Origin of the sequence: Pseudoalteromonas sp. S3431, assembly GCF_000690035.1 — a bacterium.
In the GTDB taxonomy this organism is placed as follows: domain Bacteria; phylum Pseudomonadota; class Gammaproteobacteria; order Enterobacterales; family Alteromonadaceae; genus Pseudoalteromonas; species Pseudoalteromonas fuliginea.
Genome location: NZ_JJNY01000028.1, coordinates 1 through 51,984, shown reverse-complemented (window position 1 = coordinate 51,984; position 51,984 = coordinate 1). Strand labels below are relative to the sequence as shown.

At 38.9% G+C, this 51,984-nt stretch carries 49 protein-coding genes; 22 read left to right on the top strand and 27 right to left on the bottom strand.

Features of this window, described 5'->3' with window-relative positions; genetic code table 11:
- Positions 1 to 90: 90 nt before the first annotated feature.
- The 5 genes from DO88_RS11920 to rplU form a co-directional block, all read right to left on the bottom strand.
- Positions 91 to 465 (bottom strand): DUF3718 domain-containing protein, encoded by a 375-nt coding sequence (locus tag DO88_RS11920; protein ID WP_007378736.1) that lies wholly within the window; start codon positions 463 to 465, stop codon positions 91 to 93.
- A 78-nt stretch (positions 466 to 543) separates the two neighbouring features.
- Positions 544 to 1,035 carry a type 3 dihydrofolate reductase gene (folA, locus tag DO88_RS11925; RefSeq protein ID WP_033038670.1) on the bottom strand — a complete coding sequence of 164 codons (492 nt, stop codon included), beginning with the start codon at positions 1,033 to 1,035 and terminating at the stop codon, positions 544 to 546.
- A 72-nt stretch (positions 1,036 to 1,107) separates the two neighbouring features.
- On the bottom strand, positions 1,108 to 2,265 hold the full coding sequence (gene cgtA / locus DO88_RS11930; protein WP_007378734.1) for an Obg family GTPase CgtA: 1,158 nt from the start codon (positions 2,263 to 2,265) through the stop codon (positions 1,108 to 1,110).
- A gap of 141 nt (positions 2,266 to 2,406) precedes the next feature.
- Positions 2,407 to 2,664 (bottom strand): 50S ribosomal protein L27, encoded by a 258-nt coding sequence (rpmA, locus tag DO88_RS11935; protein WP_002957747.1) that lies wholly within the window; start codon positions 2,662 to 2,664, stop codon positions 2,407 to 2,409.
- A 16-nt stretch (positions 2,665 to 2,680) separates the two neighbouring features.
- The gene (gene rplU / locus DO88_RS11940; RefSeq protein ID WP_002957748.1) at positions 2,681 to 2,992 is read right to left on the bottom strand and encodes a 50S ribosomal protein L21; all 312 of its coding nucleotides are present in this window, start codon (positions 2,990 to 2,992) and stop codon (positions 2,681 to 2,683) included.
- Between the two features lie 422 nt (positions 2,993 to 3,414).
- Here rplU and ispB point away from each other — a divergent pair, with 422 nt between their 5' ends.
- Positions 3,415 to 4,386, top strand: coding sequence for an octaprenyl diphosphate synthase (gene ispB / locus DO88_RS11945; protein ID WP_033038669.1), 972 nt, complete (start codon positions 3,415 to 3,417; stop codon positions 4,384 to 4,386).
- 85 nt (positions 4,387 to 4,471) lie between these two features.
- Here ispB and mdh read toward each other — a convergent pair whose 3' ends face one another.
- Complete coding sequence (gene mdh / locus DO88_RS11950; protein WP_002957751.1) at positions 4,472 to 5,404, bottom strand: malate dehydrogenase; 933 nt, start codon at positions 5,402 to 5,404, stop codon at positions 4,472 to 4,474.
- Between the two features lie 225 nt (positions 5,405 to 5,629).
- Here mdh and argR point away from each other — a divergent pair, with 225 nt between their 5' ends.
- On the top strand, positions 5,630 to 6,097 hold the full coding sequence (argR, locus tag DO88_RS11955) for a transcriptional regulator ArgR (protein WP_006794541.1): 468 nt from the start codon (positions 5,630 to 5,632) through the stop codon (positions 6,095 to 6,097).
- A 13-nt stretch (positions 6,098 to 6,110) separates the two neighbouring features.
- Here argR and DO88_RS11960 read toward each other — a convergent pair whose 3' ends face one another.
- Genes DO88_RS11960 through DO88_RS11975 form a run of 4 tightly spaced genes read right to left on the bottom strand, consistent with a single transcriptional unit; the run spans position 6,111 to position 10,744 of the window.
- Positions 6,111 to 7,010, bottom strand: coding sequence for a Dyp-type peroxidase (locus DO88_RS11960; RefSeq protein WP_007378732.1), 900 nt, complete (start codon positions 7,008 to 7,010; stop codon positions 6,111 to 6,113).
- Positions 7,011 to 7,058: 48 nt separating this feature from the next.
- Entirely contained in the window at positions 7,059 to 8,108 is a 1,050-nt protein-coding gene (locus DO88_RS11965) for an ABC transporter ATP-binding protein (protein WP_033038668.1), read from the bottom strand.
- Positions 8,109 to 9,740, bottom strand: a complete 1,632-nt coding sequence (locus DO88_RS11970) for an ABC transporter permease (RefSeq protein ID WP_033038667.1) — start codon at positions 9,738 to 9,740, stop codon at positions 8,109 to 8,111.
- On the bottom strand, positions 9,740 to 10,744 hold the full coding sequence (locus DO88_RS11975) for a Fe(3+) ABC transporter substrate-binding protein (protein ID WP_033038666.1): 1,005 nt from the start codon (positions 10,742 to 10,744) through the stop codon (positions 9,740 to 9,742). The genes DO88_RS11970 and DO88_RS11975 overlap by 1 nt, the downstream gene beginning before the upstream one ends.
- Positions 10,745 to 11,598: 854 nt before the next feature.
- Here DO88_RS11975 and DO88_RS11980 point away from each other — a divergent pair.
- Positions 11,599 to 12,114 (top strand): hypothetical protein, encoded by a 516-nt coding sequence (locus DO88_RS11980; protein WP_033038664.1) that lies wholly within the window; start codon positions 11,599 to 11,601, stop codon positions 12,112 to 12,114.
- Between the two features lies 1 nt (position 12,115).
- Here the strand turns inward: DO88_RS11980 and DO88_RS11985 are convergent, their stop codons facing one another.
- From DO88_RS11985 to ampD, 7 genes are all read right to left on the bottom strand, one after another.
- Positions 12,116 to 12,802, bottom strand: coding sequence for a tRNA-uridine aminocarboxypropyltransferase (locus DO88_RS11985; protein WP_033038661.1), 687 nt, complete (start codon positions 12,800 to 12,802; stop codon positions 12,116 to 12,118).
- Between the two features lie 136 nt (positions 12,803 to 12,938).
- Entirely contained in the window at positions 12,939 to 14,363 is a 1,425-nt protein-coding gene (lpdA, locus tag DO88_RS11990; RefSeq protein WP_002957761.1) for a dihydrolipoyl dehydrogenase, read from the bottom strand.
- Positions 14,364 to 14,568: 205 nt separating this feature from the next.
- Positions 14,569 to 16,488 (bottom strand): pyruvate dehydrogenase complex dihydrolipoyllysine-residue acetyltransferase, encoded by a 1,920-nt coding sequence (gene aceF, locus DO88_RS11995; protein WP_033038659.1) that lies wholly within the window; start codon positions 16,486 to 16,488, stop codon positions 14,569 to 14,571.
- A 10-nt stretch (positions 16,489 to 16,498) separates the two neighbouring features.
- Entirely contained in the window at positions 16,499 to 19,165 is a 2,667-nt protein-coding gene (gene aceE / locus DO88_RS12000; protein WP_033038657.1) for a pyruvate dehydrogenase (acetyl-transferring), homodimeric type, read from the bottom strand.
- Positions 19,166 to 19,253: 88 nt separating this feature from the next.
- Positions 19,254 to 20,003: a pyruvate dehydrogenase complex transcriptional repressor PdhR gene (gene pdhR / locus DO88_RS12005; protein ID WP_002957764.1), complete on the bottom strand. Its 750-nt coding sequence runs from the start codon at positions 20,001 to 20,003 to the stop codon at positions 19,254 to 19,256.
- A gap of 352 nt (positions 20,004 to 20,355) precedes the next feature.
- Positions 20,356 to 21,207, bottom strand: coding sequence for a beta-lactamase regulator AmpE (ampE, locus tag DO88_RS12010; RefSeq protein WP_007378722.1), 852 nt, complete (start codon positions 21,205 to 21,207; stop codon positions 20,356 to 20,358).
- 13 nt (positions 21,208 to 21,220) lie between these two features.
- Positions 21,221 to 21,775, bottom strand: coding sequence for a 1,6-anhydro-N-acetylmuramyl-L-alanine amidase AmpD (gene ampD / locus DO88_RS12015; RefSeq protein WP_033038655.1), 555 nt, complete (start codon positions 21,773 to 21,775; stop codon positions 21,221 to 21,223).
- Between the two features lie 775 nt (positions 21,776 to 22,550).
- Here ampD and nadC point away from each other — a divergent pair.
- The 8 genes from nadC (at position 22,551) to yacG (ending at position 30,854) form a co-directional block, all read left to right on the top strand.
- Positions 22,551 to 23,396, top strand: a complete 846-nt coding sequence (gene nadC / locus DO88_RS12020) for a carboxylating nicotinate-nucleotide diphosphorylase (RefSeq protein WP_033038653.1) — start codon at positions 22,551 to 22,553, stop codon at positions 23,394 to 23,396.
- Positions 23,397 to 23,856: 460 nt separating this feature from the next.
- Positions 23,857 to 24,276 carry a pilin gene (locus tag DO88_RS12025; protein WP_007376055.1) on the top strand — a complete coding sequence of 140 codons (420 nt, stop codon included), beginning with the start codon at positions 23,857 to 23,859 and terminating at the stop codon, positions 24,274 to 24,276.
- 62 nt (positions 24,277 to 24,338) lie between these two features.
- Positions 24,339 to 25,682 carry an O-antigen ligase family protein gene (locus tag DO88_RS12030; protein WP_033038651.1) on the top strand — a complete coding sequence of 448 codons (1,344 nt, stop codon included), beginning with the start codon at positions 24,339 to 24,341 and terminating at the stop codon, positions 25,680 to 25,682.
- A 93-nt stretch (positions 25,683 to 25,775) separates the two neighbouring features.
- Positions 25,776 to 27,005, top strand: a complete 1,230-nt coding sequence (locus tag DO88_RS12035) for a type II secretion system F family protein (protein WP_007376053.1) — start codon at positions 25,776 to 25,778, stop codon at positions 27,003 to 27,005.
- 15 nt (positions 27,006 to 27,020) lie between these two features.
- Entirely contained in the window at positions 27,021 to 27,905 is an 885-nt protein-coding gene (locus tag DO88_RS12040) for a prepilin peptidase (protein WP_033038650.1), read from the top strand.
- Between the two features lies 1 nt (position 27,906).
- Positions 27,907 to 28,554, top strand: a complete 648-nt coding sequence (gene coaE, locus DO88_RS12045; protein ID WP_033038648.1) for a dephospho-CoA kinase — start codon at positions 27,907 to 27,909, stop codon at positions 28,552 to 28,554.
- A gap of 278 nt (positions 28,555 to 28,832) precedes the next feature.
- On the top strand, positions 28,833 to 30,509 hold the full coding sequence (gene pilB, locus DO88_RS12050; protein ID WP_033038646.1) for a type IV-A pilus assembly ATPase PilB: 1,677 nt from the start codon (positions 28,833 to 28,835) through the stop codon (positions 30,507 to 30,509).
- 114 nt (positions 30,510 to 30,623) lie between these two features.
- Positions 30,624 to 30,854: a DNA gyrase inhibitor YacG gene (yacG, locus tag DO88_RS12055; RefSeq protein ID WP_007376049.1), complete on the top strand. Its 231-nt coding sequence runs from the start codon at positions 30,624 to 30,626 to the stop codon at positions 30,852 to 30,854.
- A gap of 235 nt (positions 30,855 to 31,089) precedes the next feature.
- On the opposite strand, the gene DO88_RS12060 is transcribed toward yacG, so the two are convergent.
- Positions 31,090 to 31,578, bottom strand: a complete 489-nt coding sequence (locus tag DO88_RS12060) for a periplasmic heavy metal sensor (protein WP_008136801.1) — start codon at positions 31,576 to 31,578, stop codon at positions 31,090 to 31,092.
- Between the two features lie 189 nt (positions 31,579 to 31,767).
- Here DO88_RS12060 and DO88_RS12065 point away from each other — a divergent pair, with 189 nt between their 5' ends.
- The 3 genes from DO88_RS12065 to DO88_RS12075 are packed head-to-tail and all read left to right on the top strand — an operon-like array spanning position 31,768 to position 34,801.
- Entirely contained in the window at positions 31,768 to 32,457 is a 690-nt protein-coding gene (locus DO88_RS12065) for a response regulator (protein ID WP_007376047.1), read from the top strand.
- Complete coding sequence (locus DO88_RS12070) at positions 32,435 to 33,850, top strand: ATP-binding protein (RefSeq protein WP_033038645.1); 1,416 nt, start codon at positions 32,435 to 32,437, stop codon at positions 33,848 to 33,850. The genes DO88_RS12065 and DO88_RS12070 overlap by 23 nt, the downstream gene beginning before the upstream one ends.
- Positions 33,851 to 33,853: 3 nt before the next feature.
- Positions 33,854 to 34,801, top strand: coding sequence for an alpha/beta fold hydrolase (locus tag DO88_RS12075; protein ID WP_007376045.1), 948 nt, complete (start codon positions 33,854 to 33,856; stop codon positions 34,799 to 34,801).
- A 103-nt stretch (positions 34,802 to 34,904) separates the two neighbouring features.
- On the opposite strand, the gene DO88_RS12080 is transcribed toward DO88_RS12075, so the two are convergent.
- Positions 34,905 to 35,747 carry a cation diffusion facilitator family transporter gene (locus tag DO88_RS12080; protein WP_081824583.1) on the bottom strand — a complete coding sequence of 281 codons (843 nt, stop codon included), beginning with the start codon at positions 35,745 to 35,747 and terminating at the stop codon, positions 34,905 to 34,907.
- 159 nt (positions 35,748 to 35,906) lie between these two features.
- On the opposite strand from DO88_RS12080, the gene trmL reads away from it, so the two are divergent.
- From trmL to DO88_RS12100, 4 genes are all read left to right on the top strand, one after another.
- Positions 35,907 to 36,371, top strand: coding sequence for a tRNA (uridine(34)/cytosine(34)/5-carboxymethylaminomethyluridine(34)-2'-O)-methyltransferase TrmL (gene trmL, locus DO88_RS12085; protein WP_033031055.1), 465 nt, complete (start codon positions 35,907 to 35,909; stop codon positions 36,369 to 36,371).
- A gap of 477 nt (positions 36,372 to 36,848) precedes the next feature.
- Positions 36,849 to 37,523, top strand: a complete 675-nt coding sequence (locus DO88_RS12090) for a TorF family putative porin (protein WP_033031053.1) — start codon at positions 36,849 to 36,851, stop codon at positions 37,521 to 37,523.
- Positions 37,524 to 37,533: 10 nt separating this feature from the next.
- Positions 37,534 to 38,259, top strand: coding sequence for a substrate-binding periplasmic protein (locus tag DO88_RS12095; RefSeq protein WP_007376041.1), 726 nt, complete (start codon positions 37,534 to 37,536; stop codon positions 38,257 to 38,259).
- 198 nt (positions 38,260 to 38,457) lie between these two features.
- Entirely contained in the window at positions 38,458 to 39,945 is a 1,488-nt protein-coding gene (locus tag DO88_RS12100; RefSeq protein ID WP_007376040.1) for a methyl-accepting chemotaxis protein, read from the top strand.
- A 41-nt stretch (positions 39,946 to 39,986) separates the two neighbouring features.
- Here DO88_RS12100 and gpsA read toward each other — a convergent pair whose 3' ends face one another.
- The 4 genes from gpsA to DO88_RS12120 are packed head-to-tail and all read right to left on the bottom strand — an operon-like array spanning position 39,987 to position 42,238.
- Positions 39,987 to 40,994 carry an NAD(P)H-dependent glycerol-3-phosphate dehydrogenase gene (gene gpsA, locus DO88_RS12105; protein WP_033038644.1) on the bottom strand — a complete coding sequence of 336 codons (1,008 nt, stop codon included), beginning with the start codon at positions 40,992 to 40,994 and terminating at the stop codon, positions 39,987 to 39,989.
- A 3-nt stretch (positions 40,995 to 40,997) separates the two neighbouring features.
- Positions 40,998 to 41,483, bottom strand: a complete 486-nt coding sequence (gene secB / locus DO88_RS12110; RefSeq protein ID WP_007376038.1) for a protein-export chaperone SecB — start codon at positions 41,481 to 41,483, stop codon at positions 40,998 to 41,000.
- Between the two features lie 34 nt (positions 41,484 to 41,517).
- On the bottom strand, positions 41,518 to 41,775 hold the full coding sequence (grxC, locus tag DO88_RS12115) for a glutaredoxin 3 (RefSeq protein ID WP_002957783.1): 258 nt from the start codon (positions 41,773 to 41,775) through the stop codon (positions 41,518 to 41,520).
- Between the two features lie 31 nt (positions 41,776 to 41,806).
- Positions 41,807 to 42,238: a rhodanese-like domain-containing protein gene (locus DO88_RS12120; RefSeq protein WP_007376037.1), complete on the bottom strand. Its 432-nt coding sequence runs from the start codon at positions 42,236 to 42,238 to the stop codon at positions 41,807 to 41,809.
- 264 nt (positions 42,239 to 42,502) lie between these two features.
- Between DO88_RS12120 and gpmM the strand changes: the two genes are divergently transcribed.
- The 4 genes from gpmM (at position 42,503) to DO88_RS12140 (ending at position 47,313) form a co-directional block, all read left to right on the top strand.
- The gene (gene gpmM / locus DO88_RS12125; RefSeq protein WP_033038643.1) at positions 42,503 to 44,047 is read left to right on the top strand and encodes a 2,3-bisphosphoglycerate-independent phosphoglycerate mutase; all 1,545 of its coding nucleotides are present in this window, start codon (positions 42,503 to 42,505) and stop codon (positions 44,045 to 44,047) included.
- A 1-nt stretch (position 44,048) separates the two neighbouring features.
- Positions 44,049 to 45,188 carry a murein hydrolase activator EnvC family protein gene (locus DO88_RS12130; protein WP_008136785.1) on the top strand — a complete coding sequence of 380 codons (1,140 nt, stop codon included), beginning with the start codon at positions 44,049 to 44,051 and terminating at the stop codon, positions 45,186 to 45,188.
- A 34-nt stretch (positions 45,189 to 45,222) separates the two neighbouring features.
- Entirely contained in the window at positions 45,223 to 46,479 is a 1,257-nt protein-coding gene (locus DO88_RS12135) for a S41 family peptidase (protein ID WP_007376034.1), read from the top strand.
- 66 nt (positions 46,480 to 46,545) lie between these two features.
- Positions 46,546 to 47,313 carry a divergent polysaccharide deacetylase family protein gene (locus tag DO88_RS12140; protein WP_442960139.1) on the top strand — a complete coding sequence of 256 codons (768 nt, stop codon included), beginning with the start codon at positions 46,546 to 46,548 and terminating at the stop codon, positions 47,311 to 47,313.
- A 480-nt stretch (positions 47,314 to 47,793) separates the two neighbouring features.
- On the opposite strand, the gene rpoH is transcribed toward DO88_RS12140, so the two are convergent.
- The 4 genes from rpoH to ftsY all read right to left on the bottom strand — a co-directional run.
- Positions 47,794 to 48,657: an RNA polymerase sigma factor RpoH gene (gene rpoH, locus DO88_RS12150; RefSeq protein WP_007376032.1), complete on the bottom strand. Its 864-nt coding sequence runs from the start codon at positions 48,655 to 48,657 to the stop codon at positions 47,794 to 47,796.
- A 334-nt stretch (positions 48,658 to 48,991) separates the two neighbouring features.
- On the bottom strand, positions 48,992 to 49,978 hold the full coding sequence (gene ftsX, locus DO88_RS12155) for a permease-like cell division protein FtsX (protein WP_007376031.1): 987 nt from the start codon (positions 49,976 to 49,978) through the stop codon (positions 48,992 to 48,994).
- A complete protein-coding gene (ftsE, locus tag DO88_RS12160) occupies positions 49,975 to 50,652 on the bottom strand; it encodes a cell division ATP-binding protein FtsE (RefSeq protein WP_007376030.1) in 678 nt (225 codons plus the stop codon). Before ftsE ends, ftsX begins: the two co-directional genes overlap by 4 nt.
- Before the next feature lie 85 nt (positions 50,653 to 50,737).
- Positions 50,738 to 51,984: signal recognition particle-docking protein FtsY (ftsY, locus tag DO88_RS12165; protein WP_033038640.1), on the bottom strand; the 1,247-nt coding region annotated here is incomplete at its 5' end.

Genomic DNA, 51,984 nt, shown 5'->3' with positions numbered 1-51,984 from the left:
AATATCGGCTTTTTATTGAAAAATCACAGCTACATGATTTTTAGTTACAAAAAAACCGCGTATAAAACGCGGCTTTTAAATGCTTTTTAATTACAGACCAGCACGGTCTTTAATTACAGCAATAAGTGGTGAACCAGCATGGTTACCTTCAGCCCAAGCGATATCTGCGCCATCAGCTAATGAACTTTTTGAAAGGTTTTTAACAATGTATTCACCAGTACCTACTGCGTTGCTTGCAACTGCATGGCGTAATAAGTTATTACCATTACATTGTATTGCATCGTAGATATTACGAATTTTTACACGAGAACTTTTAAGTTTACTACGTAAACGGTTTTTATCGTCCGCTGCTATATACTCGCAAATAGATACAGCTAATTGATCTTCAGCGTTTGCAGGCGCTACATACGAAAATGAACCTACTGCAATAGCAGTAACAATAACTAGCTTTGGTAATTTAAACATGAAAAACCCTTTATGGTACTTTTTACCTATGTTGATTGGTTAATATTGTACCAACACACGTAGATTTTCGCAATAATGTTATTGAATTTTATATAAAGTTACGAATTTATAACTAGATTTGTTTTTATTATCAGGCTGCATACTTAACTCTTCTTTAAGCTCCCATTTAGCTATTTTTTGATAATCTGGGAATTGTGTATCGCCTTCTACATCTAAACCTATAAACGTTAAATATAAGCGCTCTGCACGCTCTAAAAACTGCTGATAAATATTTCCACCACCAATGATCATTACTTCTTCAGCGTCAGAAACTAAATTCAATGCAGCCTCTGGTGTTGCTACCGTTTCAATTCCATCAGCTTGATACCCAAGATTACGAGTAATAATAATATTACGTCGCCCAGGCAAAGGACGTCCGATAGATTCAAAAGTTTTACGACCCATAATTACAGGCTTACCTGTAGTCACTTTTTTAAAATGCTGAAGATCTGCAGGTAAATGCCATGGCATTTTATTATCTAGGCCAATTACACGGTTATTTGCCATTGCTGCAATCATTGAAATTATCATATTAAATACCTAGTACTTTATTTTTAAACAAAGAAAAAGGAGCATAAGCTCCTTTTTATAAATTCTATTTAATTAGCGCTCGTAGACAACTTCTACGTCGTAATCATCTTCATCCCAGTCGTCCCAATCATCATCATTGCCCTTACCTTTAGTGGCTTTTTCATGATAGGTATCCCACTTGAATTCAATCTCTTCATCTTCAACCTGTACAAACTTCTCTTTAGGCATGCTATCGAGTAGTGTCATTATGTTGTGAATTAAAGGTTGAGTATTGAGTTTATTAATCGCTGAAATGTGATAAATATTTTCAGTTTCGCCCAGTTCTTCTGCAATAGCTTCACATAACGCTTTTGCTTCGTCCTCTGGTAATAAGTCTATTTTATTAAAAACTAACCAACGTGGCTTTTCAGCTAATTTAGGGCTGTATTGATGTAACTCGTTAATAATTGAGAATGCATTATCAACAGGGTTTGAACCATCTACCGGCATTACATCGATAATGTGTAATAACACACGACAACGCTCTAAATGCTTCAAGAAGCGGATGCCTAAGCCTGCACCATCAGATGCACCTTCAATTAAGCCTGGTATGTCAGCTATTACAAATGATTTATTCGCTTCTGGACGCACTACGCCCAAATTAGGAATAAGCGTTGTAAACGGGTAATCAGCTACTTTAGGCCTTGCTGCTGATACACTACGGATAAACGTAGATTTACCTGCGTTAGGAAGCCCTAGTAAGCCTACATCCGCTAATAGTAGCAACTCTAATTTTAAATTACGTACTTCGCCTTCAGTACCCAAGGTTTTTTGACGAGGTGCTCGGTTAGTACTTGATTTAAAACGTGCATTCCCCAAGCCGTGGAAACCACCTTTTGCAACCAAAATACGTTGACCATGTTGCGTTAAATCACCAAGTCCCTCTTGGGTATCAACATCCATGATACGTGTGCCTACAGGCACCATAACAAATAAGTCATCGGCTTTTCGGCCTGTACAGTTACGGCTACGACCGTTAGTACCACGTTCAGCTCTATGGAAACGCTCAAACTGATAATCAATGAGGGTATTTAAGTTTTCATCAGCTTGTAGATAAACACTACCACCGTCTCCACCGTCACCGCCGTCTGGTCCACCATCTGGAACATATTTTTCACGACGGAAAGACACGATGCCGCTGCCACCGTCTCCAGCTTCTGCGCGAATTTCTACTTCATCTACAAACTTCATGATTACTCACTTTAGGGATTGGCTTGTTAATTTAACTATTATATACCGAAGCCAAGCTGATTGCAGGCTTGGCTTGGGTATATATTTTTTTCTTAAAACAAAAAACCCCGCAAAGGCGGGGTTTTTTAACTACCTTACTGATTACTCAGTTACGATAGTTACGTATTTACGGTTTAAAGGACCTTTCTGTTCAAACTGAACTTTACCATCTGCTTTTGCGAAGATAGTGTGGTCTTTACCGATACCTACGTTTGTACCAGGGTGGAAACGAGTTCCACGCTGACGAACAATGATGCTACCCGCTAGAACTGATTCGCCACCAAAACGCTTAACACCTAGGCGTTTGCTTTCTGAATCGCGACCGTTACGAGTACTACCAGCTGCTTTTTTATGTGCCATTTCTAAGTACCTCTAATTAAGCGCTAATGCTAGTGATTTTAACTTCAGTGAACCATTGACGATGGCCCATTTGCTTACGAGAATGCTTACGGCGTCTAAATTTAACAACCTTAATCTTCTCACCGCGACCATGTGAAACAACCTCAGCTGTTATCTTGCCACCGTTTACGAACGGTACACCGATCTCGATTTTCTCACCATCAGCAACTAAAAGTACTGAATCAAATTCTACTGCCGCACCAGTTTCAACGTCTAATTTTTCAAGACGAATCGTTTGACCTTCAGTCACACGATGCTGTTTACCACCACTTTGGAAAACCGCGTACATAATTAACTCCGTCTGTGCACCCTCAAATCGGTGCAACTAAAATATTCTTCGATAGGGCGCGAAGTTTACGCTAACGCGAAATAACTAGCAAGCCTATTTTGTAATTAAAATGAATAAAAAGTAGCTGCATTGAGAGTAATTCAATATTTCCCCCAGTTTATATTAATTGACCCTTTTGCCAAGTGCTTTTTAGCTGTTAAGCGAAATAAGTTAATGCGCTTAAATAGAGCTCTCGCTGTATAATATCTAAGCGCGACTCAGACTGCATATTGGTTATCTATTAATCAGTTATCTCAACCAATTAAGCTCTTATTCAGTACTTTAATAGTGTTTTTTCAATCAATCGTCACAAAATATCGAGCTAGTGCATTTTTTGTTGTACAATCTGCGCCGTTCACACATAAAAATTGGCTCGGAGATCAATGGATATAAAAGCTATCCAGGCGTTAATCGAAAGCGATATGAATGACGTCAATCAACTTATACATGCGCAAATGCGCTCAGATGTGGCGTTAGTTAATCAGCTTGGTTTATATATAGTTAGCAGTGGCGGCAAACGTGTTCGTCCAATGCTCGCAATTTTAGCAGCCAAGGCGCTCGGTTATCAGGGTAAAGATCACATAACACTTGCAACAATTGTTGAGTTTATCCATACAGCAACGCTATTGCATGATGATGTTGTAGATGAATCAAACTTACGACGTGGCACGCCTACAGCAAATGCTGAATTTGGTAATGCTGCTAGCGTATTAGTTGGTGACTTTATTTACACTCGCTCATTTCAGCTTATGGTTGGCCTTGGAAAAATGCAGATTATGCAAGTACTTGCCGATGCAACAAACATTATTGCTGAAGGTGAAGTATTACAGTTAATGAACTGCAATGACCCAGATACGACTGAAGCCAGCTATATGCAGGTTATTTACTCTAAAACGGCTAAATTATTTGAAGCAGCTACAGGCCTTGCTGCCATTATCACAGAGCAAGACCAAACGACACTTGATGCACTAAACCTATACGGTATGCATTTAGGTACTGCGTTTCAACTAGTAGATGACGTACTCGATTACAATGCAGACGCTGAGCAGCTAGGTAAAAACATTGGCGATGATTTAGCTGAAGGCAAACCAACCCTTCCGCTTATTTATGCTATGCAACACGGTAGCGAGCAGCAAACGCAACTTATTCGTGATGCAATAGAGCACAGTAATGGTATGGAGCATTTAGAAGAAATTTTAACTGCACTAAAACAAACTAATGCGCTTGAGTTTACAATGCAAAAAGCAGAGCTTGAGGCCGAAAAAGCCATTGCCTGTTTAGACTTTTTAGCTGAGTCTGACTATAAGCAAGCACTTATAAGCCTTGCCCGTATTGCGGTTGACCGCGACCACTAGTTTTAACTAGTTACACAGTGTGACATTAATTCTGAGCAATAAAAAAGCCTGCAAATGCAGGCTTTTTTGTTGCTTAAACCGGCTATTACGCCATGAAATCAACACCTTCTTTGATGTCTTTTTTCAATGTTTCAAGCATGTCATTTTTTGCTTTTGTTTCAAATGCGCTTAGTTCGCCGTAAGAAAGAATTTCTTCTACGCCGTTTTTACCTAAACGTACTGGATGTGCAAAGTACTCTGCATCGCCATTTTCAACAGCAACGTAAGCGTAATCTACAACTTCTTCACCTTGTAGGCCTTTAACTAAAGACATACAAAAACGAGCTGCAGCAGCACCCATAGATAGCGTAGCTGAACCACCGCCTGCTTTAGCATTTACAACTTCAGTACCCGCATTTTGGATACGTGGAGTAAGTGCAGCAACTTCTTCATCTGTGAAAGAAACACCTTCAACTTGAGAAAGTAGAGGCAGAATCGTTGTGCCTGAGTGACCACCAATTACTGGTACTTTTACAGTTGCTACGTCTACGCCTTTAAGTTCAGCAACAAATGCTTCTGAACGAATAACGTCAAGCGTAGTAATACCGAATACGCGTTTAGCGTCGTAAGTACCTGCTTTTTTGAATACTTCAGCAACAATTGGAACTGTGCCGTTTACTGGGTTAGTAATAATACCTACTAACGCTTTAGGACAGCTGGCAACAATGCCTTCTGCTAACGTTTTGATGATGCCAGCATTTACATTGAATAAATCAGCACGATCCATACCTGGTTTACGTGGCATACCCGCTGGGATAAGAACGATGTCAGAACCTTCAAGCGCTTTATTTAAATCGTCTGCGCCAAAGCCTGCAACTTTAACATCTGTTGGGATGTGAGAAAGGTCAACCGCAACACCTGGTACTACTGGTGCAACATCATAAAGTGATAATTCAGAGCCAGCTGGTAAGCCTGTTTTTAATAATAAAGACAACGCTTGGCCGATACCGCCTGCAGCACCTAATACAGCAACTTTCATTGGAATTCTCCGTCATTTGAGGTAGGAAATATTTGTGGCTCTTAAGATAATGAAATTAGCGACTAAAAACAAATTTATCCTGTCTATTTCAAGTATATTTTCGACCATAGTCGTAAACTTTTGTGATTTAACGCATCAAACTGGCAAGTTAACTAAACAACTGCTGCATAATTATTCATTATTGTGTAGAATTTGCAGCATAAATAACAAAAATGAATAAAGACTATGCAACCACAAGATAAACAAGAAGCACTGGTAAAAGCATTTAAATCGCTTTTAAAAGAAGAAAACTTTGGCTCTCAAGGCGAAATAGTTGATGCGTTAAAAGAGCAAGGCTTTGACAATATAAGCCAAAGTAAAGTATCACGCATGTTAAGTAAGTTTGGCGCTGTACGCACACGTAATGCCAAGCAAGAAATGGTTTACTGCTTACCTGCTGAAATGGGTGTACCTACGGCTAAAAGCCCATTACGCCAATTAGTAATCGACATTATGCACAACGAAATGATGATCATCATTCGTACCAGCCCAGGTGCGGCTCAGCTTATTGCACGTTTATTAGATTCATTAGGTAAAGCAGATGGCGTACTAGGAACTATTGCCGGCGATGACACTATTTTTATCGCCCCGGCTAAAATATCTGAAATAGACGTGACACTTGAACGCGTTCGCATTTTATTTGATACGGTTTGATTATTAATCGTAATTAAATCTGTTTTAAAAATCCGACCGAAGGTGCAAAAAAAGCAGAACCCATATCGGCTTGAGTAAAATCAAGCCAGTGGTCGTAACAATCACCTTCGCCTAAACGGCTTTTAAGTATTTTTTCGAACGCGGTTCCTGTACATGCACATGTAATTGATAACATTCCCTGCTCATACACATCGCCATAAGGCATGCTTTGATTTAATAGTAGCGGTTGCCCATCTTCGTCTTTTAGTTCACTACGCGAAGCATGGCTGGTTTCGATCGCGGGGGTAATTAGTGTGTTATCAAGGCGCGTACGACCCATTATTTGCTCTTGCTCACTTAATGATAAATGCTGCCACACAGTTAAGTCATGCTTATAACGTTGTACATGAATATAACTTCCTTGATCTTCAAAGCTACCCGGTTTATTTATTAGTGCCGTCGCACGCTTTTTTCTACCATGAGCAGAATCGCCACCATAAATAAAGCCATTAAAGTCTCGTCCATCTAAAAAGCGAAAATTACGAACCTGCTCTACCAGCTCTACATCAGGAGCAAATAACTTTAATACTTGCAGGGCAAATAAATGGTTAACGTCTTCACGGTCAGAGCGAATTTGCACAAACAAATCACACGGTTGCACGCTCATTTGGTGATCGCTGTGATTTATATTAGGAAAGCTCTGTAATTCGCTTGGAATGTACTCAGGAAGGATATGTGGCCAATATTGCGCACCTATAGCGACCATACAAGAGAGCATTGATTCTGAAAACTGATCGCTAAATTCTTCTTCAATAGCGCTTACTTGCTTTAGTTTTACGCGTAACGATTCATCTTGACCATCAAACACATTAAAAAATAAGTGCAAACCGTGTAAGTTTGCTTCAGCACAAATCCCTGATTGCGCTTGCGCCATTGTTATTCCTTAGTTTTATAGATAAAAACACAGCGAATAACAAATTAATTATGATTCGAAAAAGTTCACCGTGTGAGGTTTTATTTTTATTATAACCTGCTCATTTTTTTCAAATGATTGGTCATATTGTGCAGCAACTTCAACTTCTTGCTCAGCAATAACGACTGTGTAAACATACGCAGAACCAATAAAGCGACTACTTAATATTGTAGCTCGTTCACAGTGTCTGTCACATAGATTATCACTTACCAATTCAATCTGGTGAGGACGAACATATATTTTCCCTACACTCGCTCTATGCTCATGTCCAATATATGATTTAACTAAGCCAAACGGTGTATTATATTCAGTTGTCGTTAATACTTCTGCCTCTAAGTATATGCCTTGACCCAGAAACTCTGCAACCTCCTTTGAGCTTGGGGCTGCAAAAAGCTGTTCTGGCGTGCCTTGTTGCGCAATTTTACCGCGATGCATAATGGCAAGTGTATCGGAAAAGGCAAATGCCTCTTCTTTTGAGTGCGTAACAAATACAGCAGAGACTTGTGTTGCCTTAATAATTCGACGTATATCGGCGATTAGTTCAAAGCGTACTTGTGTATCAATGTTTGAAAAAGGCTCATCAAGCAATAACAAACTAGGTTTATAAGCTAATGCGCGAGCAATCGCTACGCGTTGCTGCTGACCACCCGATAACTGATGAGGAAATCTATCGGCACAGCCAATTAAATGAACAAGCTTAAGCATTTCATCAACACGATGCTGCTTTTGGGCTTTACTCATTTTACTAAGCCCAAATGCGATATTATTTGCCACCGTCAAATGCGGAAACAATGCATAATCTTGAAACATCATGCCAATGTTGCGATGCTCAGGTGAGACAAATGATTGCTCATTACTCACTAATTTACCGTCTATAAAAATAGACCCTTGCTTGGCTTCAATTAAACCTGCAATGGCTTTTAATGTGGTTGTTTTACCGCAACCACTTGCACCGAGCAGACAAACAATTTCATCTTTGCCCACTGTTAAATCTAAATCATGAATAACCTTTGTACCGTTATAGTGATAGCTCACGCCTTGTAAAATTAAACTACTCATTTAACTACGTTGCTCCATAGAACGATTAATAAAATACAAAGGAATAAACCCGACAATAACAATAAATAATGCCGAAATTGAAGCAAGCTCTAACTGCTCGTCACTCACATACTGAAATACATGAGTTGCTAAGCTTTCAAAGTTAAACGGTCTGAGCAATAACGCCGCAGGTAGCTCTTTCATGCACTCAATAAACACCAGTAATGCCGCCGTAAGTAGTCCACGGCGTAATAAAGGTAGATGTATTAAGCGCAATGTTTGCCCTTGGCTTTTACCCATTGACTGACTTGCCATATCGAGTGATGGGCTAATGCGTAAAAAACTCGATTCTATTGCTCCGTGCGCGATGGCATAAAATCTAACAATGTAAGCAATAATAATAGTAAAAATACTGCCTGTAAGCAGTAAACCTATATCTAAATTATATGGTTCGAGCGCTTCATTGATGGTGTTTTCTAATAATGTAAGTGGTAATAAAACAGCAATAGCGAGCACTGTACCTGGCAATGCATAGCCCGTACTGGCTAAACGCCCAGGAATAAGCGGATACGTTTGCTTTGCAACACGCTGATAAAAAACCACAAAAATACTCAACGTAATGGTTATTACACTCACTATCCCTGCTACTTTTAAACTTTGCCAAGCATAGCTAAAAAACTCAATGTTCCACGCTTTATCAAAGTAGGTAATTGCGTAGTTTACGAGTACTGCAATGGGAATTAAAAAAGCGATAAGTAAAATAAAGCCACAAAATGCAGTTGCTAGCCAAGCCGACTTTCCTTTTAATACATAGAGAGATTCGCTATTTACACTTGATTGGCGCTCAAATACCGCTTGGTTACGGCGGCTAAAGCGTTCTGCCATTAATGCCAAAAATAAAAGTAAGAGCATTACACCCGATATTTTAGCGGCCGCTGTAAGCGAATAATAACCAAACCATGTGTCGTAAACGGCGGTCGTTAATGTGCTCACGGCAAAATAGCTGACGGTTGCAAAGTCAGCCATAGTTTCCATACTAATGAGTGCAAGAGCCGCAACAATTGCGCCGCGAGAGAGCACTAAACTTACTTTAAAAAAACTTTGTTTAGGAGATAGCCCCATTAATTGACTAGCTTGTACTAATTTGAATGACTGTTCGCGAAGGGCTGTTTTAAAAATTAAAAATAAATACGGGTAAAGTACCAAGGCAATCATAACGATAGCGCCAGGTAGTGTACGTATATCAAAAAACCAATAATCACTAGGTGATTGCCAGCCAAACCATTTTCTAAGTGCTATTTGCACAGGGCCCGCATAGTCTAATAAATCAGTGTATACATAGGCAATAATATAGGTAGGCATAGCAAGGGGCAGCATAAGTGCCCATTCAAACTGCTTTTTACCAGGAAAACTACAGTAAGCAGTAAGCCAACCGAGTGGCAGCGCAATAGCACAGCTAAGCACACAAACGCCTAAAACCAGCAACACAGTATTAGTAATGTAATCCCAAAGCACTGTATCCCAAAGATGAGAAAACACCTCAGAGTTACCTTGCAGAGATTCAAAAAGAAGAAAAAACAACGGGGCCGACAGAATCAAACCCGTCGACCACGCAAAGAGCTGCCATTTAGACAGCTTAAATTTATAAGTCATTAAAGATCGAACTTCACCTCATCAATCAGCTTAAGCGCTAACGGACGATATTTACTGATCTCATCGAGTGGCAAGCTGTCTTCCTTAAAGCTCCCCCAAGACGCAACCAAACTGGATAATTGCACACCTGGCTTAACTGGATACTCCATATTTAGTGAGGCATACATGTTTTGTGCTTTATTGTCGGTCATATACTCTATGAGTTTCAAGGCATTTTCAGGATTTTTAGCGAACTTAGTAATAACCGCACCCGATACATTTATGTGCGAGCCACGATTAATTTGGTTCGGAAAATTAATATTTACCGCTTCCGCCCAACCTTTTTGTTCTTTATCTTGCAACATTTTTCCAAGGTAGTAACTATTACCTAATGCCAAGTTACATAAACCTTCTTTAACAGCTTTAACTTGGGCACGGTCGTTACCTTGGGGTTTGCGCGCTAAATTAGCTTTAACGCCTTCAAGCCATGTTTTAGTATCAGCCTTACCATGGTGAGCTATCATTGATGCAACAAGCCCCAAATTATAAGGATGCTTACCCGAACGAGTGCAAATTTGACCTTTATATTTAGGATCAGCCAACTCTTCATAAGTGAGCTTAGGTAACTCACCAACTCGCTCTTTTGATGAATATACATTACGCACTCGCTTAGTAAGCGCAACCCATTGGCCATCACCGTCACGAAAGGCGGCTGGAACATTATTATTTACACTGTCACTTTTTATAGTTTGTGTTAATTTTAAATCTTCTAATTGAATAAGCGCGCTAAAGTTAGAGGTTAATACTAAATCAGCTTTACTGTGCTTGCCTTCGCGTTTAACACGCTCAATTAGCCCTTTTTTAGCAAAAACAACATTGGTTTTTATGCCTGTTTGCTTTGTAAAATCATCCAAAATTGGCTGTATTAAAAACGGTTGGCGAAAAGAGTAAATATTAACGACGTCGTTTGCAAAGGCTGGCGCCGATACTATTAATCCTAAAGTGATAGCGAGTGTCTTCATTATTCCACCTAAATAACAATTATTATCAAATAATTCTACCGTGAACAGTTAAAAAGTGCACACCTTAAATAGCTGTAAGTAGGTAAAAGGTGTCTAAAACAGAAATGTCATGTAAGACATCTCTCACGGATGTGACAGCTAATGAGTAAAAAGCAACATATAAAACAAGCACTAATTAAATAACCAATTGAAAATAAAGAATTAATAAACTTTAGCTATTGCATAAATACTAATTAAATATAGTTTCAGCCCTATTTAAGTTGCTCCATTCACCTATAATTTACTCATCAACCAAGCAGTGATGCTTATCGATTAAATACAAGCAAATTATTTATTCGACCAACCAATGATTAGGTTACCAAGGAAATACGGATTTTAGGACAGGCTCAGGATGAGTAACACAATGGAATGTTGTAAAAATGGATAGCATCAGGAAGGTGCGAAAGGGATAACAACAAGGGTTTAAGTTGTTTGACAGGATGTTTAAGGAATAGATGGACAGGCCTTTTAGGCAACACAATGGATTGATTAATACACGGATGCACTAGGAAGTGCAATGGAAGGATTTGGTAATAGTATTTACTTTACAGGATGTTCAGGAATTAAAGGAGACAGGCCCGGATAGCCTAGATTACATAGAACTAAAAAGTAATATTGTAATAACATGGATTAGTAAAAATTGGAGTTGATTAAGTTCAATTGCAGGATGCAGAAAATTAGAAGATTCCGCAAGCGCGCCTAGAGATAGAGCGCGCTTTTCTTTGCATAGGTAATTAAGTCAAACATATTCATAATAGAGGAAATAGCAATCTCATCAGCTTCAGAGCACAACTTATATGAAGGAACATAAATAGTTTATGGATATAAATTTTAAATCGAGTAAAAACGTCTCCACACTTAATAGCCCAGTAAATAGCACAGCAGAGTATATTTGTATTTTTACGGCACCTACCCCAAAAGAAAATCCTTATTCTGCTTTGTTTAATCCAGAAGGATACGATTTTTCTAACATGTCTATGAGTGAGTTTAAAACGATACTCAACGTTATTATTCAATTAGAAAGTGATATCAGAACAACCCAAAGAGGTGAAACCGCCCGTGATGACGAATTTAGTTATCAATTAAATAAGCTAGCAAATGCAATAGGCCGCACAAATTTTAATGGTAAAGTTAATATTAATAAGTATTTTTTAAAAAGAGTAGAAGAAGCAAAAAAAATGGAAAGCAGTGACTTCCATTCATTTAGTCAAGTGCATACAAGTATGAATCAACTATATGAAACAGTTGTAAAGTTAACATCTGAAGAAAATTTTACAGCACTTCAAAATAAAGCGATAGCTTACTTAGAGTACACGAGCAAACAATCGGCTTAAGTTAGCTCTGATCAGACTCAGGCCTGCCTTTATTACGTTTACCTAATAAATACGCATCGCGAAACTTTATAAAATGTTGCTCAAGCTTTGTTGATGCATCCATTTCGCCCGCAAGGGCTAACACCATAATAGCCACTTCAGCAGTGCCTAGTTGATGCGCATGAGGGGCTACACGTAATCGGTAATCAGATAGTTTATCAGCAGTAACAGAAAGTACAGGCAAGTTATCTAAATAAGGGCTTTTACGAATCATTTTCTTAGCTTCGCGCCACGTACCATCTAAGAATATAAATAGCGGCTTTTTACCTGATTCAATACTCACTTCTGTAATGGCTCTGCCCTCTTCTACATCTTCTGCGGGAAAGACGACCATAGGCTGATACTGCGAATCATTTATTAAAGCTAAAAGAGCGGGGTTAGGATCTGTTCTATCCCATCTAAATGCGTGGTTATCTGGCACTATTTCAGCAATTAAACGCCCTGTATTAGAAGGTTTAAAGCTTTCATTATGATACATCAGTAAGCATACAGCGGCCTTACAATCTGCATGCTCAACACCTTTACAAATACAGTAGTGCTTAGCAATCAGGCATTGTTCACAACGATCTAATTTACCGCCTCGAGCATTAAACTCTCGACGAGATTCACTTATTTGTTGAGCGCGTAATGCTAGAACTGAGTTTTTCACTGTATTTACCTTCAATTAATTAAGCGCGCATTGTAACGACTTCTTGTTATTTAATCTTATATTTATCGAAGTTAAAAATAGACATAAAAAAACCCAACCGAAGTTGGGTTTTTCAAGCAAATACTAAAAAGTTAAATTACTTCTTTTTAGCTGCTTTTTTGTTTGGTAAATCAGTGATTGAACCTTCAAAAATTTCAGCTGCAAGGCCGATTGATTCGTTCAATGTTGGGTGAGCATGAATTGTGAGCGCTAAGTCTTCACCATCAGCACCCATTTCAATACCTAAACCGATTTCGCCAAGCATTTCGCCCGCGTTAATACCGATCATAGCACCACCGATTATACGGCCACTTTCTTTATCAAAGATAAGTTTAGTAGAACCTTCAGTACGAGCAGATGCAATTGCACGACCAGATGCTGCCCACGGGAATACCGCAGTTTCAACTTTTAAGCCTTGCTCTTTTGCTTCTTTCTCAGTAACACCTACCCAAGCGATTTCTGGGTCTGTGTACGCAATTGAAGGAATACATTTAGGGTCGAAGAAATGCTTCTGACCAGAAATAACTTCTGCAGCAACATGACCTTCATGAACCGCTTTATGTGCAAGCATAGGCTGGCCAACTAAGTCACCAATTGCAAAAATGTGGCTTACGTTAGTACGTAATTGCTTATCAACATTAATAAAGCCACGCTCATCAACGTTTACGCCCGCTTTTTCAGCATCAAGTAAGTTACCGTTTGGAGTACGGCCAACTGCAACAAGTACTTTGTCGTAACGTACTGGTTCTGCTGGTGCGTTTTTACCTTCAAACGTTACGTATAAGCCGTCTTCTTTAGCTTCAACACCAACAACTTTAGTTGAAAGCATTACGTTGAATTTTTTGCTTACATATTTTTGGTAAATTTTGATAATGTCTTTATCAGCGGCTGGTACTAATTGATCAGCAAATTCTACAACATCAATTGCAGAACCTAGCGCACGGTAAACCGTACCCATTTCAAGACCGATAATACCACCACCAAGTACAAGTAGTTTTTCTGGTACGTCTTTAAGTTCTAATGCACCAGTTGAATCAATTACACGGTCATCTTCTGGGATGAAAGGTAAGTTAACTGGTTTAGAACCTGCTGCAATAATCGCGTTATCAAACGTGATAGTTGTAGCGCCGTCTGCGCCTTCAACTACTAAAGTATTGCTGCCAGTGAATTTGCCGTATCCAGATACAACTTTCACTTTACGCATTTTGGCCATGCCTTCTAGTCCACCAGTTAACTGGCCAACTACAGAATCTTTCCAAGTACGAACTTGGTCAAGATCGATTTTTGGTGCGCCAAAAGTAACACCGTGAGATGACATTTCTGCTGCGTCATCAATCACTTTAGCTACGTGTAAAAGTGCTTTAGAAGGAATACAACCAACATTAAGACATACGCCACCTAATGTTTCGCGAGATTCTACTAATGTAACTTCTAAGCCCAAGTCAGCAGCACGGAAAGCCGCAGAATAACCACCAGGACCACCGCCTAGTACAACAACTTGAGTTTTTAATTCGTTGCTCATGCTTTTACCTTAATTGTTTGAACGGGACACTGCCCTAAAATTTAACTGCCATGTTTCTGCAAGGCAGAAAGAGTGAGCAGCGCACAAAGTGATGCAATTCGTACAAAGATTGTATCATTGCAAATGGTAAAAATCCCAGCTAAAAACAACTGGCTGGGATTTGATTCTATTTATTTTATTGCGTATACCAATTTTACTAAACTGGTTACATCACCAACTGGCGAATATCGCTCATGTAACTTGCAAGAGTCACAGTAAAGCGTGCAGCTAATGCTCCGTCAATAACCCTATGGTCGTATGACATAGACAGCGGAACCATTAGTTTTGGTTCAAACTCTTTGCCATTCCATTTAGGTTTCATTTCAGATTTAGATACACCTAAAATAGCAACTTCTGGCGCATTAACAATCGGCGTAAATGCCGTACCGCCGATACCGCCAAGGCTAGAGATAGTAAAACAGCCGCCTTGCATATCAGACGATGTAAGCTTACCGTCACGTGCTTTAACAGATACTTCCATTAGTTCACGTGATAATTCAATAATGCCTTTTTTATCAACATCTTTAAACACTGGCACTACTAAACCATTTGGCGTATCAACAGCAACACCAATGTTAATGTACTTCTTAAGAATTAAACTTTCGCCGTCGCTAGACAGTGAAGAGTTAAATGTTGGGAAGTCTGCAAGTGCTTTAGCCGCTGCTTTCATCACAAACACAAGTGGTGTGATTTTAACGCCAAGCTTTTTCTTCTCGCTAAGTGCATTTTGCTCTTTACGGAATACTTCAAGACTTGTGATATCAGCTTCGTCAAACTGTGTAACGTGTGGGATTTGTACCCAGTTACGGTGTAAGTTTTTGCCTGATAGCTTTTGAATGCGAGATAGTTTTTTCTCTTCAATTTCACCAAACTTAGCAAAATCTACTTTAGGCCATGGAATTAGACCAAGCTCGCTGCCACCAGCATTACTACCTGCTGATAATTGACCAGATTCAACTTGCTTAACCAGTGTTTTAACATAGTTCTGCACGTCTTCTTTAACCACACGGTTTTTACGACCAGTGCCTTTAACGTTAGCTAGGTTAATACCAAACTCACGCGCTAAACGGCGAACAACAGGTGATGCATGAGCATACGCGCTGTTTTCTGTGAAGCTTTCATTACTTGCTTTTGCAGGTGCTGCTTGAGCGGGAGCCGACTCAGTTTTAGCCGCCGCTGCAGGTGCTGATTTTTCAGCTGGTGCAGGTGCTGCTACTGGCGCGCTGCCTGCAACTTCAAATACAAAAATTAATGAGCCAGTCGATACTTTATCGCCAGCGGCTACTTTAATTTCTTTAACTGTACCTGCAAATGGAGCTGGTACTTCCATTGCAGCTTTGTCGCCTTCAACGTTTAAGATTGATTGATCTTCTGAAACCGTATCGCCAACTGCAACCATAATTTCAGTTACTTCAACTTCATCGCCACCAATATCAGGTACATTAACTTCTTTAGTACTTGGTGCTGCGTTTGCTGTTGAGCTAGCTGCTGGCGCTTCTACAGGAGCCGACTCTTTAGCCGGTGCTGCAGATTCACTTCCTGCTACTTCAAAAACAAACACTAACGAGCCTGTTTTAACTGTATCGCCAGCGGCTACTTTAATTTCTTTAACCGTTCCAGCAAATGGTGCTGGCACTTCCATTGCAGCCTTGTCGCCTTCAACGTTTAAGATAGATTGCTCTTCTTTAACGGTGTCGCCAACAGCAACCATGATTTCAGTTACTTCAACTTCGTCATCGCCAATATCTGGTACGGTTACTTCTTTAGTCGAAGAACCTGTAGAAGCAGCAGGTGCTGCCTCTTCAGATTTAGCTGGAGCAGCGGCTGATGCATTAGTCGAGCCAGTGCCTTCACTCTCGCCTTCAAACAAAAACACTAAAGAGCCCGTTGTAACGGTGTCGCCAACGTTTACTTTAATCTCTTTCACTGTACCCGCTTGCGAAGCAGGTATTTCCATTGATGCTTTGTCGCCTTCAACATTTAATAGTGATTGGTCCACATCTACTTTGTCGCCAACGCTTACTAATATTTCGGTTACTTCTACTTCGTCGTCACCAATATCAGGTACTTTAATTTCAATACTCATTGCAAACCTCTTATGCGTACAGTGGGTTAAGTTTGTTAGTGTCGATGTTGAACTTTTTAAGTGCTTCAACAACTACTGACTTCTCAACTTCACCGCGTTTAGCAAGTTCAGATAACGTAGCAACAACAACGTAGCCCGCGTTAACTTCAAAGTGACGACGTAGGTTTTCACGGCTATCAGAACGACCGTAACCATCTGTACCTAGCACTTTGTAGTTGCTGCTTGGAATAAATGAACGCGCTTGTTCAGCGTAGTTTTTCATGTAATCCGTTGCTGCAACAGTCACAGAGTCGTTTAATACGCTTGTGATATATGCTGTTTTTTGCTCGCTTTCAGGGTTAAGCATGTTGAAACGTTCAACATCTTGACCTTCACGCGTTAATTCGTTGAAAGACGTTACTGAGAACACGTCAGACGCAATGCCATACTCTTCGCTTAGAATCGTAGCGGCTTTACGTACTTCAGTCATAATAGTACCTGAGCTTAATAGCTGTACGTTGGCTTTTTTACCTGCGTAACTTTCAAGCTTATAAATACCTTTACGAATACCTTCTTCAGCGCCTTCTGGCATAGCTGGCTGATGGTAGTTTTCGTTCATAAGCGTTAGGTAGTAGTAAATATTTTCTTGATCATCACCGTACATACGACGAATACCGTCTTGTACAATAACAGCTACTTCAAACGCGTAAGTTGGGTCATAAGAAATACAGTTAGGAACCGTATTAGCAAGAATATGACTGTGACCATCTTCGTGTTGCAAGCCTTCACCATTTAGCGTTGTACGACCCGCCGTAGCACCTAATAAGAAACCACGTGCTTGTTGATCGCCCGCCATCCATGCCATGTCACCAACGCGTTGGAAACCAAACATAGAGTAGTAAATGTAGAATGGGATCATTGGCAAATCGTTAGTGCTGTATGAAGTTGCAGCAGCAACCCATGACGACATAGCACCTAACTCATTAATGCCTTCTTGCAGTACTTGACCTGAAGTCGCTTCTTTATAGTAAGAAACAATATCGCGATCCTGCGGCGTGTAGTTTTGACCATGCGGGTTGTAAATACCAATTTGACGGAATAAACCTTCCATACCAAATGTACGCGCTTCATCGGCAATAATTGGTACGATGTTTTTACCAATGCCCTTATCTTTTAATAAGATATTAAGTGCACGAACAAAGCCCATAGTGGTAGAGATATCACGTTTTTGCTCTTCAAGTAGCGGCTTGAATGCGTCTACTTCTGGCAATGCTAGTTTTTCACTAAAACGTGGAATACGCTTAGGTGTGTAACCTTTAAGCTCATCACGACGCGCATGTAAGTACTTGTACTCAGGTGAACCTTCTTCAAGCTCTAGGTATGGTAATTCTTTTAATTGATCTTCAGATACTAAGTCGTCAAGGCCAAGGCGTGAACGTAAATGTGCAACATGCGACATGTCCATTTTTTTCACTTGGTGCGCAATGTTTTTACCTTCAGCTGCTTCACCCATGCCGTAACCTTTTACAGTTTTAGCAAGAATTACAGTTGGACGGCCTTTAGTGTCTTCTGCTTTTTTAAATGCAGCAAATAATTTTGATGACTCATGACCACCACGCTTAAGCGCGAAAATTTCGTCATCTGTCATATCCGCAACAAGTGCAGCTGTTTCAGGGTAGCGACCAAAGAAGTTTTCACGTACGTACGCGCCATCTTTCGCTTTATATGTTTGGTAATCACCATCCACAGTCTCGTTCATTAACTGTAGTAATTTACCCGTTGTGTCTTTAGCTAGAAGAATATCCCAACCGCTGCCCCACACTAGTTTAATTACGTTCCAGCCAGCGCCTTTAAACAAGCCCTCTAGCTCTTGAATAATTTTACCGTTACCCATAACTGGGCCGTCTAAGCGCTGTAAGTTACAGTTAACTAAATAACAAAGGTTATCTAGTTTTTCACGTGCAGCAAAAGAAATAGCACCGCGTGACTCTGGCTCATCCATTTCACCGTCACCTAAAAACGCGTATACACGCTGATTTTTAGTGTCTTTTAAGCCACGACCATCTAAGTATTTTAAGAAGCGTGCTTGGTAAATTGATGAAATAGGACCTAAGCCCATTGATACCGTAGGGAACTGCCAAAACTCAGGCATTAACTTAGGGTGTGGGTACGATGGTAAGCCTTCGCCATCAACTTCTTGGCGGAAGTTATCTAGTTGTGCCGCCGATAAACGCCCTTCAACAAATGCACGTGCGTAAATACCTGGAGAAATATGACCTTGGTAATAAACTAAGTCACCACCGTCTACATCATTTGGTGCTTTAAAGAAGTGGTTAAAACACACTTCATAAAATGCAGCAGATGATTGGTAAGACGCCATATGGCCGCCTAAGTCGAGATCTTTTTTAGATGCACGTAGAACGATCATAATCGCGTTCCAACGGATAATTGAACGAATACGACGCTCAAGATTTACATCACCCGGGTAAGCAGGTTCTTGATCTACAGGAATAGTATTAACGTAGTTCGTGGTAATACCCGTTGGCATATCAACGCCGTCTAAACGGGCTTGCTCTAATACTTGCTCAAGTAAAAACTGAGCTCGTTCAACACCTTCTTCGCGCACAACTGATTCAAGAGCTTGTAACCACTCTTGTGTTTCTAGCGCGTCTACGTCAATTTTATTGACTTCAGACATATGGAGGTTTCCTTATGTTTAAAATACGAATATTGTTAATTTAATATCACAGCTACTTAATGTGTGTTCAAAGTAATTATGTACTAACTTAATTTTGTTTAGTGCGTCTTAAACTACGTTCAATTCGCGAATGTTCTTTGCCTGCTTCAAGCAATGCTTCTTCTATAAATGCTAAGTGCGCATTACTTGCTAAACGGGCTTGTTCTGGATTACCGTCAATAACGGCATCCATTAATAAACGCCTGTGTTGGGCTAATTGACTGCTAATATCTGACTTTTTTAATAGAACAGTTAAATTTTGCAGTACATTTTGCTCAAGCAGCGCTTTCATACCTCTAACTAAATGCAATAACACGACATTATGCGAAGCTTCAGCCACACTAAAGTGAAATGCATTAATTGCTTTTGCTTTTTGCTGTAAATCATCATTAACTAAGGCAATTTCATCAAAGCTTTGCTTTACTTTGCTAAAATCGTTGCTGGTCCCGCGCAGTGCTGCGTAGTAAGCAGCAATCCCTTCTAATGCATGACGAAATTCAAGTAAATCAAACTGCGACTCAGGGTGTTTACTAATCAAATCAAAAAGTGGATCAGTAAGCCCTTCTTCGAGCTGATTTTTTACAAACGTGCCGCCACCTTGGCGACGCGTAACTAAACCTTTCGCTTCTAACTTTTGAATTGCCTCTCGCAGTGACGGGCGAGACACTTCAAATTGCTTTGCTAGTTCACGCTCTGGTGGCAACTTTTCACCTGGTGCTAACGAGCCTTCAAGAATCATGTTCTCAAGTTGCTGTAAAATAACATCAGATAATTTTGCTGCTTTAATCTTTAAAGACATGAATCAACGTCCGCGTTGTATAAATACCAAGAGCCCACAAAACGGGGCTTTAAGTCGTATGATTTACCCAAAAGGTAAATTGGTCATACCAAAAATTTTCAATACGGTATCAAAAAGCCTAATAGCTGTCAATTTACAGTGTATTTATACGTTGGCAGTAGCGTAACGCATTTTGAACGAAGATTAAACAATGCGCAATTTACAAAAATTGTTATAACGTTAATAGGATGAAAACAATTGGTCTGACCAGATGAAATTAGAATATTAGCTCTATTTTATTGTGTTTAAAAATTGCAGGAAGAGATTAAAGCACCTTACATTGCATAAGGTGCTTTATTAAAAAGGTATTAACTTAAGACAGCCCACCAAATAATGTAAGTAGTGCTATAAGTACTAAGTAAAATAATACATTGCGCTTAACAAGCTTAATCATACAAGTGGCTTCGTAGGTACAGCCGTAATAACGCTTTTCAACTTGCTCTGCAGCCAGTGCAGTACATGTTACGACTTCTCGGTTTGGAGATTTAAAGTTAAGTACGTAACGTAGCCAACAGCTCGTGCCTTTATTAAAGTTACCTATTACTAAATAACCAAAGCTGGTAATACGTGCAGGTAACCAGTCGAGCCAAAACAATAGTTTATGTATAAGCTTAAAACGCTTAGCAAATATTACCTTATGATCTTCTCGTACTAAATCAGCTAAAGTACGTACTAATGCATATAAAACCGCACCTGGCGCGCCTAAAACAACAAACCAAAAAATAACCGCACAATAAAATCTAAAGTTTACCCACGCCAATGTTTGCCCAAAAGTCTCGCCACCATCTTGATCATCGGTACGCTTTTGACCTATTTGCAGTGCATATAAAGATGCTGCAGTACCATCGTCGCGCGTTAATGCATTTAAATACGATTTGTATAAAGCACGCTGCTTAGCACAACCAAAGCACACTAAAAGCACCGCGATATTAATACCCAACTGCCACAATACAAAATCTGACAAGCAATAAACTAGTGCTATAGCTATAACAGGGAGTGCAAGCCAAACTAAAAATCCCGGTGTTGAGCTAAATAAGCCCTTATCACCAAGTAATTTATTAGAGCGATTTAAATAACCATTTGCGTAATAACTTATTTGCCAATAATTAGACCGAGCACCTAGACGCTCAAGTATTAGTGCAATTATTATAGAAACCAAAATCATTGTAGTTACTCTCTTAGCTTGATTGCTCAAGCATATTTAAAAACAATTGCCAATTAAAGCTACTACCTGGGTCGGTTTTTCGCCCTGGAGCAATATCGCAGTGCCCCACAATACGTGAAGGCGTTATTTTTGGATAGCGCTGCATTATTGATTTGCTCAAAACAGCTAACGCATTATATTGCATTAAAGTATAAGGAGTGGCGTCAGTTCCTTCAAGCTCAATACCAATGCTAAAATTGTTACACGCCGCATGCCCTTCAAATTCAGATAAGCCGGCGTGCCATGCGCGCTTATTAAATGACACGTATTGTAAAACATTCCCGGTGCGCTTAATAAAGCAATGGGCAGATACACGTAAATTCTTTAAGTCACTAAAACTCGGATGAGCATTACAGTTAATGCTACCCATAAATAACTCATCAACGAAAGGTGTACCAAACTGCCCTGCTGGCAATGATATATTGTGAATCACCAATAAAGAAATATCAGCCTCATCAGGGCGCTCATCAAAATGCGAACAAGGCCGCTGCACTACCGTACTTAAAACACCACTTAAATCTATTTTCATGATACGTTTGCTATATAAATATCAAGATATACATATCGCTGATGCTAAAGGATTTATTAAAACAATGATAGTAACAAGCGAGGTGTAAAACCTCACCTACAACATACACCAAACCGTAGGTGCGAATTTACGCCCGCTTATTTAACGTAGCTTGGGTTTTTTAAAAGCGAGGTGTAAAACCTCACCTACAACATACACCAAACCGTAGATGCGAATTTACGTCCGCTCATGTAACTTGGCTTGGGTGTTTAAAAAGCGAGGTGTGAAACCTCACCTACAAATAATTTAAACCCACACGTAGGTGCGAATTTACGTCAGCTCATGTAGCGTAGCTTGGTTTTTTAAAAAGCGAGGTATAAAACCTCATCTACAACATACACCAAACCGTAGGTGCGAATTTACGTCCGCTCATGAAACGTAGCTTGGGTTTTTAAAAAGCAAGGTGTAAAACCTCACCTACAACATACACCAAACCGTAGGTGCGAATTTACTTTGCGCGCTTATAACTTGGCTTGGGTGTTTAAAAAGCGAGGTGTGAAACCTCACCTACAAATAATTTAAACCCACACGTAGGTGCGAATTTATTTCGCGCTCATGTAACGTAACTTTTTAAATTAAAAGCGAGGTGTAAAACCTCACCTACAACATACACCAAACCGTAGGTGCAAATTTACTTTGCGCGCTTATCTTTATATCGGAACAAAGCCAATCGCTTCTCTTTCATCTACAAACATAGTAAAATTTGTTTAATTTATTAACGCTTATGAGCTTTGCTATGTCTGTTTCGCACACCTTAATTAGTCAACTTGTTACTCTTGCACTCGACGAAGATTTAAATTACCAAACCGCGCAAGATGGCGATATTACCGCACAACTGATCCCACTAAACGAGCAAGCAAATGCCAAAGTAATAACGCGCGAAGACTCCGTTTTTTGCGGAAAAGACATCATCCTTGAAGTATTTAAACAAGTAGACCCGACTGTAAAAGTAGCCGTACTCGTAAATGATGGCGACGTAATTGAAGCAAACAGCACATTATTTACAGCCTCTGGTTCAGCACGTTCAATATTAACTGCCGAGCGTACTGCACTTAACTTTGTGCAAACCTTATCAGGAACAGCGACTACTACAGCGCATTATGTAAAAGAGTTAAGCGGTACCACTACACAACTACTCGACACTCGAAAAACCATACCAGGGCTTCGCGCATTACAAAAATACGCAGTAAAATGTGGCGGTGGTGCAAATCATCGTATTGGCTTATTTGATGCGTTCTTAATTAAAGAAAACCATATAGCAGCCTGTGGCACAATTGATAAAGCAGTGGCTCAAGCAAAACTGAACCATCCTAATAAATCAGTTGAAGTCGAAGTTGAATCACTTCATGAGCTAAATCAAGCTATTCACGCTGGCGCTGATATTATAATGCTTGATAACTTTAGCATTGAGCAAATTAAGCAGGCAGTTACATTAACGCATAAACGCGCCAAACTTGAGGTCTCTGGTAATATGACGTTAGAAACACTCAAAGCCTATTCTCAAGCTGGTGTTGATTTTATATCAAGTGGTGCACTTACAAAAAATTTACAATCAATCGATTTATCAATGCGTTTTGAATAAAAAACACGCTAAAAAAGGTTTAAGCATAGCTAATTCATTGACATTTTAAATAATTGAGCATTTAATAGTAAAAAAGGACTACTCTTTAATATTTTGTTAAATAAAGTACCTTTAACATTAAATACGTATGCTAAATAACAATAAACAGTGCTAGACTCGCACTGTTGTATCAACTTATTTTATAAGTTCAGCCAAAATAGTTACTTGGCAATTTAGTTTAAAAACTAAATACACTAAATTATTTTATCAAGTGTCTAGTATTCATTGCTAACGTATAATTTGATTGATACAACGTAGTAGCACACAATGAATTTATAGCTTTTGTGATCAACACTCAAAAGTTAACGTGAAATAAAGTTTTTTTAAGTAAAACTGTAAACTAAATCAGCTAAATTAAGTTAGGCAATTTTGCCGCTTATATGATTTAACCTACAAAAATCTATCCTTTAGGAGAGGAAACATGAAAACAATGACTCAAAAACAACAGGGTTTCACCCTAATTGAATTAATGATTGTAGTAGCAATCATCGGTATTCTTGCTGCAATTGCATTGCCTGCTTACTCAAACTATCAAGCTTCATCTAAATTAACAGCTGGCTTAGCAGAGATATCTGCTGGAAGAACAGGTTTTGAAGTTGCGGCAAATTCAGGCACTACCCCCACTATCGCCGAAGCGGGTTTACAAGCAAAAACAGCAAACTGCGACATAACAGTTACAGGGACAACAATTGAATGTGCGGTAATAAATGCACCCACACAAATTGGTAACGCGGCTAAAATCACTTGGACAAGAACATCTACTGGTACTTGGACATGTGCAACTACTGGTATTACTGCAGCGAATAAAGATTTAGCACCAAAAAGCTGTCCACAATCTTAATCATTTATTGATTTTTAAAAGCGCCTCAACGGGCGCTTTTTAGTGTGTAAGAATAAAAATTTATGAACCAAGTGAATATAATAAAAATATTAGTTATTAGTTTATTTTTTCTATTCACTTTGACTCCTTTAATACCAATAACCTCCTACGACTATCATAATCACCAAAGAATCATTCAAATATTTTTTTTGTTTGCTATAAGTCTATTATCAGTTCTCATTTTAATACGAAATAAAGGTGTTTCTATTGTTTCGTCATCAAATCGAAGAATCAAAGTCTTACCTCTTATTTTTATCGTTAGTGGCTGTTTGTCGTCGTTTATAAATAAAGAAACTAGCTTCAGTTTATTTTATACACTCCACATAAGCTTGCTTTTTATAACTCTGCAAAGTCTAAGTTCAATTAATAATAAAAAATCTATTTTGTTCATTATCTATGTGTTAGTAATCGCTCACACAAGCTTAATTTTAGTATGCCTACTCAATATAATTTTTACACTTTCTGAGCAACAACCTTTAAATCCATACATCATCTACTCTGGCTTTATTAACATTCGCTTTTTTAACCAAGTACAAGTGTTCATTCTTCCTTTCTTAGTGATACTTCTAAAATTTAAAAATATTCAGCGTATTGTATTTACTATTTTGTTTTTAAACTTACTGTTAATATTTATTGGCCAAGCTCGTGGCGCTTTACTCTCTTTTTTAGCTTTCTCAATTTTTGCTCTTGCTTTAAAAACAACATTAAGAAAACAAGTGTTTATTGCATTAGTCTGTTTGATATTAAGTTGTATTACTTTTTATGCTCTGGATTCATTAAATAAAGGTGGAGCCGAAATATTACGCACATCCACATCAGGTCGTGTTGATCTATGGTTAAATACTCTTTCAAGCTTATCTATAAAGCATTTATTTATAGGAAATGGTCCTGGAATATTTGAAATGTCACTTGGAAACTCTGCCCCTTTTAGCCACCCACACAATTCATTAATTGAAATTTTAAATGAGTGGGGACTAATCGCCCTTATATGTATTTTAACTGCTGTTTTTACAACCTTTAAGAAAGCTGTAACACATTTAAGAAGCCATAAAAAAGACGTCATTACTGAAAGCCTATTTTACTCATTTGCTATTGGCGTTATTTATTCACTATTTTCTGGTGTTCATGTAATGCCTGTTTCGCAAACATTATTATTCATAATGTGGGGATTGTTACTTGGAAGAATCAATAAAAGAAATGGCCCACTTATTTACATAAGTAAATGGGGAAAAGCTATTATTACTATTTTATTCATATTCGGTTGGTACTTTTATTTGCAACAGGCAATTAGCGTGTATAACAACATAGACCCTGATAGTGGCTATATTTATGGGCCTCGATTCTGGTCTGTCGGTCAGCGGGAATAAATCGTGAATAACTTTTCTATCAAGGATCATTTGTTTACGTTATGCTTCTCTTATAAAAGTCGATTTCATTAAAAGATCAAGCTGGATATTTTTATGGCAAAAAAACAAGAAGACAAGGGACTCGACATATTTCAGTGGGTCGGTGTTAGTGCTCGAGGAAAACGCCTTGAAGGTGAACTCGCCGGAAATAGTATCGCGCTAGTAAAAGCACAGCTTCGCAAGCAGGGTATTACCCCCTCAAAAGTTAAACGTAAGCCGAAACCTTTATTTGGTATTCAGAGTGTTCAAAAAATAACACCTAAAGATATCGCCTTGGTTACTCGCCAAATTGCCACTATGCTAATGGCTGGCGTACCCTTAATTCAATCTATTGAGATGATAGCTTCTGGCTCAACAAATAAAAGCGTTACCAAGCTTATCTCAGCTGTAGGCGATGATGTAAAAGCTGGTCAGCCTTTGTCATTATCACTTAGAAAATATCCACGTTATTTTGATGACTTATATTGTGATTTAGTTGAATCTGGCGAGCAGTCAGGAGCACTTGATAAAATATTTGATCGCATAGCTATTTATAAAGAAAAATCAGAAGCGCTTAAATCAAAAATAAAAAAAGCAATGTTTTACCCCATTTCGGTATTAGTTATTGCCGGCATTGTAACCTCGATATTATTAATATTTGTAGTACCACAATTTCAGGATATTTTTGCAGGGTTTGGGGCTGAACTTCCTCCATTTACATTATTCGTAATTGGTATTTCTGACTTTATGCAGGCTTATTGGTGGATGATTCTGATTGCGATAGTGGCTTTTGGCTGGACTTTTAAAGAGGCTAAATTAAGAAGCCTAAAGCTCAGGGATGCAACCGACAGAGCCATACTTAAGCTCCCTGTTATTGGCATGATTTTAAACAAAGCAGCTGTGGCACGTTACGCGCGAACACTTTCGACCACATTTGCTGCCGGTGTTCCATTAGTTGATGCACTTGATTCAGCAGCAGGTGCTTCGGGCAATGCAGTGTACCGTTATGCTATTTTAGATATTAAAGCAGAGGTCAGCTCAGGTAACCAAATGAACTGGGCAATGAGAAACTCAAAAATCTTCCCTGACATGGTAATCCAAATGGTTGCTATCGGTGAAGAATCTGGCTCGCTCGATGGTATGTTAGCTAAGGTCGCGACTATTTATGAGCAAGAAGTAGACGATGCTGTAGATGGCTTATCGAGCTTACTAGAGCCATTAATTATGGCTGTATTAGGTGTACTTGTTGGTGGTTTAATTGTTGCTATGTACCTCCCTATTTTCCAACTCGGTTCTGTTATTTAATTATTTGGTTTTTATATGCAAAGTATTGTAGAAGTAATGCAAAATGAGCTGTGGTTTTATCTCACCACCGTTGGCTTGGTTAGTTTATGTGTGGGCAGCTTTTTAAATGTAGTGATTTATCGCCTACCACTTATGATGCAAAAAGAATGGCAAAGTGAGTGCAGAATACTGTTAGAAGACGAGCTTAAAAATAGTAAAGCAATAAATAACGAGCAATTTAATTTAGTAAAGCCAAACTCAACCTGCCCAAAGTGCAAAACGGCTATTAAACCTTGGCAAAATATTCCTGTTATTAGCTGGTTATTTTTAAAAGGAAAATGTGCAAGTTGTAATAATCCTATATCAATACGCTATCCTGTAGTCGAGGCCATTACAGCAATATTAAGCTTATTTATTGCTTATACTATGGGCGCAAGTGAACAAGCTTTACTGTATATATTGATTACTTGGGCATTAGTTGCACTAACCTTTATTGATATAGACCATATGCTATTACCCGATCAACTTACATTACCACTAGTATGGCTTGCTTTAATAGCGTCAATAATGGGCTATACCGTAGCGCCGAGCGATGCAATTATGGGGGCTGTTTTTGGTTATTTGAGCCTATGGAGTGTATTTTGGCTATTTAAGTTACTAACGGGTAAAGAAGGTATGGGCTATGGCGACTTTAAATTACTCGCTGTATTTGGTGCATTACTTGGTTGGAAATCACTACTTAGCATTATATTACTTTCAAGCATTGTTGGCGCTGTTATTGGCATTGTATTACTCAGTATTCAAGGAAAAGACAAAGCGACCCCGATTCCATTTGGTCCTTACCTTGCCATTGCAGGCTGGATCACTATGCTATGGGGCACTGAATTACAAAACATTTATTTTAATTTGATTGGTTATTAAAATGAGTGAGCAAACAATTAAACTCTCTAGCAATAAAAAAAACAATTGGGTTTTGGGTTTAACAGGTGGTATTGGCTGCGGAAAAACAGCAGTTAGTGACATGTTTGAGAAACTTGATATAACCATTGTTGATGCGGATATTATTGCTCGCCAAGTAGTTGAGCCCAAGAGCTGCGGTTTAAATGCAATAATAACGCACTTTGGCAATACGTTATTACTTAGCGATGGCACGCTAAACAGAAGTGCCTTACGAGAGCGCATTTTTACTAACGATGCAGATAAACAGTGGCTAAATAACTTGCTGCATCCTCTTATTCGCAAAAAAATAGTCGCTGATTTAAATGCCGCTAATAGTGCTTACGTGGTTTTAGTTGCCCCGTTATTATTTGAAAATGGTCTCGATAAGTACTGTAACCGAACCCTACTCATTGACGTGCCTAAAAATGTCCAAGTCGAGCGCACACTTAAGCGTGATAATGTGAGCCTTGAACAAGTAAATAGTATTATTGCAACACAAATGTCTCGTGAAAATAAACGTAAAAAAGCAGATGATATTTTAAATAATGATAGGGATTTAGCGTTAGTCAAATTATCACTTCGGTCTCTACATACTCGTTATATGCAATTAGCATTAAAAAATGCGAGTTAGATAACCCGAACTCTGGATAATAAATCTATCTTAAGCTGTTACTTTCAGCGCTAACTGCGTTGAAATATCTAGCTAGAGAAAACTAAATTTAAATATTATTATGGTTCAATATGTTAGTAAATCCCTTAATCAGAGTTCAGGTTAAGTAATTTAAAACAATAAGATAATTAATAAAACAATATTTAGTTAGCAAAACTAGTCCATCTGATGAAGAGTAATATAATCTCCTTGTTTTTTCTGATAAATTGCTAATCATTAACGAATTAAGCAGGTGCGCAATGAATATTAACTCACCGTTACTAAGAAAATTTATTACCCTTGGCCGTATTGATGCAGATACCGTTAAAGTAAAACAACGAGATTTTTCCTCAACCGCCGAGCTTATTGCCAAATGTGGAAACATCGATAGCAAAGACTTAGCTGAGCAATGTATTGATTTATTTCGCGTACCTTATTTCGATTTAAAAGACTTTGAACCTGCAAGGATCCCAGCCGAACTTGTAAAAGAAAAGTTGATCCGTAAACACCATATTTTACCCTTGGTGCAAAAAGGTAGAAAAGTATACATAGCCGCGTCTGATCCGACCGATTATGGTGCGTTTGAAAACTATGAATTTAGTACCGGCTTATCCTGTGAAATAGTAGTAGTTGACTACATTGAACTTGATAAAAAAATTGACCAATTGCTTGATGCAACTGGTAGCTTAAATTTAAGCGATGACGAATTTAAAGAATTTGCTGACTTAGATAGTGAAAACAATAAAGAAGCCACCCCACAAGATGATGAAAAAGATGATGCACCTATCATTGTTTACATCAATAAAATCCTAATGGATGCCATTAAAAAAGGCGCCTCTGATTTACACTTTGAACCTTATGAGCATAAGTACCGCATCCGTTTTCGTATTGATGGTATTTTACATGAGGTAGCCAGCCCACCTAATACCTTAGCAACAAAACTTTCTGCACGAATAAAAGTAATGTCACGCCTAGATATTGCCGAAAAACGTAAACCACAAGATGGCCGTATAAAGCTAAAAATTACTGAGCGTAAAAGTATCGATTTTCGTGTAAGTACAATGCCGACCCTGTGGGGGGAAAAAATAGTAATGCGTATTCTTGATTCATCAAGCGCAATGCTAGGTATTGATGTATTAGGCTACGAGCCGGAGCAGAAAAAACTCTATATGGATGCGCTTGCCCAGCCTCAAGGGATGATTTTAGTTACAGGACCAACGGGCTCGGGTAAAACTGTATCACTTTACACTGGTTTAAATATACTTAATCAACCAGAGCGTAATATTAGTACCGCAGAAGATCCTGTCGAAATTAATCTCGAAGGTATAAACCAAGTACAAATTAATATTAAAGCCGATATGACCTTTGCAAATGCATTACGTGCATTTTTACGCCAAGATCCTGATGTCGTCATGGTAGGTGAAATACGTGACCTAGAAACAGCTGAAATATCAATAAAAGCGGCGCAAACAGGTCACTTAGTACTATCAACTCTGCATACTAATTCAGCACCTGAAACGATAACTCGGTTATTAAATATGGGCGTACCAGCGTATAACGTAGCAAGTTCAATTAGTTTGATTATAGCCCAGCGCTTGGCTCGACGTTTATGCCCTAAATGTAAAACACCGGAAATATTACCAAACGAAGAACTTACCCGCCAAGGTTTTAGCGAGCAACAAATTAGTGAAATGACCCTCTATGCACCTAAAGGATGTGATAATTGCACTGATGGTTATAAGGGTCGTGTCGGTATTTATGAAGTAATGCAAATAACACCAGAGATAGCACAAATTATAATGCGTGGCGGTAATTCATTAGAAATAGCAGAAGTATCACTTAAAGCAGGATTTAATAACTTGCGATTATCAGGTCTTCGTAAAGCGGCTGATGGAATGACCTCTCTTGCTGAAATTAATCGAGTAACAAGTTTTTAAAGGTCCATAGTAAAAGCGACAAGGTTCTGAACACTAAATTCAGAGCCTTACTTATACCTAGAGACTCATATCTAAGTAATGTAAAATGCAAAAAAAGATTGTAGAGAGTAAATTATGCCTACTATTGTAAACTGCCCAACCTGTAAAGCTAAAGTTGAGTGGTCAGAACAGAGCCCACATCGGCCTTTTTGTTCTAAACGCTGCCAACTAATTGATCTTGGTGAGTGGTCGTTTGAAAATAATAAAATTTCAGCGCCAATTACATCAGCACAAGAGTTTAGCCAAGATATGATTGAAGATATTGAAGCTATGATGGCCAAAAATGAAGATGACTTTTTTAAATAATTTATCTCCATAATGCCCTAATACCAATCCGCAATAATACTTAATCAATTTGAGGGGTTAAATCAGACGTTAACTACGTTAAAAATTTCTGATATAGAACAACTAAATAACGAAATTTTTGCCTTGTTATCGACACGATTTTCTTCCCTCAAAATAGATCACTTAATTAAGCGAATTGGTATAAAAGCAAAAACCAGCATTACGCTGGTTTTTTAGTATTTACAAAAAAGTAAAATTAACTTTTTTGTTTACGGTGCTTTTTATTCATACGCTTTTGCATTTTAGCAAATTTCTCTTTTTGCTCAGCGTTAAGTACTTGCATTACTTGGTGCTGCGTTTTTAGTTTAATTAAACCAAATTGTTCACCCTTTTCATGGCGTTCATTTAATAACTCTTTAGCTGCATTTTCATCAAATGTTGCAGCCGAAAGTAACGCATCCATTTTTGCTTTATGCGCTTCACGCATCGCTTTACGAGCTTCTTTATCGTCGCTACGTAATGCTTTCATTTGTGTTTTTTGCGCTGCAAAAATAGCTTTTAGCTTAGTTTGCTGCTCATCTGTTAGGCTTAATTTTTCAACGCCGCGCTCAGAAAGTAAAAAACGAGCTTGAGAATGACCTTGTTTATGCCCGTCAGCTTTAGCCATAACACTACCGGCACCAAGTGTTGCTGTTGCCAGGCCAAAAACAAGTACTAATTTAGAAAGTGTATTTAATTTAGTCATAATCATTACCTTAATTATTTGGTTTAACTATTGGTTCAATTTGTGTGGTTGTGACTGCTTAATCAACTAAGTTAACTATACCTAACTCAATGCAAAGTAACGCAAAGCAGTGTAAAGGTTGTGTAAAGATTCACTTTTGCACAATTTAGTGGGTAAAATAACGCCATAAGCAACTCTAAGGGTTTGTAAATGAAACTATTAATGATTGACGACGATACCGGTCTTTGTGAGCTATTAAGTGAATATTTAACTGCCCAAGGTTTTGAAATACAAAGCGTACATGACGGTGAACAAGGTCTTAAGCTCGCGCAAGTAAACGATTATGCGTTAATACTACTTGATGTGATGCTACCAACTCTAGATGGCTTTGAAGTACTCAAGCAACTTAGACAAACAAAATTAACGCCGGTAATAATGCTTACAGCAAAAGGGGAAGATTTCGATCGTATTTTCGGATTAGAACTTGGCGCAGACGACTATATCCCTAAACCATTTAACCACCGTGAGTTACTTGCGCGTGTTAAAGCGATTACACGCCGTATAGAACATATTAATAGCTTTAACATTACTACCAGTAATAAGTTACAGGTTAATGGGATCACTGTTAACTTAGCCGCTCGAGAAGCGTCTGTTAATGATCATACACTTACATTAACAGGCACCGAATACGAAATACTAGCCCTTTTAAGCAAAAATGCAGGCGAAGTAGTCAGCAAAGAACTCATAAGTGAAGAGGTACTTGGCCGTCGCTTAGCTTCCTTCGATCGCTCTATTGATATGCATGTAAGCAATATCCGTAAAAAAATAGCTGAGCATATTTCAGGCGAGCGAATCAAAACAATGCGAGGAACAGGTTATGTCTTTATCCAAGGAGAATAAAGTAGGCTCTTTGTCTTGGCTTAAACATCCTGGGCATTACTTATTCTTTAAAATATTTATATGGTTTTGGCTAACTATAATAGGCACGATTACAGCACTGGTTTTCTTAAGCAACATTACGGCAATCAACGCCGTTAGTAACGAGCCATTACACGGTCCGATGGAAAAAAACTTACTCTATACAGCCAAAAGTATAGAACGCTCTGTTGTAAAACATAAGCGGACACTGAGTGATATGTTGTCTCACCCACGCTTATCTAAACGTAAGTTATTATATTTAAGTGCTGAGCAACAAGAAGACTCATTAACAAATAAAGAAGTCCCGAATGACGTTGATTTGAGCCTACTTAATTTTACCAAGACAATGTCACCGCAAATTATTTTTACTGAAAAGTATCAAGCATTTGGCCCTATTCAAATTACAGTACCCTCGGGCAACTTTTACTTGTATGAAATAGACATAAATCATCAGCCACCTTTGTTCCTTCGCTTAAAGCTTATGCCTGGATGGATTAAAGTTTCTATCGCCATCATCGCTTCTCTAATTTTAAGCTTTTTATTTAGTCGTAACTTAATTGCCCCTATAAATAGCCTAAAAAAAGCAGCTGTTAAATTATCTGGTGGTGATTTAAGTGCTCGAGCGGGCATTTCAGTAAGCAGAAAAGATGAACTCGGTATACTCGGTCGTGATTTTAACAGCATGGCTAATCAATTAGAGCAATTAATTAGCTCGCAAAAACGCTTACTTGCAGATATATCACATGAGTTACGCTCACCTCTTACCCGCTTAAAAATGGCAACGGGCCTTGCTCAAATGCAAGCAAATGAAGCGAGTCAGTCCTATTTACTACGCATAGAAAAAGAAGCGAATCAACTAGACAAAATGATTGCTGATGTACTGCAAGTGTCTCGTTTAGAGGCGAAAAGTCAGGCACTTTCACTTCAACAACAATCATTGCAAATTATAATTGACCATGTGCTTAACGACGCACAATTTGAAGCAAAACAAAACAACAAGCAATTACAGATTATGGGAAGTGCAGACATTAGTGTTAACTGTGATGAAACACTAATTGCCAGCGCACTTGAAAATTTACTACGCAATGCGATTAAATACGCCAATAGCACTATTAGCATTACTCTAAAGCATACTGATGCCATTTATATAGAAATATGTGATGATGGACCTGGAGTCCCTAATAACCAACTTAATAAGCTCTGTGAACCATTTTTTAGACAGTCAGATGCGCGAGACCGAGTTAGCGGCGGTACGGGGTTAGGCTTGGCAATTGCCAAAAATGCAATTACTGCACATGGTGGCAACTTAGTATTATCGAATAAAGAACAAGGCGGCTTATGTGCAAATATAACGTTGCCAATAATTAAAGAGTAAACAATGTTTTATAGTAGTGAGAACGAGCTTAAAAGTAACCAACCGGCCATTAGTAACTTTTATGATAATACACTGACAAAATCTTATTTAAATACACCTTATGGACAACTTTTTTACGCTTACGCTATCCCAAAAAATCCACACATTGCGATTGTTATTAGCTCAGGTCGTATAGAGGGCTTAGAAAAATATAAAGAGTTACTATGGGAACTTTATAATAATAATTATGCGGTGTTTATAATTGATCATCAAGGCCAAGGTCGTTCTTACAGGCATTTAAAAAACAAGCACAAAGGCTACGTAAAGCGCTTTGAAGATTATGCCGCCGACCTTCATTTATTTAATAAAGAAGTTGTAGATAATTATTGGCAAGGTAAAAAGGTATTAGTCAGTCACTCAATGGGGGGGGCTATTGCATTTGATTATCTTGCACATTTTGAACACACTTTTAGTGGCGCGTTTTTATCTGCGCCAATGCTCGACATTTACACCAAAGGCACACCAAAACCTTTAGCTAAATTAGTCGCAAGTACTGCAACATTACTTGGCTTTCAATACAGCTATGCGCTCGGACAAACAGATTATACGCCTGATGAGTTTGCTATAAATACCCTGACCAGCAGCCCAATACGTTACGAACTATTTAGGAAAGCCTATAAACAAGAGCCTAAATTACAACTTGGTGGTGTGACTTATGGTTGGCTACACACTACTTTTGCATTTATTTCATCCGTGAATAAATTAACGGTTAATATTCCACTTTATATTGCCAGTGCTCAAAATGATGAAATAGTTGATAACAGTGCGCAATATAAACTGGCAAACAGGCACGAAAATACAATACTTGAGAGCTTTGCCGACGCTAAACACGAACTATTTTTTGAACGCGATGAAATACGCCAACCACTGCTTAAAAGCTTATATCAGTTTTGTGAATCTGTGACGATTTAATAGCTAATTGTGTTAAATTTTATTGTAATAGTGCAATTTAATTCGTTAAATTGCTCAAAGATTTATACAGGTTGGCATTACAAATCAATATGCTAAAAATCGCTTAATCCGAGTTTAAGTTAAGCACCGACAATGGATCGAGGTGGATCAGAATATCGACCTCAGATTCAAACTCTTTGGTTATCAATACTTCTACTTCATCAGCCACGTTATGCGCACGAATCAAACTTAAATTGTCATCAAGCTCTAAGTGCATTTGAATAAATTTTATCTTACCGCCTTGGCGAGTACGAATGCCATGTACGCCATGTACATCAGCATGCGCTTTAGCTATTTCAAATATGCTTTGCTTTTCGTCATCTGGCAGCTCTTTATCCATTAAGTGATCGGCACTATCTCTGGCTATTTCCCAGCTGTTATAAAGTAAGTAACCCGCTACGCCAATAGCAAAAACAGGATCGGCATACAATACGCCATAGTATGCTAATAAAATAGCGAGCAACACGGCGGCATTTAAAATCAAGTCGCCTTTGTAATGTACTGAATCAGCTTTTATTGCGATTGAATCGGTGTACTTAATCACTTTATTTTGTACAAATACAATAACCAAGGTACACGCAATAGCAAAAATGCTAACCCACACGCCTAATAAAGAATGACTGAGCTGTATTGGGTTAAATAATCGCTCAATACCATGAAATGCCAGTAAACAGCCTGAACCTGCAATAAAAGCGGCTTGCCCAAGCCCTGCTATAGCTTCAGCTTTGCCGTGACCAAATCGGTGGTCATCATCAGCTGGGCGCAGCGCATAACCTAAAACTAAAAAGCTCATTGCAGTAGCCGTTATATCCATTAACGAATCGGTTAGTGAGCCAAGCATTGATGCTGAACCCGATGCAAGCCACGCCCACGTTTTTGCAGTAATCATTAAACTAACCATTATCATGGTAACAATACTAGAAGTTTTAACCCAAAATTCGTAACTGCGGTTGTGCACGTTTTTATCCGTTAATAGGTGTATTCAATAAAGAGAGTATATCATTTTTTTAAAAGGTTTCGTGTATACTGAAAATCGTTAAACTACTGATTATTTAAAAGGCTTATTATGCTGGATATCGTTTTATACCAACCTGAAATTCCTCCTAACACTGGTAATATTATTCGTCTGTGCGCAAACACAGGCTATTCACTGCATTTAATTGAGCCCTTGGGTTTTGAATGGGATGATAAACGTGTAAAACGTGCAGGCCTTGATTACCATGAATTCAGCCATGTTCAACGTCACGCTTCATTTGAGGACTACCTTGAAAAATGTAAGCCTAACAAAGTATATGCATGTACTACTAAAGGTAGCCAGTTTCATCATCAAGCAAGTTACGAAGCTGGCGATTGCCTTGTATTTGGCCCAGAAACCCGTGGCCTTCCTGATGATATGATCCAAGCCCTACCAAATGAGCAACGTGTTCGTATTCCTATGCAAGCTAATAGTCGTAGTATGAACTTGTCAAACGCCGTGGCTGTATTTGTTTATGAATCTTGGCGTCAATTGGGCTTCCCTAACGCACAATAACTAATGCACTTACTAATATTGTAAGCCAAGGTATGGCTCTTAGTTTAAATGAGCTCTAAATTAAAGCCCTTGGCTACACTATCAGCTAATATATGCAGTTATCAGAAAATACAACAAACTTAAAATGTTGAACTACAAAATTACAGCCCAGGAATAAAAGCAATAACCTATCTTCGGCTGCGTATTATCTAACCTGAACTTACTTACAATAGGCCCATTATTGGCGTGCAAATTCACCTTGCTTTCACTGCAAATCCCTTGCTATAGAAAAATAAATTAAAATATCATTATTGCTCAATATATTAGTAAATCCCTTAACCGGAATTCAGGTTATCTGTATGCATCTCATTTAAACCGCCCCAAAATAAAGACTATCCTGTATCAAATTAACATTCATTTTTTACTATACAGTTCTCATAATCATAATTATTGAACTAAGCTCAATGTCATACAATTATTTAATTACATTGAAACTCTATGAAAAAAATATTTCTTTGCTCACTTATTTTATGCTCTACATCGAGTATTGCTGCTACATCAGCGACAGTTACCTTAGCATCTGATTACTTATTCAATGGTGTAAGTCAAACTCAAGAAGACCCGGCTTTACAAGCAAGTTTTGATTGGGCCGGAGACTCGGGATTGTATGCCGGAATTTGGGGCTCTAATGTCGACTTTGGTGAAGGCACTGATATAGAAGCCGATGGCTACATTGGCTATTACACAAGCTTAGCAGACTCGATTAATCTAGATATTGGTATTGCGCAATATACTTACCATGGTGAAGATTTTAGCTCCGATTATAACTACGCTGAAACTTACGCCAAATTCAATTATGGCAACACTAACCTTAACTTTTGGTACGCATGGGATTACTTTGCTACAGGGGCTGGGCATAGCATCATTATGCTGACGCACAACGTTCCGATTAATGACGTTTTTTCAATTGATATAGGCGCCGATTACTCTATGAGTTTCGACGATGACAAGTGGGAATGGGAGCCTGGTGATGATAATTATATGCATTGGCGTATAACTGCAAACTATACTTGGAATGAGTGGAATTTTACTGCTGGTTATGAAGACACAGATTTAGAAACGTACGGTGATGCAACTTTACTAGCAACCGTTTCAAGAACATTTAACTTCTAAGGGTTTATAAATGAAAACCACATTATTCTTTCTTTTACTTACTTTTTCTAATTTTATAGCTGCTGAAACAGTTTATTTAACATCCTTGGCTTGGCCTCCTTATTCAGATAAATCATTAGAACAACAAGGAGCATCAGTCGCAGTCGCAAAAGCAGCATTTAAGGCCGAAGGACATGAGCTTATCGTAGATTTTTATCCTTGGTCACGTGCCGTTAACTCTGCTTCACAAGCAAATTCTAAGTATGTCGGCTACTTTCCAGAATATATGCATGAAACATCGGATTTTGTTTTTTCTGATGCAACAGGGACTGGACCTCTGGGGCTGCTACAAAATAACGCTAAACCAATTGCCTATTCATCGGTGGGAGACCTTAAAGGTAAACGTATTGGTGTTGTACAAGACTATGTTAATACAAAAGAACTTGATGACATGATTGCCTCTGGCACAATTAAAGGAGACGCAGCTCCTTCTGATGTATTAAATATTAAAAAAGTAGCTGCGGGGCGAATTGATGCTGCAGTAATAGACGCAAACGTACTTAAGTACTTACTGGATACCGATAAATCGCTATCAGCACTAAAAAATAAGGTAGCAATGAACACAACATTATTAGAAGATAAAAAACTATACATTGCCTTTAGAAATGATACTGAAGGGCAAAAATGGCAGAAAATCTATAATCAGGGGCTTACAAAAATAGATGTAAACACCATTATGGCAAATTATCTTAAGTAATTTGGACTTTGAATAGTAAATATATCCCAAGCAACTATTTTCAACATTAACCTCGTTGAATTTAGTTGCAACGAGCCAGCTATTAACGCGTAAATTCGCTTTGCTCTCCTAAAATACCTGGACAGAAAAATAAATGAACTATCGTTCAAAACGTTATCAACAACTTTAACCAGAGTTCCGATTAAGTAAGGAGATATTTTGACTCGTTCAATTCTATTTAGGCTGGTTATTACTACATTAAGCGCTATGGTTTTTGTTTTACTTTGCTTTGGTGTTTATGATTACACCGCACAAAGCAATCAATTAAAGCTAAAGCTTGATACTGAAATCAATCTTGCAAAAGAGCGTATTGGACTGTCACTACCCAATGCGATGTGGAACTTCCAAGATGAATTAGCCAAAAAGCTAATAAATGCCGAAGTTGCATCCCAAAATATATCCAAAATAGTAGTATACGATACGAATGGAGAGGTATTCGTTGAAACAGATGGTGCAGAAACACCATCAATGACACAAACTGAGTTATTCTACGATGATGCAGGAACGCAAAATAAAGTAGGCAAAATTAATCTTTATATTGAGTTTAGTCATATTGAGGCTGTGCTACTTGAACTGGCTATTTTTTCGGTTATAGAAATATTACTACTCGTCACTATTTTAGCTGGAGTTTTAATCTATATTTTCAAAAAATTAGTTGCTCAACCATTATCTGAAGTGGCTGAAAAAATGGCAACCATTGCCAATGGCGATGGTGATTTAACACAAGAGATAATTGTTCGTCGCAACGACGAAATAGGCCAACTCGCGGCTTCATTCAACCAATTTGAACACAAAATTGCTGAGCTTATTAACGGTGTGAAACTATCAGTAGAGGATTCCTTTAACGTTGCTGGGAGTATTTCTAATGTTAGCAGCGAAGGTGTTCACTATTTAACAGAACAACAATCAGAAACAGACCAGATAGCAACTGCAATTACGCAAATGGCATCGTCTGCGGTAGAAATTGAAAATAATGCCAAATTAACGCTAAGCTCCGCCGAAACAGCAAATATAGATGCAAAAAAAGTTCATGATGCATTCCTAAGCTCTATAAATTCAATAGAGAACTTGGTGGGACAATTAGATGAAGCATCAACGGTAATTGCTAGTCTTGAAAATAGCGTGCAAGATATTGTATCTATGCTGGATGTTATTCAAGCGATAGCTGAACAAACCAATTTGCTAGCATTAAATGCCGCTATTGAAGCAGCCAGAGCTGGTGAGCAAGGCCGTGGATTTGCTGTTGTTGCTGATGAAGTACGCTCTTTAGCAAGTAGAACACAAACGAGTACAGCTGAAATTCATGAAACAATTAACAAATTACAACAAGGCTCACAATCTGCTGTTAATGTTATGGGCTTAAGTAAAAGTATGAGTCAAGAAAGCATGAGTGCTGCAAATGCAGCCAGTGAATTAATAGAAAATATATCTGAAGTAATAGAATCTATTACACATATGTCGAGTCACATCTCTAGTGCTGTATCAGAGCAGAGCACTGTTGCTGAAGATCTAAGTAAAAATATCAATGAAGTTGTCAGTGCTGGTCAAAACAGCATGGGGAAAATTGAACAAGTTCAAACATATTCAGAAGATATGAAAACACTCGCTCTTAAACTGAAAAAATCAGTAACTGTTTTTAAAACGTAAAGAAAATAAGCCTTTCAGATATTAGCTAAAAGGCTTATTTTTTATTCCGACTTTTGCTCTCGGCCTAATAGCGCCATAGCTGCATCTTTCATGTCTTTATTTTCATAAAGAACTTTATAAATTTGTTCAGTAATTGGCATTTCCACACCAGTGCGCTGCGCTAACAAATACACTTCTTTAGTATTTCTAAAGCCTTCAACAACTTGGCCAATTGACTTAATAGCAGCATCTACACTTTCGCCTTTACCCAGCGCTAAACCAAATCGACGATTACGTGATTGGTTATCTGTACAGGTTAGTATTAAATCACCAAGGCCTGCCATTCCCATAAAGGTTTCTGGCTTTGCGCCAAGAGCACAACCTAGACGAGTAAGTTCGGCAAGTCCTCTCGTTATGAGCGCTGTACGTGCATTTGCACCAAAGCCTACGCCATCCGAAATACCGGCACCAATTGCAATTACATTTTTAACCGCACCACCAAGTTGAATGCCAATAAAGTCATCATTGTTATACACTCGGAATGAGCGACCACAATGAAGTAAGTCCGCAAGCTGCTGGGCAAATTCAGGCGACGTAGAAGACACAGAAATAGCCGTAGGTGAACCCATCGCCATTTCTTTTGCAAATGTAGGACCCGAAAGTACCGCAAGTGGAATATCATCTCCCAATTCTTGCAGTGCAACTTCTTGCAACAAGCGCCCAGTATTAGGCTCAAGCCCTTTGGTAGCCCATGCTACTTTTGCGCCTTTTTGTAATGCTGGTTTGATTTGCTGAAGTGTATCGCCAAAAGCATGGCTTGGCACAACAACAAGTACAATAGCGCTGCTAGCAACGGCACGTTGTAAGTTGGCTTCAAGAGTAAGGGTGTCAGGAAAAGGGGCATCTGGTAAGTAACGTTGATTTTTCCGCTCAGCTGCAAGCGTGGCAACGTCGTCGCTATTTCTTCCCCAAAGCGTCACGTTGTGACCATTTCGGGCTAAACAAATAGCAAGGGCGGTGCCGTAAGACCCCGCCCCTAATACAGTAACAGCTGTAGTTGCTGTACTCATAAGTTATGCGTCTGCTGTAACCTGGTCAGCTGGCGCAGTACGTTGTTGCATGTACTGTGCAAATAACGCATCAAAATTTACTGGCGCAAGATTAAGCTGTGGGAATGTACCACGGTTAACAAGGTTTGATACAGCCTCACGTGCATATGGAAATAACACGTTAGGGCAAAATGCACCTAGCATATGTGCAAGTTGCACTTCTTCAACATCAGCAATAGTAAAAATACCCGCTTGTTGAATTTCACATAAAAACGCAGTTTCTTCACCAAGCGAAGCTGTTACTGTCAATGCCAAAACAACTTCAAATACACCCTCATCTAACTTGTTAGAACGTGTATCTAAATCTAACTTAACTTCTGGCGTCCATTCTTTTTGAAAAATAGCCGGAGAGTTTGGTGTTTCAAACGACACATCTTTAGTGTAAATACGCTGAATAGTAAATTGTGCGCCGGCTTCTGCAGCTGCTACGTTTTGAGTTTCTTCGTTCATTGTTATTCCTAACTTGTTCGTTATTATAATTAAATTAAGCGTTTAGCTTGGCGTCAAGTTTACCTTGCGCTTCAATAGCCATCATGTCGTCGCAGCCACCGATATGTTCATCATTAATAAAAATTTGCGGTACTGTGCTTGCACCACCTGCTTTGGCAATCATTTCATCGCGTAGCTCAGGCTGTACACCAATATCATAATTTGTGTATTCAACGCCTTTGCTGTTTAAAAGCGAAAGAGCACGCTGACAAAATGGACAATACGCCTTGGTGTATAAAACAACATTACTCATAATAAATCCTCTATCGGCCTAGCTAAACTGATTAGCGACCTGTTGTAGTTGGTAAGCTAGCAGATTGCCACGCACCCATGCCACCGGCTAATAAGTATACTCGTTCAAAACCAGCTTTACTCATAGCGGCTGCAGTACCTTGGGCAGTCATACCTGTAGTACATACAACTATAATGGGTTTAGTCTTGTACTTTTCAAGGCTTGAAAAGTCAGATTTTTTCGCATTCTCTGGGCTTAAGTGCTCAGCACCAGAAATACGCCCTGCATTAAACTCTTTTTGCGCACGTATATCGATTACTTGACCGTCATCACGGTTAATAAGTAACGTAAGCTGCTGAGGATTTATTTGACGAACAGCTGAAAACTTACTTTTTATCCAGCCACTAACAATAAGAAATACAATACCCACCCAAGCAAGGCTTAAAATTGGGTGATTGGTGATAAATTCAATATATTGATCCATTCGACTTCCACTATAAATTACATCCTAAAACGTAGTGTTTTAGATATTTTAGACTTTAGCCACGCAAGTATACCCAAACCAACTTAAAATGCGAGTTTAGACGTTGTTTAAAAGTACATAAAACGCCCCATATATACCTTATCTAAGTGTGTGTTTACGTTTTTCAGCAGAGTGAAAAAAATTAATATGCGGCTTTGCATGCTGACCCTAGTTACAAAACACGGTATGCTAAAGCCAAACAGGTGCTAACTTTTAGGAGTGACTATGACAGAACATAAAAAACCACTGGTATTAATGATTTTAGACGGTTGGGGGTATCGCGAAGATGAGCAAAGTAATGCTATTTTGGCGGCAAACACGCCAGTACTAGACAACTTATGGGCTACACGCCCTCATACATTAATTTCAGCTTCGGGCTTTGATGTTGGTCTTCCTGATGGGCAAATGGGCAACTCTGAAGTTGGCCATGTAAACTTAGGGGCTGGACGAGTAGTTTATCAAGACTTTACTCGTATCACCAAAGCCATTAATGATGGCGAATTTGATTCAACACCTGCACTTGTTGAAAATATAGATAAAGCTGTGAAAGCAGGTAAAGCCGTTCATATTATAGGCCTATTGAGCCCCGGCGGTGTGCACAGCCACGAAGATCATATCGTTGCAAGTATTGAACTTGCTGCTAAACGTGGTGCTAAAGAAGTCTATTTTCACGCGTTTTTAGATGGCCGTGACACACCACCACGTAGCGCTAAAGCGTCTATTGAACGTATTGAAGCATTATTTAGCGAGCTTAAATGCGGTCGTTTGGCTTCATTAATTGGCCGTTACTACGCCATGGACCGAGATAATCGCTGGAATCGTGTAGAGAAAGCCTATAACGTAATGACTCTTGCCGAGGGTGATTTTAATTACGATAACGGCGTAATAGCACTTGAAGCTGCATATGAGCGCGACGAAAACGACGAATTTGTAGCTGCCACTACAATTACCCCTGCAGGCGCGACACCAGCAACAATAAATGATGGCGATACTATTATATTTGCTAATTTTAGAGCAGATAGAGCCCGCGAAATTACACGTGCATTTGTTGAACCTGATTTTGATGGGTTTACTAAAAAAAGAACGCCTGAGCTTAGTGCTTTTGTAATGATGACAGAATACGCAGCCGACATTAACGCACCAGTGGCATTTGGTCCTACGCCTTTAGTTAATGTTTTAGGTGAATGGTTTGAAAAAAATGGTAAAACTCAACTACGTATTTCTGAAACCGAAAAGTACGCACACGTTACGTTTTTCTTTAGTGGCGGGCGCGAAAGTGAATTTGAAGGCGAAACACGCGAACTAATTCCTTCGCCGCAAGTAGCAACGTACGATTTACAACCAGAAATGAATTCAGAAATGTTAACCGACAAGCTGGTAGCTGCAATAAAAAGCGGTAAATACGATGCTATTATTTGCAACTACCCTAACGGCGATATGGTTGGTCATTCTGGTGTATTTGAGGCTGCTGTTAAAGCCTGTGAAGCTGTAGATAGCTGCATTGGACGTGTTATTGATGCGCTAGAAGAGTTTGGTGGTGAAGCGTTAATAACAGCTGACCATGGTAATGCTGAGCAAATGGCTGATCTCAAAACAGGCCAAGCACATACCGCCCACACTAGCGAACCGGTGCATTTTATTTATGTTGGTCGCGATGCAGAGCCAATGCAAGGTAAAGCCTTAAGTGATGTAGCCCCAACAATGCTTCACTTAATGGGTATGGAGCAACCAAGAGAAATGACTGGTACGCCTATCATGATGTTGAAATAAAATGAATAAACGTATTAACCGGTTAATTAAGTGCGGCTTAATACTTACTTCGTTAGCGGCTGCACCTGCAGTCGCTAACGAAGATCGCACTAAAAAAGATTTATCCGAAGTACAAAACGCGCTTGAACAAAATCAAGCGCAATATAATGAACAACGAAAAAAAATAGCAAAACTACAAAAAAATCTCAAAAGTCATGAGCTCAACATAGCAAAAAATGCTAAAGCGCTTAATATGGCTGAGCAATCGGTTAAAAAAAACCAACAGCAGCAAAAACTGCAACAACAAAAAGCAGAACAACTTGATCAAAAACACGCCCTATTTCAGCGCATTTTAGCCGCGCAATTAAAAAGTGCCTATATGGCTGGCGGCGATGACTACTCTAAAATGATTTTGAACCAAGAAGACACAGCAAAATTTGAGCGCACTCTCAGTTATTACAATTACTTAAATAAAGCCAGGATAGAGCAAATTGAAGACCTAAAAGCCCTTCAAGAGGAAATAGCTTCTAATCAGATAGAGCTGGCTAAAACAAAACAAAGGTTAATCGCTTTACATGACGAGCAAAAAAGGCGTCAAACTGCTTTGCTTAACGCTCAAAGTGAACGCCAAGCAAATCTTAAAAACTTACAAGCTCAGCTCACAAGTACCAAAAGCTCTATTAATTACCTTAAAGAAAACCAACAAACTTTAATTACAACCATTGAAGAGCTTGAAAAAGAGAAAACGCAAAAGATCGAATTACTCGGCCTAAATAAAAGTAAGGGTAAACTAAATTGGCCGACCAGAGGTAAGTTAGAACACACCTTTGGCCAGCGTAAGCATGGCGGTATTGATTGGAAAGGCGTGTTAATTGGTGCAAAAGAAGGCGTGAATGTTAATAGCGTGCACAATGGCCAAGTTGTATTTGCCGATTGGCTAAAAGGTTATGGCTGGGTGATCGTTGTTGATCATGGTGAAGGCTTTATGAGTTTATACGGCCATGCACAGACACTCCTCAGAGATGTTGGCGATATGGTTAGAGAAGGTGAAACTTTAGCTTTAGTTGGCCAAAGCGGCGGACAAGCAAGTTCTGGTCTATACTTTGAAATACGCCACAAAGGACGCGCAGTAAATCCTGTAAAATGGTGCAGACGTATTTAATTGAATAAACCGCTGCACCGCTCTGGAGCAGCTGATGAAAAACAAAACCCCAACGACATTCTACGAAAAAAAACAAAACACAGGTTTCATTTTAAGCCTGTGTTTACTTGTCTTTATTTTCTTTATCAATAGCGCCTCTGCCAGCTCAGTAAAACAATTGAAGAGGCAACAAATAGACGAAATTTTATTTAATATTCATGCTTATTATGTTGATGACTTAGAATTACAAAATAGCATGCATATAAAATACAACAATCATCAATTTGAACGCTTATATTCAAAGCTCGATCCTTATTCTAAATACCTCGACGAGCATGAACTCACTGCGTTATTTGACAACACAAACGGTCGTTACACAGGCCTTGGTATTGAAGTTAAAAATATTGACGAGCAAATGACTATTATCGATGTTGTTAATAACTCTCCGGCCAAAAATGCAGGGATTTTACCTAACGATATTATAATTAGTATTAATAACCATACTGTTGCAACACTTACAATTGACCAAGTAGCTGCTTTAATAAGGGACAGTAAGTTTGCAAGCATTCACTTAACAGTGCAACGTAATACAAATAAAACCCATATACCTTTTGATGTTACCCGCACCCAAATAGATTTAGAAAGTGTAACCAGTCAGCTTTTAGATACCGGCACTGGCTATTTAGCTATCAATAGCTTTTCCAATCACACACTACATGAGGTAGCAATACAAGTTGCAGCCATGCAAAATCACTATGGTTACCCACTCAAAGGACTGGTCATCGATTTACGCGACAATCCTGGTGGCACCTTAAAAAGTGCTGTGGCAGTATCAGACCTGTTTTTACAAAGCGGCACTATTGTAACCACTAAGGGGCGTTTTTTTGATGCAAATCAAGCCTTTTACGCCAAGCACGGTGATGTGTTAAAAGGTGCACCAATTGTGGTACTCATAAATGAAAACTCGGCTTCAGCAGCTGAAATTTTAGCGGCTGCTTTAAAAGATAATAATCGTGCAAAGATTGTAGGAAGCCAGTCATTCGGTAAAGGCTCTGTTCAATCTCTCATCCCATTAGGTGACGGTAATACAGCCTTAAAACTGACTACAGCAAAATACTTTACGCCTTCAGGTAAATCAATTGATGGTGTAGGAATAACGCCCGATGTGGCGATTAATCAAACAAACCTTTCACAAAACAATAAAGCCGTTATAATAAAAAACGAACAGACTAAAGGTACTCAGCAATTACTTTCAAGTAATTTGGCTGATTTACAATTAGTTAAAGCAAAACAGTTGCTCAGTATGCAATAACATTCGCTTTATTTAGAGCAACTTACTGAGCTTAATAAGATAATAAAAATTATAAATTTGAAAACTATTAACGCAAGCATTACAACGTGGCTTTTATTAGTCACTTGCTTTGTCTCTTTTGATGTTAAAGCGAAGCAAATAGCAATCGTAATTGACGATATAGGCTACCATCAAAGAGATTTAGAGTTCTTAACCTTACCAGGGCAATTGTCATATTCAATTTTGCCTCACACCCCCTATTCGCAAGCTTTTGCTTCGCTAGCGAGTCAGTCAAATAAAGAGCTATTACTTCATGTGCCCATGCAGGCGCTAAATGGGAAAAAACTAGGCCCCGGCGCGCTTACATTAAGTATGAGTAAAGAGCAGCTCCAGCAAACTCTAGGCACTGCCTTAGCTAGTCTGCCACAAGTTAAGGGCGTTAATAATCATATGGGCTCAGCACTAACACAACAAAGCCAAGCTATGAAATGGACAATGGAAGTGCTTAAAAAACGCCATTTATACTTTTTAGATAGTCGTACCACAGATTTAAGCCAAGCTCAAAATGCGGCAAACTTTTTAGGTGTTGCTAATATTAGCCGCCAAGTATTTTTAGACAACATTATCACCCCCGAGCAATTGCAGTTAAGGTTTGATGAATTAAAACAGCAAGCAACCGATCACAATTTTGCCATTGCTATCGCCCACCCTTATCCTGAAACTATTGATTTTTTACGTGAAGCGTTACCACAGTTAATAGATCAAGGCTTTGAACTTGTGCCGGTTTCGCAGCTGGTTGAGCGTAAATACATTCAGTTGGCGCAGGCTGAGGGCAAAGGGGTTAGTGCTCGATGATATGTACTTTAATAAGGAAATTATATGTATAGCAAACATGAAAAATAACTAATTTTTTTCCTTGCTGATTATTTTCTGAATCATGGTAAAGAAATACAAACAATTAAACTCCATAGCCAAAGCTTTTACTCTGAAGCTTCAATTAACAAGCTACGTAATTTTCATTTAATAAATTTTATTGTTGCTGAAGTTATAGAGATTTCACCTACCATGATTTCTGAAAGAGAAAAATTAAAAGCCCCACCCAACTATTTTCAAACTTCAAAAGTATGGTGGTTTAGTAAACCTTGGGCTGTCGCGTTAACTACATTAATTATAATTTTACCAGCCATAAAAACATATATAGATATTCTCAGTTACTTATTTAAAGTAGAACCGGTTATCAATTTTAGCACTAGGCAGGTGAAAGCTTACGGCCGTAAACAAAAAAGCCCCGCATTTTCATGCAGGGCTTTTTAAATTTTGCTGCTTGAGCTGTGTTTAGCTCATAGCGCTTTGTAACTTTTTCATCGCTGTTTTTTCAAGCTGACGAACACGTTCGGCTGATACACTGTACTTTTGTGCCAGCTCTTGAAGAGTCGCCTTATCATCAGACAACCAACGTGCGCTAACAATATCTTGCGAGCGTTCATCAAGTGTTTTAAGTGCGCTAAATAAACGCGTATGCGCCTGCTCTTTCCACTGTTGTTGTTCAACGTCGTCAGCCAGATCAGCTGCACCATCCGTTAAATATTGTACTGGAGAGTAAGTACTTGTTGGTGCGTTATCATCGTCGTCACCTGTCAAGTCGAAGCCCATGTCTTGGCCGCTCATACGCGATTCCATTTCACGAACTTCCTTTTCACTCACACCTAACTCGCTCGCAACAGTGCTAACTTCTGCTTGGTTAAACCAACCTAAACGCTTTTTATTTTTGCGAAGATTAAAAAACAATTTACGTTGTGCTTTAGTTGTCGCAACTTTAACTATGCGCCAATTTTTAAGCACAAACTCATGAATTTCTGCTTTAATCCAATGAACTGCAAACGATACTAAACGAACTCCCACTGTAGGGTCGAAACGCTTTACCGCTTTCATCAGGCCTATATTGCCCTCTTGGATTAAGTCTGCTTGTGGTAAACCATAGCCCGAGTAGCTTTTAGCAATATGTGCTACAAAGCGTAAATGCGACATAATGAGTTGCTTGGCAGCACTAAGATCGCCTTCTTCCTGAAGCCTTTTAGCAAGCTCTTGTTCTTGTTCAACCTTAAGCATAGGAATAGTGCTTACCGCTTGAAGGTAACCGTCCATGCTTGCGCTTTGTTGTCCGACTGTAAGTGCCATTGCGTATAAATCTTTACTCATTTTTCACCTCGGTGATAAACATTTGAAACCATCTTAGCACTCTTTAACCAAGAGTGCTAACCCCAATTTAAAACTTTTTTTAATCATAAATCAAGAGGTTTTTTTGCGTTATTTAAGTCTACTATAAGCGGCTGAATAAGTTATGAATTAAAGGGATGCAAGAGGTTCACCTCATCGCAGCACCTCATTTATAACTTATTACCTTGAGGAGAATAGTACACAAACATGACAGTTTTAATAAAGGAGGTACTACCCAACCCGATAGCATACGCATACCGAGCAGGGTTAGTTCACTTATATGGTACATAAGCATCGAACGACTAATAGATTCGAATTATACTTTGTCGGGTTCTATTTCTTTAATGTATCGATTTACAGAAAGATACGAACCAATAAAGCCCAAGCTTGTTGCAAGTAAAACTAACAGGCCAAACTCTTTTAATGTTAAACCAATTAACGAAAAACTTGTTTGGTAAACACCCGCTACACTACTAACAGCAGAAGATAGCCACCACATCATTAAAGCAACCGATATGAAGGCAAATAGCCCACCGATAACACCATACCAAATACCCGTCCATAAAAATGGTGCATGAATAAATGTATTAGTAGCCCCAACTAATTTCATTACTTGTATTTCTTCTTTTTTATCCATAATAGATAAACGAATAGTATTACCAATAATAAGCGTGACTGAAGTAAGTAACAGTAGCGTGATCGTTATTACACTCTCTTTTAACAAACTCAACAATGCATTTAAACGTTCTAACCATGCTATATCGAGCTTACCAAAATCAACCTCACGCTCAGCTTCCAGCTTAGTTAAAAGAGCTCTAGCTGCATTAGGCTGACGATCACGCTTAGTTGGCGTGACCAACACAACATCAGGAAGTGGGTTACTATCTAAGTACTCTAATGCTTGCCCAAACCCCGAGACACTTTTAAACTCTGTAAGTGCTTGCTGCTTTGAAATAAATGCCACGCTCTCAACTTCGGGATACAGTGCTAAACGTTTCACCAAAGTTTGTGTTTGTTGCTCGCTCATCGTCTCTTTTACAAACAAAGATATTTCGCTTGCTTCTTCAAACCCGCTACTGACTTGTTGAACATTTTTAACCACTAAATAAAGTGTTGCTGGTAGCGTTAAACTCAAACCTAGTACAGCAATTGTCATCATCGAAGCTAAAGGCGTACGCCACATTTCACCAAGGCTGTGTATTCCTTGACGAAAAATATTAATAATAAAAAAATAACCGCCAGCTAATATAGATTTTTTTTGCTTTTCGTTTTTATTTTGGCGTCCCTTAAATAGTAAGCTCATAAAACCTCCTGCGCTAAGGGGTCTTGAAGCATTCGCCCGTCTTTTAAAGTTAAGCTTCTATATCTCATACGCGCAACCAAGCCCAAATCATGAGTAGCAATAAGCACGGTTGTACCGTGTTTATTAAAATCTTCAAATAATCGTAAAATTTCCATCGAAAGTTCAGGGTCAAGGTTACCTGTAGGCTCATCGGCCAATAAAATTGGTGGCGAGTTAACTATCGCGCGAGCAATACCTACGCGCTGTTGTTCGCCGCCAGAAAGCATAGACGGGTGGCACTTCACTTTATCAATTAAGCCCACTTTATCGAGCGCCCCATGAACCCGCTTTGCAATTTGATTATGATGAGTACCCTCAATAATTAATGGCAATGCCACATTATCAAATACAGTATGGCGCTCTAATAAGCGATGATTCTGAAAAATAATACCAATGTCACGACGGGCATAGGGAATTTGACGCGAGTTAACCTTATTTAAATCAACACCGTTGATAAACACGTTACCCGCAGATGGGCGCTCCATTAAGCTAATTAACTTTAATAACGTACTTTTACCTGCACCACTGTGACCAGTTAAAAATGCAAGTTCGCCCGGCTTAATATGAAAATTAACTTTTTCAAGGGCCCGATGCCCTCCTGGGTAGGTTTTACTTACTTGCTGAAAATTTATCATTTTTTATTATGCCAACCTCATCATAAACACGAATGCAATTGGTATTCCTCGCAATTAAAAAGGGAGCAAGCTCCCTCTTAGTAAATTAAACGTCGTCCTCATCTTGGCTAAATAACGCATCAATAAAGTCATCACTCTTAAATGTACGTAAATCATCGATACTTTCGCCAACACCAATATAACGAATTGGAATATTAAACTTATCAGCCACCGCAAAAATAACACCACCTTTTGCAGTTCCATCAAGTTTAGAAAGGGTAATACCAGTTAAGCCTACACACTGATTAAACAAATTCACTTGGCTAATCGCATTTTGCCCTGTGCCTGCGTCAATCGTTAACATCACTTCATGCGGCGCATCAGGGTCAATTTTTTTCATTACACGTGCTATTTTTTCAAGCTCTTGCATTAAATTATCTTTATTTTGCAAGCGCCCAGCTGTATCGGCGATTAATACATCCACTTTACGAGCTTTCGCGGCTTGAAATGCGTCAAAAACAACTGAAGCACTATCAGCGCCAGTGTGTTGTGCAATAACAGGAATACTATTGCGCTCACCCCATACTTGAAGTTGCTCAACAGCAGCCGCTCTAAACGTATCACCAGCAGCCAACATAACCGACTTACCTTCGTTTTGAAATTGCTTAGCCAGTTTACCAATAGTCGTGGTTTTACCTACACCATTCACACCCACCATCAGTATTACGAATGGTTTTTTATCAGTTGGTATCACTAAAGGCTGCTCTGCAGTTTTAAGCATAGTGGCCATTTCTTGTTTCATTAGCTCGTAAAGTGCATCGCCATCTTTTAACTGTTTACGATTAGCCCCATCTGTTAATCGATCGATTAACTTCATGGTTGTATCAACGCCCAAATCGGCAGTTAATAGCTGGGTTTCCAGCTCTTCAAATAAATCGTCATCAATTTTTTTGCCGCTAAATATAGATGCAAATCCAGATCCAATATTAACGCGAGTTTTTAATAAGCCTTTTTTAAGGCGAGAAAAAAAACCTTCTTTTTTGGGTTTATCTTCTTTCTCCGCTTTAAGTTTTTCAGCCTCAATACTCGCTTGCTCTAAACGCTCACTTTCAACTTTTTCAGCCGCAACTCGCGCTTGTTCTAGACGATCGCTTTCAGCTTGTTCAGCTGCAACACGCGCCAGCTCTAAGCGCTCGTTTTCAGTTTTTTCAGCCGCAACACGCGCCAGCTCTAAACGCTCGCTTTCAGCTTGTTCTGCCTCAACACGCGCTTGCTCTAAACGCTCGTTTTCAGCTTTTTCAGCCTCAATACGCGCTTGCTCTAAACGATCGCTTTCAGCTTTTTCAGCCTCAA

Coding starts and splice junctions, on each gene's coding strand:
- DO88_RS11920 (WP_007378736.1), bottom strand. CDS start 465: ATGTTTAAATTACCAAAGCTAGTTATTGTTACTGCTATTGCAGTAGGT.
- folA (WP_033038670.1), bottom strand. CDS start 1,035: ATGATAATTTCAATGATTGCAGCAATGGCAAATAACCGTGTAATTGGC.
- cgtA (WP_007378734.1), bottom strand. CDS start 2,265: ATGAAGTTTGTAGATGAAGTAGAAATTCGCGCAGAAGCTGGAGACGGT.
- rpmA (WP_002957747.1), bottom strand. CDS start 2,664: ATGGCACATAAAAAAGCAGCTGGTAGTACTCGTAACGGTCGCGATTCA.
- rplU (WP_002957748.1), bottom strand. CDS start 2,992: ATGTACGCGGTTTTCCAAAGTGGTGGTAAACAGCATCGTGTGACTGAA.
- ispB (WP_033038669.1), top strand. CDS start 3,415: ATGGATATAAAAGCTATCCAGGCGTTAATCGAAAGCGATATGAATGAC.
- mdh (WP_002957751.1), bottom strand. CDS start 5,404: ATGAAAGTTGCTGTATTAGGTGCTGCAGGCGGTATCGGCCAAGCGTTG.
- argR (WP_006794541.1), top strand. CDS start 5,630: ATGCAACCACAAGATAAACAAGAAGCACTGGTAAAAGCATTTAAATCG.
- DO88_RS11960 (WP_007378732.1), bottom strand. CDS start 7,010: ATGGCGCAAGCGCAATCAGGGATTTGTGCTGAAGCAAACTTACACGGT.
- DO88_RS11965 (WP_033038668.1), bottom strand. CDS start 8,108: ATGAGTAGTTTAATTTTACAAGGCGTGAGCTATCACTATAACGGTACA.
- DO88_RS11970 (WP_033038667.1), bottom strand. CDS start 9,740: ATGACTTATAAATTTAAGCTGTCTAAATGGCAGCTCTTTGCGTGGTCG.
- DO88_RS11980 (WP_033038664.1), top strand. CDS start 11,599: ATGGATATAAATTTTAAATCGAGTAAAAACGTCTCCACACTTAATAGC.
- lpdA (WP_002957761.1), bottom strand. CDS start 14,363: ATGAGCAACGAATTAAAAACTCAAGTTGTTGTACTAGGCGGTGGTCCT.
- aceF (WP_033038659.1), bottom strand. CDS start 16,488: ATGAGTATTGAAATTAAAGTACCTGATATTGGTGACGACGAAGTAGAA.
- aceE (WP_033038657.1), bottom strand. CDS start 19,165: ATGTCTGAAGTCAATAAAATTGACGTAGACGCGCTAGAAACACAAGAG.
- pdhR (WP_002957764.1), bottom strand. CDS start 20,003: ATGTCTTTAAAGATTAAAGCAGCAAAATTATCTGATGTTATTTTACAG.
- ampE (WP_007378722.1), bottom strand. CDS start 21,207: ATGATTTTGGTTTCTATAATAATTGCACTAATACTTGAGCGTCTAGGT.
- ampD (WP_033038655.1), bottom strand. CDS start 21,775: ATGAAAATAGATTTAAGTGGTGTTTTAAGTACGGTAGTGCAGCGGCCT.
- nadC (WP_033038653.1), top strand. CDS start 22,551: ATGTCTGTTTCGCACACCTTAATTAGTCAACTTGTTACTCTTGCACTC.
- DO88_RS12025 (WP_007376055.1), top strand. CDS start 23,857: ATGAAAACAATGACTCAAAAACAACAGGGTTTCACCCTAATTGAATTA.
- DO88_RS12030 (WP_033038651.1), top strand. CDS start 24,339: ATGAACCAAGTGAATATAATAAAAATATTAGTTATTAGTTTATTTTTT.
- DO88_RS12035 (WP_007376053.1), top strand. CDS start 25,776: ATGGCAAAAAAACAAGAAGACAAGGGACTCGACATATTTCAGTGGGTC.
- DO88_RS12040 (WP_033038650.1), top strand. CDS start 27,021: ATGCAAAGTATTGTAGAAGTAATGCAAAATGAGCTGTGGTTTTATCTC.
- coaE (WP_033038648.1), top strand. CDS start 27,907: ATGAGTGAGCAAACAATTAAACTCTCTAGCAATAAAAAAAACAATTGG.
- pilB (WP_033038646.1), top strand. CDS start 28,833: ATGAATATTAACTCACCGTTACTAAGAAAATTTATTACCCTTGGCCGT.
- yacG (WP_007376049.1), top strand. CDS start 30,624: ATGCCTACTATTGTAAACTGCCCAACCTGTAAAGCTAAAGTTGAGTGG.
- DO88_RS12060 (WP_008136801.1), bottom strand. CDS start 31,578: ATGACTAAATTAAATACACTTTCTAAATTAGTACTTGTTTTTGGCCTG.
- DO88_RS12065 (WP_007376047.1), top strand. CDS start 31,768: ATGAAACTATTAATGATTGACGACGATACCGGTCTTTGTGAGCTATTA.
- DO88_RS12070 (WP_033038645.1), top strand. CDS start 32,435: ATGTCTTTATCCAAGGAGAATAAAGTAGGCTCTTTGTCTTGGCTTAAA.
- DO88_RS12075 (WP_007376045.1), top strand. CDS start 33,854: ATGTTTTATAGTAGTGAGAACGAGCTTAAAAGTAACCAACCGGCCATT.
- DO88_RS12080 (WP_081824583.1), bottom strand. CDS start 35,747: ATGATAATGGTTAGTTTAATGATTACTGCAAAAACGTGGGCGTGGCTT.
- trmL (WP_033031055.1), top strand. CDS start 35,907: ATGCTGGATATCGTTTTATACCAACCTGAAATTCCTCCTAACACTGGT.
- DO88_RS12090 (WP_033031053.1), top strand. CDS start 36,849: ATGAAAAAAATATTTCTTTGCTCACTTATTTTATGCTCTACATCGAGT.
- DO88_RS12095 (WP_007376041.1), top strand. CDS start 37,534: ATGAAAACCACATTATTCTTTCTTTTACTTACTTTTTCTAATTTTATA.
- gpsA (WP_033038644.1), bottom strand. CDS start 40,994: ATGAGTACAGCAACTACAGCTGTTACTGTATTAGGGGCGGGGTCTTAC.
- secB (WP_007376038.1), bottom strand. CDS start 41,483: ATGAACGAAGAAACTCAAAACGTAGCAGCTGCAGAAGCCGGCGCACAA.
- grxC (WP_002957783.1), bottom strand. CDS start 41,775: ATGAGTAATGTTGTTTTATACACCAAGGCGTATTGTCCATTTTGTCAG.
- DO88_RS12120 (WP_007376037.1), bottom strand. CDS start 42,238: ATGGATCAATATATTGAATTTATCACCAATCACCCAATTTTAAGCCTT.
- gpmM (WP_033038643.1), top strand. CDS start 42,503: ATGACAGAACATAAAAAACCACTGGTATTAATGATTTTAGACGGTTGG.
- DO88_RS12130 (WP_008136785.1), top strand. CDS start 44,049: ATGAATAAACGTATTAACCGGTTAATTAAGTGCGGCTTAATACTTACT.
- DO88_RS12135 (WP_007376034.1), top strand. CDS start 45,223: ATGAAAAACAAAACCCCAACGACATTCTACGAAAAAAAACAAAACACA.
- rpoH (WP_007376032.1), bottom strand. CDS start 48,657: ATGAGTAAAGATTTATACGCAATGGCACTTACAGTCGGACAACAAAGC.
- ftsX (WP_007376031.1), bottom strand. CDS start 49,978: ATGAGCTTACTATTTAAGGGACGCCAAAATAAAAACGAAAAGCAAAAA.
- ftsE (WP_007376030.1), bottom strand. CDS start 50,652: ATGATAAATTTTCAGCAAGTAAGTAAAACCTACCCAGGAGGGCATCGG.